This window comes from Pseudoalteromonas sp. SMS1 (assembly GCF_021530565.1).
GTDB lineage: Bacteria > Pseudomonadota > Gammaproteobacteria > Enterobacterales > Alteromonadaceae > Pseudoalteromonas.
In genome coordinates this window covers 1-57671 of sequence record NZ_JAKGBI010000014.1, presented here as the reverse complement: position 1 = coordinate 57671, position 57671 = coordinate 1, and the positions used below count along the sequence as shown (strand labels likewise).

The following is a 57671-nucleotide window of genomic DNA, read 5'->3' as shown; positions in this document are numbered from 1 at the left end:
GACTCGCAGTCAAGGGTTAGGCACATTTGTTGCGAACTTTAAGTCCCAATCTTCGTTACTGGAAATCCGTAACATCGCCGATGAGGTGAAGGAGCGTGGAGGCAACTACACTTGTGTGGTGTTGTCACTGGAGTCTATTTCAGCAATTGCTCCCATCGCAATCGCACTAGGTGTAGAAATGGAGAGCTTGGTGTATCGGAGTATCATCGTACATAATGAGAATGATGCCCCGCTCCAAGTAGAAGAGCGCTTTGTCAATCCAGCCTTAGCGCCTCAATACCTGCAACAAGATTTCAGTCAAACAACACCTCACGAATACCTCACCCAAGTCGCGCCATTAACCGAAGCGCGGCACACGGTGGAAGCCATCATGCCCAATGAAGAGATTTGCCAATGGCTTGATATGTTCAATGAAGAGCCTTGTTTACAGGTGATCCGCCGAACTTGGTCATCACAGGGGATTGTGAGCTTTGCTCGGCTTATCTCTTCGGGGAGTAAATACCGTCTTGGTGGCCATCTGACCTTTAAAAGGTAGTTCGACTCACGCCGCGTTTTAGCGCCGCACCAAGCTATCCAATCCTAAATATCATGCTGATAGTGAAAACCAAGCTGACATATAGCCGACCCATCAATGATACGCTCCGATTTAGTGTTGCTTGCGAATGTCGGAGGTGCGCTGCCCTCACGCGTGCAATGCTGCTGATAATAGTCTTGCTTGGTCGGATGTGACGGGTGACAGAGATTATATATTGGTGCCGCGTCTTGCCAGTTATCCAAAATACACATCACACCATTGACGGCATCCTGCTGATGCAGCATATTCACACGTGCCAAAGAAGAGCTTGATAAATGCTTGCCTGATATAAAACGCCCGGGCTCCCGCTCTGGTCCAACTAACCCCGCCAAACGCACAATTTTTCCGCCTGCGTTTTGCACTAATGTCTCGGCGCTTTGCAATACCTGTTGACGCTTGGAATCCTTTGGTGCCAGCATTGATTGCTCGGTAAACACCCCTTCATCTGTGCCATATACTGCCGTCGAAGAGCACAACAGAATCCCTTTACATGCCATGCTTTCGGCTGTGATTAACGCCTGCTCTAATGTTTCAAGGTAGTTACTGTCTGGTTGACGCATGCGCGGCGGTATAGCACAGATCCAGTATGCGTCATGCAAGGTAAGCGTGTGATGTAGTTGCGAGCCAGTGAGACAAAATGCGCTAATTTGCGCGTCATGATCTGCTACTCTGCGGGTTGCTTCAACCTGCCATCCGGCTGTTCTTGCGTCTCGAGCAAGTGCATTGCCTAGCCACCCGGCCCCTAAAACGATCACTCTTTTACTCATCATATTTTCTTATTTTTACCCAAAGTAGGTCACAATATTAGTACAGAAGTAATTAAAATTCTATCAACAGTTTCTCAGCTTTAGGTTATAAATGTGCCGCTGTAATTTGATGATTCTGTACTATTTTTTTATTCAACAAGTGAAGATATGATGATTAAACATGATCTCGCCTTGGTTATCCCTTAACCTTTTAAGGTAGCCAATGAAGGTGAGATATGGTTTTATTATGCTAGCGCTGTCCCAATAAAAAGAATATGTCATGTTTGAAAATTTATCTCTTCGTAAAAAAATTCTCATCTTAATCGGCGGTACAATTTCTGTACTTCTAATTCTGGCTTCTACGTTTTTTGTTAATCATATAGCAACAATCTCTCGACAGAGCATTGAACGCGAAGCACAGGGTTTCTTGTACTCTGAAAAATTGTCTATGGAATCCTTTTTTGCCCAATACGGCAAAGTGGTAGAAACCTTTGTGACCAACCCACACAATATAAATTGGTTTGATAAGTATAATGAGCGTGAGAGAGACATCAGCAATGACAAAGGCTATGACGAAGTTAATGAAGATTTCATTCGCATAAGTAAAAGTGACGCCAACATTCTTTCCGCTTTCATGGCGTCAGCAAGAACAGGTGAATACTTTAAAGAAAATGAGCGCACTTCAAATTTTGCAGATGGGCGCCCATACTACGCCTACAAACGTCCTTGGTGGCAAGACGCACTGAGCCATGGAAAATTATACGTCGGCGCGCTTTCTGTCGACATTAATACGGGTGATGTGTCAGCGGTAGTACAACAACCTATTTATAATAAACAAGGTGAATTAGTGGCCGTGGGCGGTGTCGATTTGCAGATCAACAAAATCAGCGCCATGGTAGAGGAAATACAATTTGACGGTGAAGGCTATGGCTTTTTACTCGATCATGACCTTAAAGTGGTGCACTTATCCAAGCGTACAGGGCATTCACTCTCAACCACAGATTCTGGGCCAAAAGGCAAAGAGGGGCTGGCCGGCTTAGAGCAACAGTTTAAAGACACTTCTGGTTTCACTGAATTAACGGGCGCCATTCGCAACCAAAACTCTGGCACAGCCATGGTCACTTTAAAGGGTCAGGACTATTATGTTGTATTTAACAGCGTCAAACTAGATAAGCCCGTACTTGACTGGCATGTAGGTATCCTTATTCCCGTCAGCTTAATAGAAGAGCCTGTGGACAATGCCGTTGCCAGTACAATGACAGCCGTCATTGTGATCCTCGCCATCATTGTGGCAATGATCCTCGTCGCTGCACAGATGATAACTCGCCCTATTATTACATTGACGGATACCATGCGAGACATTGCGACAGGCGAAGGCGACCTGACTAGACGTATTAATATCGAAAGTAAAGATGAAGTGGGCCAGTTGGCCATGCACATGAATACCTTTATCGATAAGCTGCGCGCGATGATGATTGATACTGCAGCGCAGGCAGAACAATTGAGCGGTGCGTCAGCACAACTACGTGATGTGTCTAATAATACCAACAATGAAATTCAGCAAGAGAAAGAACAAGTAGACAGTGTATCTGCGGCCGTAACCGAAATGGCAGCGACAGTCACGGAGATCTCTCGTAATGCGCATGAGACAAACCGCGCATCTGATTTAGTACAAAGTATGACAAATGATGGTGCACACCGTTCAAGCCAAGCACAAGAAGTAATGACGGAGCTTGCATCTCATATCGGCGAAGCGGCAAAGGTGGTCGAAGGTCTAGAGCAAGAAACCAGTAATATAGGTGCCGTCATTGACGTTATCAACGGCATTGCAGAGCAAACCAACTTACTTGCACTAAACGCAGCAATAGAAGCTGCGAGAGCCGGAGAGCAAGGTCGAGGCTTTGCGGTTGTAGCGGATGAAGTAAGAAGCTTAGCGAGTCGTACACAAGAGTCGACAGATGATATTCGCAATATGATCTCTAAGCTTCAGCAAATTGCACAGCAGGCATCCACCATGATGCAGCAAGGCCAAGAACGCGCACAAAGCTCTGTGGAACAGACACAAGAAGTACTCGATGCCTTGCGTAACATCACGGAATCCGTCAACACAGTACAAGATCAAAGTCACCAGATTGCGACGTCGACAGAGGAACAAACGGTGGTTGCAGAGGACATCAATAATAGCTTAAATGCCATTAACGATTTAGTGAACAGCACCGCCAATCATGCACATTTGCTGGCTGACGAGGCACGCGACTTGAATGGCTTGGCCAAAGCGTTGAATGCAACTGTAAATCAATTTAAGCTATAAAATAATCGCGTGCAGTATCATATATGCTGCACGCACTCTCTTAATCCATCAAAAAACTTCAACACCGTTATGTGACAAGCGCGTATTTAATCACCAAACAAACTCACCGCCGGCCTCAAAACAGTATAAAAACTCTTTATTATCAATAACTAAAAGAAAACCAAAGACTATTGATTGAAGTCAAATAATTTCACTTAGATTCCATCAATTGGGTATTTTTTTTCACTCGATAAATAATATGATCTAATTGTGAAATTTACACTAAACTATTCACAGGGAACCCTTCTTTGAGAATCTCCCTTGTATTCCTCACTTTCATCAACAGCTTAACTCTAAGGTAAGGCTTTTAAATGGTAAAAAATTGGCGGTTAAACCAACAGCTCAATAGTGCTTTTGGTGTAATGATTTTCATGATGTTAATCCTATCTATTGTTGCATATTGGGGGTTAAGTTCTGGGTATAACAATTTTGTCGAGTATCGAACGAAGGCACGTGACAACACCTTAGCGGGGCGTATCCAAGCCAACTTACTTGAAGTGAGGCTCCAGGCTGGTAAATACTTAAAACACCAAAGCCCAAATGCCATCTCACAATTCAATCAACGTTTAACCCTGCTTGAGCAATTAATGTCAGACGCTAAAAATCAGTTTCAAGACCCTGCTCAGTTACAAGTGATTAGTCGTAGTCAACAACAGGTGGAACGTTACAAGAAAAGCTTTGAAAACATCGTCAGTTTGTTTGAACGCCGCCACCGTATCGTGGACGAGGTGCTGAATCAACGTGGACCACAATTGGACAGCTTACTAAGCAGTATGATCCGGAATTCACAATCTTTGGATGATATAAGAAACCTCAGCGTATTAAGAGGGTTATTACAACAGGGGCGATTGTCGACCAATAAATTCTTAGTCACTAACTCCCAACAAGATTACCAAGCAGCGAAACAAAGCTTTGTGACGTTACAAGCCCAATTTCAATCGACACTTGCCAATACCAACAGAGCGGATTTGGCGCAGAGCAGTCAGGAATTTAAACTAGCGCTTGATGCCTACCAAGATGGGCAAGAGTCTGTATATCGCGTGATCTTAGAGCGCAACCAACAAATTGCGCAGGTACTGGATACAGTGGGACCCGAAGTTGCCAGTCAACTCGAAAACATCAAACTAGATATCAAAGCATCACAAGATAAATTAGGGCCCATTGTGCAGTCTGCAAGCGCAAACTCTAAGTTTACGGTAGTGGTTTTTGCCAGCATGATTATCTTACTGGGACTATTTTTCAGCTGGTATATAAGTAAGATCATTAAATTACCCATCGGAGGAGAGCCAAAAGAGATTGAAGCCATGGCGCGAAAAATTGCCGCAGGCGACTTGACGGTAAAATTTGATAATCACGGAACCCATACTGGCATTTATCAGGCGATGGCCAGCATGGTGCAAAATTTAAGGACGTTTATCGAACAGATTCATCAATCTACAGACACGCTCGCTGAAACCTCCCAGACTATGAGTGCCATTACAGCCCAAGCAAAACAAGGGGCTGAGCAGCAAATGGCACAGCTTGAATATACCGATAGAGCCATGGATGAGATGACCGAAACGGTTTCTGAAATCACCCGCAGTACCCAGTCTGCCGCAGACACAGCGACGTCGACAGAGCAAACATCAAAACAAGGTCTGCAAGCCGTCTCAGAAACACGCAGTGCCATCTCTCTGCTCAAAGACGACATCAATAATGTCAGTGATACCATTTCCAAATTGGCCGATGAAACTCAGTCAGTAGGCTCTATTTTAGATGTTATTAGAGGTATTGCCGATCAGACCAATTTACTTGCGCTCAATGCCGCAATAGAAGCAGCACGAGCAGGTGAACAAGGAAGAGGGTTTGCCGTTGTGGCGGATGAAGTGCGTAGCTTAGCCAGTCGAACTCAGCAAAGTACAGAGGAAATCCAAGCAATGATTTCACGCTTACAGCAAGAGGCGCAGCGCTCAGTTGAATTGATGAGTAATAATGTCAACAATGCCGAGATCACCGCACAGCGTGTACATGAAACAGGTCAAGCACTAGAACACGTATCTGATTCTGTGATCTCTATTCGAGATATGAGTATTCAAATTGCCAGTGCCACAGAGGAACAAAATGCCGTGACGCTTCAAATCTCTGAGGGTGTCAGAGAAGTCACCTCCACCGCCAAAGACACCGCACAAGGAGCGGAGCACGCATCTAATGATGCCGCGCAACTTGCCAAATTGGCCGAAGAACTCGCGACCACAGCCAAACGTTACCAGCTGTAAAGGCCAACAGACAAGTGTGGGGAAGACGCCCTACACTTGTCTACTAAACGCCCTATTGCGTCAGATCAAATTACCTCTAAGACGACCCAATTATAATTACCATGTGTAATCAAATTTGAGTGCGATCGTGATTAAGTTACCTTTTTGGGAAGATTCCCTCATCAAGAAATACAATATTTCTGGACCAAGATATACCTCATACCCCACCGCTTTGTCTTTGACACCAGGGTATGACCAACAAGCTTTATCTAGTGCAATTGAGCAATCGAATAGTCAGGCACTTTCGCTCTATATCCACATTCCCTTTTGCCATCAGCTCTGTTACTACTGTGGTTGTAATAAGATCATCACCCGCCACCAATCAAAGGCTGATGTATACCTAGACCATTTATGTAGCGAGATTGAGGCACATGCATCCCTTTTTAAAGATTATCAAGTAGAACAGTTGCATCTTGGTGGGGGGACGCCAACGTTTCTCACTGAAACACAAATGGCAAGATTAATCGCAACCTTGGAGCAGCACTTTACGTTTGCCCATGATGCTCAGCGTGGCATTGAAATCGACCCAAGATCACTGGCCGACAATATGCTCGTTGCCCTACGAGAGATGCAATTCAATCGCGTTTCATTTGGTGTCCAAGACTTTAATGATCAGGTACAAGCGGCTGTAAATCGTCCACAGCAACTTGATGAAGTACTTGATATTTTGCGCCAAGCACGTGCGTTGGGCTTTAAATCTATCAATATGGATATGATCTATGGCTTGCCACATCAAACCCCACAAAGCTATCGTGAAACCATTGAACAGCTCATTGCACTTAGCCCCGACAGGGTTTCTCTTTTTAACTACGCTCATTTACCTGAGCGTTTTGCTGCTCAGCGCAAGCTTAAAGAGCAAGATATGCCCACAGCAGAACAAAAACTGCAAATCTTTAAAAACGCATTGGCACAAATGACGCAATCGGGCTACCAATATATTGGGATGGATCATTTTGCTAAGCAAGAAGACGAGCTGGCCATAGCACAACGTGAAAACCATTTGCACCGTAATTTTCAGGGCTATACCACGCATGGAAACTGCGACTTATTAGGCCTTGGCGTGTCCTCCATCTCACAGATAGGTAACGCCATCTTGCAAAATGAAAAAGACTTGAAATCGTACTACGCTTCAATTCGTGATCAGCAAAGTGCAATATGCAAAGGCATCATGCTGAGTCAAGATGACGTGGTCCGAGCACACGTCATCAAGCAGCTCATCTGCCATTTTGAACTAGACAAATCAGCTGTCAGTCATCAATTTGATATTCACTTTGATACTTACTTTGCAATGGCCCTAGAGGCTCTTAAGCCACTTGCTGAAGATGGACTGGTCACGGTTACTCAAGACACCATCACTGTTACAGCGCGTGGCACGTTATTTATCCGCATTATTTGCATGAGCTTTGATGCCTATTTACAACACCAAATAAAAAATACCCGCTTTTCTCGTGTTATCTAATCCTGTGGCTGCAATGGAGCTTGCTCTCTTTGCAGCCACACGCCCTGAGCCGAGTTCATTGTATATCGATGCTTGGTAAGCTCGTCAGTCAGCCGCCTGGCTCCTTAATTTTTTTAATGCTTTTCATTTAAAAAAACCTGATGAACGATCTTGAACACATCCCATTTAACTTAATAAAAGGGTTTAGCAGTCCAGTTTAAAGCGCTCAACCCCTTAATAATTTTTAATATTTTTAATGCCAATAAAATACCCAGTGTAAAATTTACACTGTTCTAAACACACATTATAAACAAGAATAAAACAACTAAAAAACACAAAAAATAAACAGTATTGACACATTAACGAAACTTAAAATAAAGTCTTTTTGTTCAAAATTAGAACACATGGAATTTACTTCCAATTTTTACAAATAACAAAAAGGATTTATGATGAAAAAGTTAGCAGCTATCGCACTTGCATTATGCGCATTTGGCAGTCAGAGCGTATCCGCGCATAATCAATTCAATGTTCAAAGCCAAGATAATGAAGTGAGTGGTTACTTCAATTTATCTTCTCTTCAAAGTGAACTTAAAAGCCAGCCTTCTAGTCCCAATAACGTGGTAAAGTTTAGCCTTTCAGATGATTTAAATAACCACATCAGAAGCACCATCCAGTTTAATGGACATACTTTTAATCTCGAACTAGATAACGCCAACCACACCGTGCACATTTCCGGCGTTGACGTTGATGGCAAAAAACTGATCAATAGCCAAAAATTAAAAAGTAATCTGACCAGTGTTTTTCGTGATTCACAAATTCACATCGACGACGTCTTAAAAGTACAGAGTAAACTCGGCCAAGAATCAAAAGTTGTCCTATTTAAATTCTTTGAGTTTCTGTCAACTTACCCTGTAGGCACACCAATTGAACAAACAATCAAGCAAGACTTTTCAGCACAAGGCTGGACAGATCTTTGTCCATACATGGGTAAAAATAAAACTGCCATTTGGGATGTAACCTATGTTGGTGTAAAAACAAAAAGCTATAAAGTGGGCGGTCATGGATTCTGCGCTGCCCGCTGCGGTGCCGGCTGCCCAATGTTTGGCGATGGTCAATATACACAGGACTGTCTAAATCATGACGCGTGCGCAGACGTTGAGGGAGAACAGTTGGGTGTCTGTGGTGACGAATGGACATCCGCGTCGGATGATTTCTGGTTCTCTCCAGATTGCGAAACTCCGCCATCAAGCTGATGAAGAAGTGCGGTGATAAGTGAGTGCGGACCGCTCACTTATCCTTTGTAACAACCGCCTAACATTGATGACTTAATATGGTATAAAGGGTGTCACACACTCGCGTTAACCACAGCAAGGAAGAATAATATGTTTAGCCAAAGACGGCTACTGGCCTTAGCGGTCACGATGGCTTGTATTGCCATTGCGCCACTGGCAGCGATACTCATGGCAGAAGTGATGACTGCGCAATTAAACTGTATTGTTAATGAGCGCAGTGACGTCCCCTGCGTGTTATTTGGCATGGATATTACAATGCTGCTGGTTAGCTTGTATGTCAGCGGTTGGGCAAGTTTTATTACCTTGCCGCTTGCAGGTGGCTGTGCAGCACTGTTGTATTTAAAATACCTAGATAGAAAACGCATCAATGAGACACCTTAAACTCATTGTGTTTTGTTTTTAAACCTTAAAGGTTACTCCCTAATTGTTTAAACACGCCCCCTCCCCAGCAATAGAGGCAGGGGGAACACTGAATATTCTTCACTTTTAGGGATAGATAATGGGAATTAAAACAGCAAAACGACGCTGGACAGCACTCCTTGGTATTAAAAACGCACGCTTCAGTGCCACTGCACGCAAGCCTTATGAACGCACTACGTTTGCAACGGATGTTGAAGCTGGCGGCGTGCTCAAAGTCACGACTAAGCAGCAGCTACAGCAAATTATCACCATAGCAAATGATGAGTCAGTACCAATATACCCAATCAGCACAGGCAAAAACTTTGGCTATGGATCTAAAGTACCGACGCACCATGGCGCAATAGTAGTTGATTTATCTGGAATGAACAAAATTACTCGCTTTGATGAAGTACATGGCACTCTGAGCGTAGAACCTGGCGTAACATTTGAGCAAGTACATCGCTTTCTCACCGCTCAAAATTCAGAGTTTTCAATTGCTGGAACGGGGTCAACCCCCACCTCAAGCCTAATCGGGAACGCTCTTGAGCGTGGTATTGGTAAAGGGTTAGCCAGTAATCGAATCGATAATATCTGCCATTTAGAAGTCATTCTTGCGAACGGAAAATGTATCCACACTGGCCTTGGCCGCTTTGATAATGCAAAAGGAAAAGACATGACAAAGCTCGGACCCGGTCCATTGCTAGACGGTTTATTTACTCAATCGAACCTTGGCGTTGTCACCGAAATGACCTTTTGGTTAACGCCCATTCCAAAGGCTTTCACAACCTTTGTGTATTGTTTAAAAGATGACTCAACACTGCCACAGGTCATAGATGCGCTCAGAGTATTAAAGCAAAGGGACATATTGCGCTCCTCTACCACCCTCTTTAACGATCACCGCATCTTAGGCTATATGGGGAAATACCCTTGGGATTTATGCGATGGCAGTCGCAGTCTGACAGACGATGAGATTAAAATAGCACTACAAAGAAGCCTACCGGTCGTAGGTAAGTGGTATGGAGACGGCGCGCTGTTTTGCCATAGCCGCGCACAAGCCAAAGCTGACATCAAATTGATCAAAGATGCACTTGGGGGGTTGGTATCAAATTTGATTTTCTTTAGAGAACCCTATGTGTCTATTGCCTCCAAGATACTTCGGTTTATCAATAAATTTTCTCGTAAACCTTTTGTCGATCCGACGGAAATATATTTTCGAAAATCCATGTATCTCGGCCACCCTCTCCCCATCACCCAAACATTGGGGAGCACCTATATTCGGAAACGAATCAATGTCCCTGCAGCTTCCCAGATAGATCCTGACAAAGATAAATGTGGCACCTATTGGATGGGACCCATCGTGCCGTTTGAAGGCAAAGACATTGAATCTGCAACACAGATCATCAAAGAGGTGATTACGGGCTATGGTTATGAACCTGCGATGACATTACAATGCATTTCTGCTCGGCAGATAGATATTATTATCTCAATTTCATTTGATAGGGAACTCGACGGAGAAGACGCAAACGCTAAAGCCTGCCACGATACGTTGCTGCAAAAACTCTACCAAGCAGGTTATTACCCCTATCGTTTGGGCAATCAATCTCAAACCCGACTTCCCGCGCCGGATGACGACTATTTACAGTTTGTCACGACAATTAAAAAAGCCCTCGACACAAACAATATATTGGCACCTGGACGGTATGATTTCACTGCACAAGCCGCGCCGCCTATCGATGTACACAAATCAAATAAAGCCGTGCCTTAAGTGCTAACTCGCTCTGAAAGGTTGAGCGAAAAACAGCGCCAATGATGTAACGACGCCAAGCCGTTCGCGCAGAATCATCTTTGTCAAAAGCGGCGAGGTTTCCGTAATTGGTGCTAATCTATCTTGGTAGTGTGCGACCGATATCCAGTCTAAGGCGCCAAAGGTCTGGCATTTAACAGCGCTGGAAATCTCTAAGATCAATTATAAGCATCCAAATAGAAATTATTTTGCGACGCATATAAGCAAAAAACCCCAGCCAAGGCTGGGGTTTTTTATAAGTCAACTTAATTAAAAATTAAGCTTTCTTAGGACGTTCAATCACGTCAACTAGCGTCCAAGATTTTTTCTTAGAGATTGGCGCACATTCGCGAATAGTCACGACGTCACCTGCTAGTGCTGTGTTGTTTTCATCATGTGCGTGCAACTTAGTTGTACGCTTGATGAATTTACCGTAGATCGGGTGTTTAACCTGACGCTCGATAGCAACAACGATTGACTTATCCATTTTGTCGCTAACTACACGACCTTGAAGAGTACGGATCTTATCGCTCATTATGCACCTGCCTTCTGGTTGATAACCGTTTTAACACGCGCAATACTGCGACGTACTTTTTTCAGCTCGTGAGTTTGAGCTAGCTGACCAGTGCTCGCTTGCATGCGCAGGTTGAACTGCTCACGAAGAAGCTCTAGAAGTTCAGCTTTAAGCTCTTCTACGCTTTTGTCTTTCAATTCGCTAGCTTTCATTACATTACCGTCCGAGTTACAAATGTTGTTTTGAAAGGTAATTTACGAGCAGCTAGGTCGAATGCTTCACGAGCAAGCTCTTCTGAAACACCTTCCATCTCGTAAAGTACTTTACCAGGCTGAATTTCAGCAACCCAGTATTCAACAGAACCTTTACCTTTACCCATACGAACTTCAAGCGGTTTTTCTGTAATCGGCTTATCTGGGAACACACGGATCCAGATTTTACCTTGACGCTTGATGTGACGCGTCATAGCACGACGAGCTGCTTCGATTTGACGAGCAGTCATACGGCCACGGCCAGTCGCTTTCAAGCCGAAAGAACCGAAGCTAACTTTGTTACCGCTAGTAGCAAGACCACGGTTGCGGCCTTTGTGTACCTTGCGGAATTTTGTACGTTTTGGCTGTAACATTAGTCGCTACCTCTTACTTAGCACTTTTCTTAGCTTTCTTCGGTGCACGTTTAGCTGGCTTCTCTTGCTCTTGTTTCAGTGGAAGACCACCGATAACTTCGCCTTTGAAGATCCAAACTTTAACACCGATGATGCCGTAAGTAGTCAAAGCTTCTGAAGTAGCGTAATCGATATCAGCACGTAGAGTGTGTAGAGGTACACGACCTTCACGGTACCACTCAGAACGTGCGATTTCAGCGCCGCCTAGACGACCACTAACTTCAACCTTGATACCTTTAGCACCTAGACGCATTGCATTTTGAACTGCGCGCTTCATAGCACGACGGAACATAACACGACGCTCTAGCTGTGAAGAGATACCGTCAGCAACTAATTGTGCATCTAGCTCAGGCTTACGTACTTCTGCAATATTGATTTGTGCAGGTACACCAGCAAGCTTAGTTACAGCTTGGCGAAGCTTTTCAACGTCTTCACCTTTTTTACCGATAACAACACCAGGACGAGCTGTGTGAATTGTTACACGGATAGATTTAGCTGGACGCTCGATAACGATTTTAGACACAGAAGCGTTTTTCAATTCCTTAGTAAGGTATTGACGCACTTTGTGATCGCCAAAAAGCTGCTCAGAGAAATCTTTTGTATTCGCGTACCAAGTAGATACCCAAGGCTTTGAGATACCTAGGCGAATACCAGTAGGATGAACTTTTTGTCCCATTACTTATATCTCCTAGCTATCTGAAACCACAACAGTGATGTGGCTTGAACGCTTAAGGATGCGGTCAGCGCGTCCTTTAGCACGTGGCATAATACGCTTCATTGTAGGACCTTCGTCTACAAATACTTTAGCCACTTTAAGCTCATCAATGTCAGCACCTTCGTTGTGCTCCGCGTTAGCGATAGCAGACTCAAGTACTTTTTTAACCAATACAGCCGCTTTCTTTGGGCTATACGCTAGGATTTCTAGCGCGCGATCAACCGGAAGTCCGCGGATCTGATCAGCAACTAGACGTGCTTTTTGCGCCGAACCAGAGGCGAATTTGTGTTTAGCTAATGCTTCCATCATACCCTCCGATTAACGCTTTTTAGCTTTCTTATCCGCAGCGTGACCGCGGTAAGTACGTGTAGGTGCAAATTCACCTAGTTTGTGACCGATCATTTCGTCTGTAACGAATACAGGTACGTGCTGACGACCATTATGGACAGCGATGGTCAATCCGATCATGTTAGGGATGATCATTGAACGACGGCTCCAAGTCTTGATAGGCTTCTTGTCACCGCTTTCCAACGCCTTCTCTACCTTCTTCAGCAAGTGTAGGTCAATGAATGGACCCTTCTTGAGAGAACGTGGCATGGCAATTCCTCAACTATTACTTAGTACGACGACGTACGATAAATTTATCAGTACGCTTGTTCTTACGTGTCTTAGCACCTTTAGTAGGCTTACCCCATGGAGACACAGGGTGACGACCACCAGATGTACGACCTTCACCACCACCGTGTGGGTGGTCAATCGGGTTCATGGCAACACCACGAACTGTAGGACGGATACCACGCCAACGATTAGCACCAGCTTTACCTAGTGAACGAAGCATGTGTTCAGCGTTACCTACTTCACCGATAGTTGCGCGGCAATCCGCTTCAACTTTACGCATTTCACCTGAACGTAGACGTAGAGTCACGTACTGGCCTTCACGCGCTAGGATCTGTACATATGCACCAGCAGAACGTGCAATCTGAGCACCTTTACCAGGCTTAAGCTCAACATTGTGTACTGTAGTACCTACTGGGATGTTACGCATTGGTAATGTGTTACCAGCTTTGATTGGTGCATCAACACCAGACTGGATTGCATCACCTGCTTTAACACCTTTAGGTGCGATGATGTAACGACGCTCACCGTCTGCATATAATACAAGAGCGATGTTTGCGCTACGGTTTGGATCATACTCTAGACGCTCAACAACAGCTGGAATGCCGTCTTTAGTACGTTTAAAGTCGATTACACGATAGTGATGCTTATGACCACCACCGATGTGACGAACCGTGATACGACCGTTGTTGTTACGACCACCTGATTTAGAGTTTTTCTCTAATAGCGGAGCGTATGGCTTACCCTTGTGTAGATCAGGGTTAACCACTTTAACGACGTGACGACGACCCGCAGAAGTTGGTTTACACTTTTGAAGTGCCATAATTCTAACTCCCCTTATTACTCGGCGCCGCCGACAAAGTCTAGCTCGCTGCCTTCTTTAAGAGTAACGTAGGCTTTCTTCCAGTCTGAACGACGGCCGAAACGCATGCCAGTACGCTTTGTTTTACCCTTAACATTTAGAGTGCGAACACCAGTTACTTCTACTTCAAAAAGCTTTTCAACAGCTGCTTTAACTTCAGCTTTGTTTGCATCTTTTGCTACTTTGAACACAATTGTGTTGTTCGCTTCAGCAGAGATAGTGCTTTTCTCAGAGATGTGTGGAGCAAGAATTACTTTTAAAAGACGTTCTTCACTGATCATGCTAATGACTCCTCAAGTTGCTTCACAGCACCTGCAGTAATTAGAACCTTATCGAAAGCGATTAGGCTTACTGGGTCGATGCCAGCTACGTCACGAGTATCAACCTTGTACAGGTTACGAGATGAAAGGAATAGATTCTCATCTACTTCTTCAGTCACGATTAATACGTCTTTTAGCTCAAGCTCTTTAAGCTTAGCGACTAGTTCTTTAGTCTTAGGTGCTTCTAAACCGAAGTTTTCAACAACAACAAGACGTTCTTGACGAACTAGTTCAGATAAGATGCTCTTGATCGCACCGCGATACATCTTACGGTTAACTTTTTGGCTGTGATCTTGCGGCTTAGCTGCAAAGCTCACACCACCGCTGCGCCAGATTGGGCTGCGGATTGTACCAGCACGTGCACGGCCAGTACCTTTTTGGCGGAATGGTTTCTTACCACCACCACGTACTTCAGAACGCGTCTTCTGAGCTTTAGTACCTTGACGAGCACCTGCTGCGTAAGCAACAACTACTTGGTGTACTAATGCTTCGTTAAACTCACGTCCAAAAGTAGCTTCGGAAACTTCAAGCGCACCAGCGCCTTTAATTGCTAATTCCATCACTAAATCTCCAGGACTTATGCTTTAACAGCAGGTTTAACGATAACGTCGCCGCCGATAGCGCCAGGTACTGCACCTTTAACTAAAAGCAGGTTACGCTCAGCGTCAACACGAACTAGTTCAAGGTTCTGTGTCGTAGAACGAACATTACCCATTTGACCGGCCATTTTCTTACCTTTGAAAACTTTACCAGGAGACTGGTTTTGACCGATTGAACCAGGAGCACGGTGAGATAGAGAGTTACCGTGTGTAGCGTCTTGCATGCTGAAGTTCCAGCGCTTAACACCACCTTGGAAACCTTTACCTTTTGAAGTGCCAGTAACGTCTACTTTTTTCACTTCAGTGAAAAGTTCAACAGTTAGTTCTGAACCTACTTCAAACTCACCTTCTCCGCCGTTAAGACGGAATTCCCACAGGCCACGACCCGCTTCAACGCCAGCTTTAGCGAAGTGACCCGCTGCTGGTTTGTTTACACGGCTTGCTTTTTTCTCGCCTGCAGTAACTTGAAGCGCGTTATAACCGTCTGTAGCGTCAGATTTGATCTGCGTTACACGGTTAGGCGTCGCTTCGATAACTGTCACAGGGATAGATACACCATCTTCAGTGAAGATACGTGTCATACCCACTTTACGACCGACTAGACCTAATGCCATTTTCCTAAAACCTCTCTAATCTTTCGATTAACCCAGGCTGATTTGAACATCAACACCAGCTGCAAGGTCTAGGCGCATTAGAGCGTCTACAGTCTTGTCAGTTGGTTCTACGATGTCGATCAGACGTTTGTGGGTGCGGATTTCATACTGATCACGCGCGTCTTTGTTTACGTGCGGAGAGATCAATACAGTGAAACGCTCAAAACGCGTAGGTAGTGGAATTGGACCACGTACCTGAGCACCAGTGCGCTTCGCAGTTTCCACGATTTCCGCCGTTGATTGGTCAATCAAACGGTGGTCAAAAGCTTTTAGGCGAATACGAATGCGTTGATTAGACATTCTTAAACCTCAATTAAAAGAGCATTTAAAAAGAGCATAAAAAAACCGCCGAAACTATCTTATAATACCTAAGAAGTCGGTTGTTCTTTTATTTCTACCATTGAATTCCAAATCGGAATTCCTGTTTTATAGCCTGAAATCCAGGCTTTTCATTTAACTTTCAACGGCCAGAAGCCGAGAAAGTTTGCACATTATAAGGATACTGGTGATAAATGCAACAACAAAATGCAATAATTTTATCTCGGTTATTTACCCGCATGCTTTTTATGGTAAGCACCCGAAGGGCTATAAATCATTGCCATATTTTAACGTCATCTTTATCGAGCCTGTTTTATCCCCGTACTATACTAATAAACAACGTAAACGAGGCTGTGTTGACACAAACGACCAAAACGTCGGGTCACATAGCATTCAGCGGGCTGTGCTAGAACTTACTGGACCATGGTCAGTCCAGTTAATCCCTGATATTCTATTGCAAAAATTTATACTTGGTACTGCGTATGCGCTTATTTTCACAATGTCTCAATGTGCTCGCTCAGTGGACAAATTGGCTACTGGTAAAGAGCAAACTGCTACCAGAAGACCCCATTGCACAGTTTGAGCTTGATCCTAACCTGCCAACTTTTTATGTTACTCGATTAAATTCTCATGCCGACCTCGCAGCACTAGACCGAATGTGTAAAACACTTGGGTTACCGAGCCCAATGCAAATGCAAAAAATTGGCAGTACCGAAGTACCCCGATTCATTGCAATGCAAAATCCCACGCCGCTGTTTTCAAAAACCGCTAAACCCAGTGATGCATTGCAGTTAAGTAAAGACATCTTTCATGCGCTCAAAGCTAACCCTAGCACTAAAGCACAAATTCTCCCCGTGTCGGTATTTTGGGGAAGAGATCCAGGCAAAGAGAAACCAGGTCTCGCGACTTTACTGAGTCACTCTCTTACCCCAAGTTGGTTACGAAAAAGCTTTGTGATTTTATTTTCTGGCCGTGACAATTTAGTGCGCTTTTCCGCTCCTATTGACGTAGAGCAGTTGATGAATGATAAGGCTGACGTCGAAGAGTTACCACAAAAGCTGTTGCGCGTTGCACGAGTACATTTTCGCCGTCAACAACTTGCAGCAACAGGACCTAAGCTGCCTTCAAGAGAAGCCCTTTTCAACTCAATTCTCGCAGCACCCAGCATTAAAAAAGCCATTGCAGAGGAGGCCAAGACAAAAGGCCTCAGCCATCACGAAGCCAGATTGAACGCGCAAGATTTGCTAGATGAAATTGCCGCGAATTATTCTGATGCCATGGTCAGAGTCGCTGACAGAATACTAACTTGGCTGTGGAACAAATTGTATAACGGGATTGAGGTAAAATACGCGGATGAAGTGCGCGCGCTCGCTGACAAAGGTCATGAGATAATCTATGTACCGTGTCATCGCAGTCACATGGACTACTTGCTATTAACCTATGTCATTTATCATCAAGGTTTAGTACCACCACATATTGCTGCTGGAGTGAACTTAAACTTCTTCCCTGCAGGCGGGATTTTCAGACGTTCGGGGGCGTTCTTCATACGTCGCTCTTTCGCAGGCAACAAACTGTACTCTGCGGTGTTCAAAGAGTACCTCAGCCAGCTATTTATCAAAGGCTATTCTGTTAAGTTTTACACCGAAGGGGGTCGTAGTCGTACTGGCCGATTATTACCGCCCAAAACAGGTATGTTGGCCATGACGATGCAAGCAATGCTGCGCGGTATCGATAGACCAATCTCAATCGTGCCGGTTTATATCGGCTATGAACACGTCATGGAAATCAATACTTATCTCAAAGAGCTGGCAGGCAGCAATAAGAAAAATGAGTCGGTGTTGGGCATATTCAAAGCAATAAAAAACCTTAGAAACTATGGTCGAGGGTATTTAAACTTTGGTCAGCCTATTCACCTTAATCAGTACTTAAATGAACATCAACCAGACTGGCGACAAGCAATCTCGGCGGACGAAGCACCGAAGCCACAGTGGCTAAATGGTCAAGTCGCCAACGTCGCGGACCAAATTATGACCAACATCAATGCTAGCGCAGCATTAAATGTCATCAATTTATTGGCAACGATATTACTGAGTAACGAACAATTTGCACTCAGTCGACAAAAGCTCATAGAACAATTGCGCTTTTATCTGTCATTGCAAAAGCATGCAAAGTACAGTGACTATGTCACCCAACCAAATGAAGAAGCGGACGCGTTACTGGAGCATGCCTTGAAGCTTGAAAAGCTTGAGGTACTGCAAGATGGTTTAGGTGATATCATCACGATTAAAGAAAAAGAACGTACGCTATTCAACTATTATCGAAATAACATTTTGCATTTATTTGCCGTTCCCAGTGTGATTGCGCAAATGTTGTTTAATCGCTACGAGGTGACGCTACAAGAATGTGAAGAGAAAATTGCCACGCTTTACCCTTTGTTTGCCAAAGAATGGTTCCTAATGCCTCTGCGCGAAGGCTATATTCAAGATATATTGGCTAACTTTGCTGAGCATAAGCTAATTACCTTCGATGGCACGCAAGCCACAAGTAATAAAGACAACAGTGCCCTTACCAAGCTCGAAATGCTTGGCAAAGTATGTCACCTCACATTGGAGCGTTATGCTATTACCAGTAGTCTGATCCTCAAGCATCAAGATATCAAACGTGCAGACTTAGAAAATGAAAGCGAAATTTTAGCCAATCGGTTGGGCACACTCCATGGTATAAAAAGCCCGGAATTTTTCGACAAAAAAGTGCTGAGCAACTTTATCAATAGCCTGCGAGAGCACGCATATATTGCCATCTCAGAGCAACAATCCATTCGTGCTGCAACACCCATGGATCACTTGCAACAGCACCTCAATGATTTATTGCCAGCACGAATTTGGCAGTCGATCCACGATACGTTGTAAAAACAGTAGCGTCAGTGCCTAGCGCTGACGCATAACGCCCTCTTGAATAGTTGAGGCCACTAACTCACCTTGCCGGTTGAAAAACTGCCCACGTACCAAACCTCGACCGTTGCTTGCACTCGGGCTATCAACACTGTACAGCATCCAATCGTCCAATCTAAACGGGCGATGGAACCACATAGCATGATCGATGGTTGCCACTTGCATATTTGGCTGCATGAAAGAGAGCCCGTGTGGTTGTAATGCCGTAGGCAAAAATTCGAAATCCGATGCATATGCTAGCAAATAATTATGAATACGCCTTTCATCCGGCATGGTGCCGTTGGCTTTAAACCAGACATGCCGTTTTGCAGGTGCCTTTTGAGGCTGAAAAGGGTTTTGGAAATTGACTGGTCGCATGTCCAATGGCATTTCTTGCGTAAACTTGGGTCTCAGAGACTCAGGAATGAGCTCTGCATTATCTTGATAAAATTGTAGTGCCGACTTTAACGTTTCTGGCTTAGGCACAATTGGCATATCACTTTGATGTGACATACCTGGCTCATCGCCCTGAAAAGAGGCGGTCATATAAAAGATGGGTTTACCGTACTGTATCGCGCTCACTCGACGCGTGCTAAAACTCCGCCCATCACGAATGTTTTCAACATCATAAACGATTGGCTTCGTTGCGTCTCCGGGGCGCAAAAAATAGGAATGTAATGAGTTCACATAACGTCCCTCAGGCAACGTGTATTTTGCCGCAGACAATGCCTGCCCCATGACCTGCCCACCAAATACTTGTGGAAAACCAAGATCTTGGCTTTGACCGCGATATATTCCCTGCTCAATCTCTTCCAAACTTAATAAATCAAGTAAGTCTTGCAACACCCGACTCATTGCCCACCTCACCATTGTAGTTATCGCAATTACTGATAATAATACACTAATCTACTTTTAAATGAGTATTTATAATGGCTTATTGGTTATTCAAAACAGAACCAGATGCGTATTCACTCACCGATTTAAAGAATGCGCCACAGCAAAGCACCTTTTGGGAAGGGATAAGAAACTATCAAGCTCGTAATTTTATGCGTGACAGCATGCAAGAAGGCGACCTCGTTTTTATCTATCACTCAAGTTGTAAAGTCCCAGCTGTTGTTGGCGTTGCAAAAATCACTCAAGCAGCACAGGTCGATCCTTATCAATTTGATGCTTCAAGTCACTATTACGACCCAAAATCCAGCCCTGACAAGCCACGTTGGGTTGGCGTTACCGTGCAATACGTTGAACAGTTGCCTAACCCCGTCACGCTAAAAGCAATCAAAGCAGATGACAACATTGTCGACTTGGCACTGAAAAAAGCGGGTCGTCTATCCATCATGCCCGTCACTGACAGGGAGTGGCAACATATTGTGGCTATGTCACAATAATCCCTATTCTTGCTTTTTACTTCGGCGAGCCTTCACTCGCCCCTCTTTCGGGATCATCGATAGGTACAGCAGTAACGCTATCCAAGAAAAGAACAAAGTGCCTATCAACCAACCATTCTTTTCATGACCCTTAGAGCGCTTACTGCCTGCCACGACGCCAATTGGCACGATGTACAGGCATACGGCAAAAACCAGCAGCATCAGTTCGCTCATAACAGCTCCCAAGCGACCTCATTTTCTAACACACGCTGTGGTGCGATGTAATGAATGATATCTCCGGCCTTAATGTCATAGTCTAGCGGCGGATTGAGATCCATATTCTGACCACTGCGGTCATGAGCCACCCCTAGCAAAGTGGCATTATGATGCTCTTTAAAAAACATAAACAATTGCCCAAACTGACATGCTTTCACCGTTTGAGGCAACGCCAAACTAAATTGGGTATCACCATGAAGCGTTGAAAGCAGCTCTTCCTGTATTCTACTTGACCCAGGATCTTGCATAGAGCGCACCAAGATTTCAGCTGACATTGCTGATGAGCATTCTACATTGGCGCAGTGCGCGCGCAGTAGTCGTGCCTTGGTTTCGTCCAAAAAGTGTGCGCTAATATGTGCCCCATGCTTGACCATCGGGCTCAGTTTTAATGCAGTTGTAAAAGTATGGTCATCATCTTTTCCATCCACAATCACTTTATCTGCGCAGTCAACCGCCGTCCTTTTTAATTGCTCATCATCGGTAAAGCTAACCAAACGAACAAAATCCACTTGAGGGTAGCGTAACAAGGGGTGCTCCATATCTTCTTGCACCGCGAGAATAATGCGCCTGTCCACACGTTTATTATCAGCGAGAATAAACTCAATCATTTTCTCTGTGTGTGTTGGATGCCACCCAAATATTATGATGTGATCCTTAAGATGTGAAAAATTCTTATCGCCCTTCATAGCCCTTTTTACCCATAATGTAATTTCTTGCCCGACTTTACCGAGCAGCACGCCAAACAGCGCCAAACCAAACGGTATCTGAAACAACGCAACGACCCAGCGTCCGAGTGCCGTTGTTGCACTAAAATCACCATATCCAACCGTTGAGGTCGTCACGACATAGTAATAAATGTAGGTATCGAGCGGCAATAGTGCTCGCTCTTGCGCGGTCCACAGCAATGCCCAAGTCAGCCACATATGACAAATCGTTGCCAGCAGCAAGATTTCCCAACTCGCTCTATTGATATGTGTTTGAATTTGGACCAGTAAACGCTTTAATACGATTGGCATTTATTATCCTAACTTTGTACATCATTCCTTAACTAACATCTTCTTATAGTGGCTGAGCAAGTCAATGCTTTAACGAGAAAAAGTTACTTTTTATAGCTTATTTATACAAACCTCACTTTTCCCTTTAATGAAGTAAAGAACTCGTAATTTTTGTAGTTATATGTGTATACTTTGGAAAGCAGCAAGAGTATGAGGTGAAAATATGGCGGGCGTATTAGCTTCGGTCGACCAACGCACACAGTTGGTGGGGGAAAATCGATTAGAATTGTTGCTGTTTCATTTACACAGTCGACATCTATTTGCGCTCAACGTATTCAAAGTCAAAGAAGTCGTTAAACTGCCGCATCTTAATAAAATGCCAAATGCACACCCCAAAATTGCAGGCGTGACCAACATACGTGGTGAATCTATTCCTGTAATAGATCTGAGGCAAGCGATTTGCATGCCCGACACGGAGTACGATAGTGATAGTAATTTAGTCATCACAGAGTACAACCGGACAGTTCAAGCATTTTTGGTCGGCAAAGTCGATCATATCGTCAACACCACTTGGTCGGATATTATGCCAACCCCCAAGTCTGTAGGGCGCAACCACTATTTGACTGCCTTAACGAAGATCCAACGTGATGGCACTGAACATATTGTCGAAATCATCGATGTTGAGAAAGTATTGGCCGAGATTGTCGACTATGATGTAGAAATCCCCGAGGGCATTCTCGATAAAGCGATACTCACCCAATTTAAAGGCCGAAAGATACTCCATGCTGACGATTCCCCGACAGCACGTCGTCAGGTTTCAGATACGCTCGCTCAGTTAGGTATTGAAATTATCCCAGCCACGGATGGGCAAGAGGCACTGAACTTGCTAAAACATTGGGCAGATGAAGGCATCGACGTAAATAAAGAATTAATGGCGGTGATCACCGATGCGGAAATGCCAGTGATGGATGGCTATCGATTAACCTATGAAATTCGTAATGATGAGCGACTCAAAGACCTGTACGTCATTCTCAATACTTCATTAAGCGGGAGCTTCAATCAAGCCATGGTTGAAAAAGTTGGGTGCAATGCGTTTTTATCTAAGTTTCAACCCGATTTATTAGTACAAGAAATGCAAAATCGATTAAAACAGATCTTAGAGGCATAAGCTGTATAAAAAGACAGTAAAAAGAAATTAAATATCACTAAATTTCAGCTGTTTATATTTTCATGTCTTGAAATACCTTGTGAAAACTGGGCTTTAAATGCGACGCTAGGTATACTTTGCCCTCACTTCTCGAAATAGGCGCAAAGATGGACGTATCTGAATTACTTGACGGCTTGAATGACAAGCAAAGAGAAGCGGTTGCCGCACCGCTTAGTAACATGCTCATTCTCGCGGGTGCAGGTTCCGGTAAAACAAGGGTGTTGGTGCACCGTATTGCTTGGTTAATGCAGGTCGAGCATGCGTCCCCGTATAGTATTTTTGCAGTAACCTTTACTAACAAAGCCGCAAAAGAAATGCGCACACGCGTAGAGGAAACTCTTCAGAGCCCGGTGGGTGGCATGTGGATAGGTACCTTCCACGGCTTATCTCATCGTATTTTGCGCGCACATCATAGAGAAGCAAAGCTACCAGAGTCTTTTCAGATCCTAGACTCTGATGATCAACAACGTATGATCAGGCGCCTCCTCAAGGCCATGAACATTGACGAAAAGAAATGGCCAGCAAAACAACTTAGCTGGTATATCAGCGCACGCAAAGACGAAGGGTTACGCCCAAAAGATATCCAAGCTTACGATGCCACCGAACAGCTGATGCTGAATGTCTATACGGCATATCAAGAAGCGTGCGATCGAGCTGGCCTTGTCGATTTCGCAGAAATATTGCTCCGTTGCTATGAATTATTACAACAGCAGCCAACGTTATTACGTCACTACCAACAACGTTTTAGACACATGCTGGTTGACGAATTCCAAGATACCAACAGCATCCAATATCAGTGGCTACGATTGCTAGCAGGTGGCGAAAATAACATCATGATTGTTGGCGACGATGACCAAAGTATTTATGGCTGGCGTGGCGCAAAAATTGAAAATATAAAACGCTTCTTGCAAGACTTTGATGCTGACACGATTCGTCTAGAGCAAAACTACCGCTCCACCGCAACCATTTTGAAAGCTTCGAACGCGTTGATCCAAAATAACGCTGAGCGTATGGGCAAAAGCCTCTGGACTGAAGGTAATCAAGGGGAACCTATTTCGATTTATGCCGCCTTCAATGAATTGGACGAAGCACGCTTTACTGTCGGTAAAATCAAATCCTGGTTGCAAGATGGTAATGCACTGACTGATTGCGCCATTTTGTACCGTAACAATGCTCAATCTCGTGTTCTAGAAGAGGCCTTACTTCAAGAAGGACTCAAGTATCGTATTTATGGCGGTATGCGCTTCTTCGAGCGTCAAGAAATCAAAGATGCGCTCTCTTACCTTCGTTTGATCAGTAATCGTAACGATGACGCCGCATTTGAGCGGGTGATCAATACCCCCGCACGTGGCATTGGCGACAAGACGCTGAGCCACATACGCGATTGTGCTCGCAATGAGTCATTACCGCTATGGTATGCAGCCAAAGCCGTGATTGAGCAACAACACTTGGCAGGGCGTGCGGCAACGGCTGTCACCCGCTTTATTGAATTGATCGAGCAGCTTGATGAAAAACTTGTCGAGTTGGCGCTGGCAGAGCAGGCCAAAACAACCATCGAGCACTCTGGACTATTGGCCATGTACCAAGCAGAAAAGGGTGAAAAAGGCCGTGCTCGAGTGGAAAACTTAGAAGAATTAATCAACGCATGTGGTCAATTTGAACTGCCTGTAGAGGAAGAGTTTACCTCGCCATTGCAGGGCTTTTTGGCATACACGTCACTGGAATCGGGTGAAGGTCAAGCCGATGAACATGAGGATGCAGTGCAAATGATGACCCTGCACTCTGCAAAAGGCCTCGAATTCCCGCTGGTATTTATGGTAGGCGTTGAAGAAGGCATGTTCCCATCACAACAAAGCCATGAAGAATCCGGTCGATTAGAAGAAGAACGTCGCCTTTGCTATGTCGGTATGACCCGAGCAATGCAAAAGCTCTATATCAGCCATGCCGAAAGCCGCAGATTGTACGGACAAGAAAAGTATCACAGTCCTTCACGCTTCTTACGTGAACTACCTGAAGAATGTACAGAAGAAATCCGTATTAAAACGCAAGTTTCAAGGCCGACAAGCACCAATCGCTTTAGTGCCTCAGTGAGTCATGCTGCCTTTGAAGACAGCGGATTCAATTTGGGACAGCGTGTATTACATGCGAAGTTTGGCGCAGGCACAGTACTCAATTATGAGGGCAGTGGTGCGCAGTCACGTATCCAGGTGAACTTCGATGATGTTGGTACTAAGTGGTTAGTCACAGCGTATGCTAGACTCCAAGCCATTTAATGTCTCTTCATTACTGCGCGAATTAGCACACGCGAGACATCGTCAGCTTTTGATATTGTGTGGCAGTCGACATTGGACTAAAACACAATATCAAGCAATGACGGACAATCATGCTGACCTCGTATTGAGCGATAATGTGCACTTTGAGCATGCAATCTGGCCTCAACATCTGCATCAGATCCTTGGCCAAGAATTTCAATTTGTATGCTATGACGGCTACAGCGGCATTGTCCCCAATATGCTCGCGGCGGCTGCTGGTACAGTCAAAGCCGGTGGCTTATTCGTTTTATTGATGCCGGAGCGCACAACACTCGATACCTGGTGCGACCCTGCACTGAGTAAATGGCTATCTGAGGGGGAGTGCACCGATTCAAGTCTATTCTTATCGCGCTTTGCCAAGTTAATGACGCAGCACAATTACTGGATCATCAGTGAGCAGGGTGAGCACAACTTACCTGCACAGTACAGTGTCCCTGGGCATCCACTTAACTTAGCGCCACAATTCGACGTAGTATCACGTATTTCGCAACATCTCGCCGCCAAAATCCCCTCACCCGTGTTGCTAAGTGCAGACCGTGGTAGAGGTAAATCTGCAGCGCTTGGACTTATTTCTGCACAACATGCACACCAAAAAATCGTGATTTGTGCACAGCAACGACGCGCTGTACAAAATAGTTTTAAGCACTTAGCGCTCGCACTTGACATGGCAGAACCCAGTGTACAGCAGAATCATCTACACAACCTTTCTTATCTGCCACCAGATGTCATCTTAGCAACACATCCTGATGTAGATATCTTGCTCATTGATGAAGCGGCTGCGATCCCTGTGCCCATTTTGACAAAATTATTAGCATACTGCGACAAAGTCGTCTTCGCCAGTACGTTGGTGGGTTACGAAGGCAATGGCCGCGGCTATACCTTGCGCTTTCAAAACCACTTAAAAACACACTACCCTAACTACTTGTCAGTGCATTTGGATGAACCTATCCGCTATGCCAGTAACGACCCATTAGAAGCGCAAATGCGCCAGTTGTTTGTATTGGATAGTGAGTATGCAACACCCACACCGTCAACGCCTGAGTCAATCTACTTCGAATGCATCGAACGAGTCGATTTACTCAATGACGAAGAGTTACTAAGACAAATCTTTGCCTTATTAGTCATTGCCCACTATCAAACCTCCGTGAATGACCTGAGACAATTGCTTGATAGTCCAAGTAACCGATTATTTGTTGCAAAACAAAATTTAAGCATTGTCGGCGTATGCTTGGTAAACATTGAAGGTGGTCTAGATGAGAGCTTAGCCACACAAATAGCCCAAGGTACACGCCGACCAGCAGGTCATATGATGGCGCAGCAACTGGTCCAATTACAAGGTGACACTCAGTTTGCCATTCACCGAAGTGCGCGTATCGTCCGCATAGCTATCTCACCAGCAATGCAGCAACAAGGGATCGGTCAAGCACTGGTTGGCTTCACCATGACGCAATTGCGCACTCAAGTAAGCTACTTTGGTAGTAGCTTTGGCGCCCAAGCCCACTTGCTCCAATTTTGGCAAAAGCTTGGCTTTGACGCCGTCAAATTGGGATATAGACAGGACAAATCGAGTGGTGAATACGCGATATTGGTGATCCATAAAGCCTCCGCGCTCGACACAACAGCTTTACGTGCACAGTTCAAATCTCAATTATTTTTTGATTTACCTGCCTTATACCGAGATTTACCTTGGCAACTCGTTCGTGCGCTTTGCTGCACTTTACCTCGCTGTCAGCTCGAACAGTCGACATTGACTCAACTCGCTTATCTCGTGAGTAAACCTGCGACACAACAGCACATTGCGCCACTGCTTCACGACGTAATCAAAGCACAACCCGACTTACTTTCGACATTAGCAAACATTTCCCAAATGCGTTTGATTCTACTATTATTACAGCGCCATCAGCCGAAAGAATTAGCCACAGAGCTAAAAGTAGAATCAAAGAAACAATTACAGCAAGTTTATCAACAGCTGTTATCGGAAGTTTATGCTGAAATCACTCATACACAGCGCCCTAATTAGTGGCTTGTTTTTATTACACTCAGTTACTTATGCACACCAGCCCGACCGCGTAAAACTCGGTATGAGTGTCGCCTTGAGCGGGCCTGCAAGCCACATTGGCATGCAACTCAAGACCGGTCATCAACTCTACTTTGACTATGCTAATGAACATGTACTCGATGAAAAACGAAAATTAGACCTGTTAGTACTCGACGATGGCTATGAACCTCACCGCACCGTTGATAATACCCATTACTTATTACAACATCATAAGATCCATGCCCTTATTGGAAATATGGGAACCCCCACAAGCCACGCGATAAAAGACATTCTCAAGCGCCACCAATTGCCATTTCTGATGCCATACACTGGTGCTAATTTTTTATATCACGAGCCTCAATTTCCAACCTTCACTCTACGAGCCAGTTACTTAGAGGAAGCCAAAGAACAAGTGAGATACCTCGTTGATGAATTGGGACACAAAAAGATCGCCCTATTGATTCAAGCAGATGAGTTTGGTTTAACGTTAGAACAAAGCCACAGGCAAGCACTGCTTGATAAAAACATTGAGCCCGTTGTCATTGCGCGCTTTCGTCGCAACACCAATGATGTCGCAAGAGCATTGACACAGATTTTGTTAACGGACACAACAGCGATTGCCATGATCGGCACCTATGAGCCCCTCGCCGCATTCATTAATCAAGCACACCGAGCTGGATTTAGAGGCACATATACCAGTGTGTCTTTTGTTTCATCTACCGCCTTATTCGCGCACATCATTGCACCTGCGCAAGTGATGGTCACCGAAGTCCTCCCAGAGCCAAAATCTTGTCAGGGTGAAGTATGCATGCTCTACCGTAAACTTTCTCATGACAAAAAAAGTCCCATCAGTTATCAAACATTTGAAGGGTTTGTGAATGCTTACATATTTGTTGCGGCATTTAAACATTGCACGATGGCGGCATTTTCAACCTGTATTGTACCTGCTATCGAAAAAGAGCGCCGAGCGAACTCTGCCATTCAGCAGCTGTTCAACCAGCAAAAAAGTCATGGGGATCATCCAGTCTATAGGTCTTATTTGAAATATTGATCTATGCTTAGTACAAGCAAATAATGTTTGAGGCTAGCATGGATCTGATCAACTTTAGAGTAGGAAAAAAAACAATATCACTCAAGATTTTAGATATTTTGCTCACAGAGCGGTATGAAGGGAATTTAACTTCTTTGCCTAATGAAAACCCCAGTTTTCTCGGCGTCAAAGATTACATGGGCACACCGACCCCTATCTTTGATCTAGGGCTCATTCTAAATAATCAATCTTCCTATGAAACAAATCAATCCTTGGTAGAATTGCTTCAATTACGCGAGCAAGACCACAAAGCGTGGCTTGCTGAGCTCGAACTCAGTGTGCACAATGATGTGCCTTTCACAAAATCTAGGGATCCCAAACAAACTGAATTTGGTAAATGGTTTTACAACTTTAAAACCGACAATGAAGATTTAAAAGCCATTTTAAGCCGCTTTGAGGGGCCGCACGATAGGCTACATAGTATCGCTGATGAAGTGCTTAACTTGTGTAACAAGGGAAAAAAAGATCAGGCGTTAGCGACCTTAGAGAAAGAAAAACTAACCACCTTTACAAAACTTATTAGGCTATTTGAGTCTGCTCGAGACCAAATTATTTTAGATCACAAGCCTATCATTGTGTTTACCACGGAAGACGGACAGCAACCCCACATTGGACTACTGGTGGATCGCGTAGAGGACAACATTCACTGCGATGAATCGGATATCAAACCACTACATGAAATGACCAATGTCGGATTCGATATTGACCCTCAAACGAAAAAAATGATGAAAGGTCTCATCAAACAAGGTGACAACCACAGCCTAGTGTTAGATCCCAGTGCTATCTTTAGGCCGGAGCATCTGCATGATTACGAACCGATCGAAACAGAAGAGTATGGGTTATTCTAGACAAACAAAAACGCCGCGATAAACGCGGCGTTTTTGTTGTATCAGCAATTAGCCTTTCGCTTGACGGCTTGCGCGCTTACGCTCACTTTCAGTCAATAGCTTCTTACGAATACGGATGCTTTCAGGTGTTACTTCTACCAGCTCATCATCATCGATGAACTCAAGTGCTTGCTCAAGTGTCATGACGATTGGTGGGACAAGGTTTTGCGCTTCATCAGTACCTGATGCACGAACGTTCGTTAGCTGCTTACCTTTCAGCGCGTTAACGGTTAAGTCGTTATCACGTGCGTGAATACCGATGATCATACCTTCGTATACTTCAACACCGTGACCGATGAATAGCTTACCACGGTCTTGAAGGTTGAATAGTGCGTTAGTCAGTGCTTTACCTGCCGCGTTTGCGATAAGTACACCGTTCTTACGTTGACCAATGTTACCGCCTTTGTGTGGGCCGTAATGATCAAACGTGTGGTACATTAGACCAGAACCAGACGTCAATGTCATAAAGTCAGTTTGGAAACCGATAAGACCACGAGAAGGCATCATGAAGTCCATACGGATACGACCTTTACCATCTGGTGCCATGTCAGTCATTTCTGCTTTACGAAGGCCAAGTTGCTCCATGATAGAACCTTGGTGCTCTTCTTCAACGTCAACCGTTACGGTTTCATACGGCTCTTCTAACTGTCCGTCTACTTCGCGTAGGATTACTTCAGGACGAGATACTGCAAGCTCGTAACCTTCACGACGCATGTTTTCGATTAGGATACCTAGGTGAAGTTCACCACGACCTGATACGCGGAAGCTATCTGGGTTATCCGTTTCTTCAACACGAAGTGCTACGTTGTGTACAAGCTCAGCTTGAAGACGCTCAAGGATGTTACGTGATGTCACGAACTTGCCTTCTTGGCCTGAGAATGGAGATGTGTTTACAGAGAATGTCATTGTTACTGTCGGCTCATCAACAGACAGTGCAGGTAGTGCTTCAACTGCGTTTACATCACATACCGTATCTGAAATTTTCAGCTCACCAAGACCTGTGATCGCAATGATGTCGCCCGCTTGCGCTTCTTGCGCTTCGTGACGGTCAAGACCTAAATAAGTCAATACTTGGCCAACTTTACCGTTACGTGTTTTACCATCCGCGCCAACAATTGTTACCTGCTGGTTTACTTTAACAGTACCGCGCTTGATACGACCAACACCGATTACACCGATGTAAGAGTTGTAATCTAGCTGAGAGATCTGCATTTGGAAGTCGCCAGCTGGATCAGCGTCTGGCTGTTCTACTTGCTCAACAATCGCTTCGAACATAGGTTGCATGTTGTCTGACGGCTCATCTAAGTCTAGCGTTGCCCAACCGTTGATTGCTGATGCGTAGATAACTTGGAAATCAAGTTGTTCGTCCGTTGCACCTAAGTTGTCGAATAGATCGAATACCTGGTCCATTACCCAATCAGGGCGCGCACCTGGTTTATCAATCTTGTTGATTACAACAATAGGCTTAAGACCTAGTGCGAAAGCTTTTTGCGTTACGAAACGCGTTTGTGGCATCGGGCCTTCTTGTGCATCAACCAGTAGAAGTACAGAGTCAACCATTGATAGTACACGTTCTACTTCACCACCAAAGTCGGCGTGTCCCGGGGTGTCTACGATATTGATGTGGTAGTCGTTCCACTCAATGGCGGTGTTCTTCGCCAAGATTGTGATACCACGCTCTTTTTCAATATCATTTGAATCCATTACACGCTCTTCGTTGCCACCGCGTGTCTCTAATGTGCCAGATTGTTCTAGCAGCTTATCGACTAGGGTAGTTTTACCATGGTCAACGTGTGCGATAATCGCAATATTTCTTAACTTTTCAATGCTCATTACTGTTACTCAGAGAAGTTGGCCTTCAGTGATCCTAGTCGATCCACGCAATTTTGCGCGCCTAAGATACCGTTCCACTATTAAAGGTCGCGTATTATCCCCTAATAATGTGACAGATGAAAGTTTATCCAGAGGATTTTTTCTTTTTTACTGCAATTTACTGCTTAAACCTGCTGATTTTTTGCCTGTTGTTTGTTCCTGTTCAAAGTACTAAACTGCGTCATAAGCCCTTCGTAAAATGGGCAAAAAGAAAAACAAAGGAACGATATATGAAGTCACAGTCTTTGATTTTGATTGTGGAAGATAACCGTGAGGTAAGGCTCGCGGCGCGATTTGTACTGGAAGATTTCGGCTATCAAGTCGAAGAAGTCGAAAACCCCGTGCAAGCAAATGAATTTCTTTCCCGTACCCTCCCTGCTTTGATCATGCTCGACATGAACTTTGATCTCGACTCTACCTCAGGGGAAGAAGGGCTACGCTTTCTGCGCGGACTCAAACGAGACGCCATCGACATCCCGGTGATCGCCATGACTGCCTGGTCGAACACGGATTTAGTGGTGCAAGCAATGCAGCTGGGCGCTGTCGACTTTATTGAAAAACCTTGGCAGAACCAACGCCTTGAGCAAGTGATTCAGCAACAACTGAAAATATCAGGACTGCAAAAAAGTAACTCAGCCCTCAGCCAAGCGCTTACGCCAAATGAAGCAGACCCTATTTGGCAAAGCGCGGCAATGCAGCAATTAATGGCTCAGCTCAGCGCTGTGGCCCAAACGGACGCCAATATCCTGATAACGGGTGAAAACGGCGCGGGGAAAAGCCACATTGCCACTTGGGTCCACACCCAGTCTTTACGAAACACACAACCATTTATTTCACTCAATATGGCCGCCATTCCTGAACAGTTATTCGAAAGCGAACTGTTCGGCCATGTTAAAGGGGCATTTACGGATGCCAAATCTGAACGCGTCGGCCGCTTTGCATTAGCAGACAAAGGCACCTTATTTTTAGATGAAATAGGCACACTGCCACTTGCACAGCAAGCTAAGCTACTGCGCGTACTTGAAACTGGCGAATTTGAAAGAGTGGGTTCTAGCAAAACCGTCACCAGTGATGTACGGCTCATCAGCGCAACCAATGCTGAATTTGAGCAACTCATTACCCAAGGCGAATTCCGACAAGACTTATATTACCGCCTCAATACATTCACGTTTAGGATTCCCGCATTGCGCGAACGTATTGATGATATTGTGCCACTCGCCGAGCACTTTTTGACCAAGCATGGAAGTAAGTATAACAAGCAACATGTCACGATTGGCCCTTGCGCGAGGCAAGCATTGATGCAATACAGCTGGCCCGGTAATACGCGCGAGCTGAGCCATTTAATAGAAAGAGCGGTGTTACTTTGCCAAGCTGGTGTCATTCTTGCCACCGACCTGCATTTGCCAAATACACAAACCAACAATGCCCCTGACTCGCTCCCAGAGATGACATTAGAACAAGCCGAAAAACATTTAATTGTGCAAGCGCTGAGTAAATTTAATGGCAATAAAAACAAAGCGGCACAGCAGCTAGGGATAACCAAGCAAGCACTGTATCGACGGTTAGAAAAATATGCATTGGAAGAATAATAGCTTAGAGGGCTTTTGGAAAAGGCAGTGCCTACTGCTGATTGTGGTGCAAATAAGCCTGCTCACACTTTGCTGGCAGTATGGTTTTTCTCAACCACACCCCATCTTCAATACAGTGACAATCAGTAGTTTAATCACTTGGCTAGGGGCAACTATTTGGATATTCCACCGTGTCATCACGCAGGTAAAATCATCGTATTTACGCAGTACAAATCAGCTTGAGTCTTGCCGACAACAAGACTTTAGTCAGCAAGCAAAAGCGCGTTTTACCACAGGTATTGTTGGTAACTTTCATCACCAATTAACCCTCCTTAGTAATGACTTACTGACTACTAAAAACAATGAAGATAAAGAGTCAATTTTACTGCTTCGGCTTGTTAAGCAATTGAACACGCCGATATTGGTGTTTGATGAACGCTTGCAACTGAGCTTTGGTAACCACGCATGTACGTTGTTATTCAAACAACCTTGGCAAACCTTACGCTTTACCAGCGCTGCACGACTCGGCTTAGGCAACCAACCTGATTGGCATTTCAAAGATGATAAGCGCCAACAACGCTGGCAAGTACGTCACAGTAACTTTAACCACAACGGCCATACCTATCACTTGTTGGTAATGACGGATATCCAAATAGCGCTGAGAGAGCAAGAGCTCAAAGCATGGCAGCGTTTGATACGGGTGATTAGTCATGAGATCCGTAACTCTCTCACCCCTGTTAGTACCATGTTAGAGAGACTCAGACACAGGGCAAGTAGTGAGCGAGATAGCGCCGCTTTTGATGTCATTGTAGAACGCTGTGAGCACCTCGCAGAATTCGTAAAACGCTATGCACAATTGCAGCAAAGCGTTACGGTAAAAGCCTCCGTTCAGCCTTTTTCACTGCTTTGTTTGGAACTAAGCGCTTTATTTCCTCAGGCAAATTGGCAATTAGAAGGCCAACATCTCACGTTCCACTGCGATGTGACGTTACTCAAGCAAATACTTATCAACTTAACTAAAAATGCGTTAGAAGCCTGCTCGGATACACCGCAACTCACGTTATCACTGAAATTGAAAAATCACACTGCGACAATTTGCTTAACAGACAACGGTCATGGACTCAGTAACCCCGATAATCTGTTTGTGCCTTTTTATTCGACCAAAGAGCGTGGTGAAGGTATTGGCTTAATGTTATGCCAACACCTAACAGAGCAAATGAATGGCCAATTGCAATTAGTTAATCGCGCGGATGGTCAACGGGGTGCCAGTGCCGTTATCACATTAGCGCAACCCACTCACTAAGTGTCCGAATTTAATAAAGCAAAGTCCGGTTTCGGACCTTGCTTTATTAAGTCAGCCCCAATAAAAAGAAAAACAATTTAAAAACAATAAGTTAACTTTTGGCACATGGCTTGCTCAACCCTGTACATCATCAATAAATATAAAGATAAATATGGACGTCGCAAAATCAAAAACAGTCTCACCAAAACATTCACTTAAGAGAAAAATCATGGCTATGGTCGTCTGTGCCTCTGTGCTAGGCGGTGTATTTCATTTCACCTCATCATCGAGTTCCACCAGCTTGCAACAGAATAGCTTGATTGTCGCAACGGTTCAGCGAGGTGATCTAGCTATCCAAGTGGATGGATATGGCGTCCTACGCTCCAATCAACAAAAACTGTTAACTGCACAGAGCAGCGCGACGGTCAGTGAAATACTGCTGCGCCCAGGTGCAGTTGTGACGCCGGACTCTGTGATTTTAAGAATGCAAGATCCCGACCTAAAACAGTCAATTGAAACAGCACACATGGCACTTGAAGAACAAGAAGCTAATTTGCGTCGTCAAAGGCTTGCCAACCAGCGAGAACGTTTGTCTGAAAAAGCCACGCAAGCGCAATTAGAAAGCGATTATCAGTCACTGGTACTGCGTCGCCAAGCACAGCAAGTGCTTCGTGACCAAGGTGTTATCCCAGCCATTGATGTAAAAACTGCAGAGCTCGAAGAACAGCAGCTCGGCGCACGTACTGAACTACAGCGCCAACGTATTACGCAACTGGCGCAATTACACCAAGAAGACATCGAAATCTCTCAACAGCAGGTAAACCAAGCGCGCTCAAATTTGGCAAGGCTAGAGCAGCGCGCTCAACAACTCGAAGTCACTGCGGGGATCAGCGGTACCATACAACGCCTCGCGGTTGAGCTTGGTCAAAGCGTCTCGGCAGGCCAAGAATTAGCGCAAGTGGGGAGCAACTCAGACTTACAAGCGCTGATCCGCGTGCCGCAATCAAAAGCGGAGCAAATCAAAGTTGGACAATCCGCAACGATTGATACTCGCCGTGAACGCGTTCCTGCTGCCGTTACTCGGATCACGCCACAAGTGCAAGATGGCACTATCGAAGTGGAACTGTCTTTTACCGAGGGAGTACCTGAGTCGGCTAGACCAGAACTAAGCGTAGAAGCAGAGATCCTCACAAATCAATTAAGCAATGCTCTATATGTCGAGCGACCAGCAAATAAACAAGCCCATAGCGCAACTGAGCTTTACATCATCGACGGGGAGCAAGCTGTTGCAACCACAATACAATTTGGCGAAGACGCAGGTCGACACTTGCAAATTCTACAAGGTGCGCAAGAAAACCAACGTGTCATTCTCTCCGATATGACACAGCACAGTGAGCATAAGACCATCACGTTACTTTGAACCCACTAACAAGAATTAAAAGAAAGGATTTAAACATGAAAGAAAGCGTATTAACAATGTCAGGTGTAACCAAGGTATTCAGCACCGAAGAAATGGAAACCCATGCATTAAGAGGCATCGATCTCACCATTTATCGCGGAGACTTTGTCTCCATCTGTGGCCCATCTGGCTGTGGTAAATCAACCTTACTCTCCATCTTAGGGCTGTTGGACATGCCCAGCTCTGGTCAGTACCAAATTGAAGGAGAAGAAGTGAGCCAATTGACGTTGGCGCAGTCAGCATATATTCGTAATGAGAAAGTCGGTTTCATATTTCAGTCGTTTAACCTGATTGATGAACTGACGGTCTATGACAATGTCGCGCTACCGCTTAGATATCGCAAAGAGCCCATGGCAGAAGAACAGATCAAGCAAGCGGTGGAAGCTTGTCTGGCTAAAGTTGATATGAGCCACCGAGCTAGCCACAAACCCAACCAACTTTCTGGTGGTCAACAACAGCGTATTGCCATCGCCCGAGCACTGGTTGGACAACCAAGCATGCTGCTGGTTGATGAGCCAACAGGTAACCTAGATTCAATCAACGGCGATGCAGTGATGGCTATGTTGCAGCAGCTCAATGCCGAAGGCACCACCTTATGCATGGTGACGCACGATCCCCGCTATGCCGATATGGCGACTCGGCAACTCCATTTACTCGATGGCAAAATCATCGACAGTGAAGAGCATGGCGATCCCAAGCATGCGTTTGAAATACCTCTTGCACAGTAAGTAGGTGCCATTATGTTGAAACACAATTTATTAATCGCAATCAAAAGTTTAGCAAGAGTAAAAAGCTATGCATTGACCATCATCATGACCTTGGGTGTCACGCTAGGTGTGATGGTAGCGATGTACAATCTGAACTACCAAATCATCGCAGCGCCACTACCTTATCCGGATCAGGATAGGCTATTCTTAGTCCAAGGCCAACTGCTAGCTGACGGTGAAGTAAAACGTGAAAACTACCTGCCCTTTTTAGGCGCGGTTGAAGCCTATAAAGATAAGCACCCAGGGATCGAGACTTTTGCGCTACACAATATCAGTATTGATGTTGAGCAAAGCTTACCAAGCAGTCCAACCTTCAATACGGGCGCCATCACGCCTGAATATATGCAGATCATTGATGCGCCACTGGCATTAGGACGCCACTTTACAAAAGAGGAAGGACTCGACAGCAATCAACCTGTTGCCATTATCTCATACGATGTCTGGCAGACACACTTTGGTGGGAGCAGTGAAGTACTTTACCGCTCTGTGACTTTCAAAGGTATCAGCTTTATCATCGTTGGCGTCACGGCTGAACACTTCGCTGAGCCTGTATTAGCAACCCCCACGTGGCGTACTGATGTGTGGTTCCCTTACGACTATCGCGATACCCCAGATCCGCTTTGGACATTTTCTTCAAATCAGGTTCACTTGGTTGGTAAATTGGCCAAAGGTGCGAATATCAGCCGTACCCAGCTAGCACTCAATAACTGGGTGATGACACGATACCCTGCGGCGGTCGCAGATGATCCCACTGTGGCAAATACTGAAGTTAAATGGCGCTTTACCACTTACAAATCACGTATTATTGGCGATGCAGGCAATACCAGTGTCATGATGCTCGCAGGCAGTGTGGTACTGTTACTTATTGCCCTCAGTAACATCGGCAACCTCGTTTTATCTCGCGCTGTTGAGCAACAACGTGCTTTTGCAATTCAAGCCGCATTAGGTGCACAGCCTCACCACTTGTTCAAACAAGTCCTGCTTGAATTATCTTTGCTATTTGCCATCGCACTTATCGTTGCTACCGGTATTGTGAGTCTTATTTTGGGCTTATTAAAAGCTGGGTATGCAGGCCCACTTGCACGTTTAGATGAACTGAGCTTGAATCTGAACACAGTGCTATTTTCGATTGTCTTAACACTTATGCTTAATTTTGCACTCGCTTGGGTGGTCAGCAGGCAGCTCAATTACAATGTCATCATCGGTGCATTGCAAAGCAGTGGTAAGGGCTCTGGCGTACAAGTGTCTAAATACACGCGCCAAGTACTGGTTTCAATGCAGGTATTTTTTTGTATCTCTCTGCTCGTGTTATGTGTGAGCATTTTCAAACAAAGCTGGGCACAGCTCACTGCGCCCACGCATATCAACACTGACAATACCGCACAGATTGCTTTAAACGTTGGCACATTACTCACTGAAATGTCTCCAGAGCAGCGCGCCACACTGGTGCTTGAAGCAACAGAGCGGCTGAACCAACACAGTGACATCGTGCGTGCCGGTGTCGGTAGCTATCCACCTATCTCCTATTGGTTGGAGCAGTTCTCTACATATCACTCGCAGTTACAGCCCGGCATGGATAAGCCCGTCGTAACACATAAACGAGTTTGGGGGACACGCGCTTATTTTGAAACATTCGGCTTAAGCTTAACGCAAGGGCGTCACTTTACCGATGCGGAGGCCAGAGACAGAGCACCCGTTGTGATCATCAATGCATTTATGGCTGAAATGATCAAAGCTTCTGGACAAGCTCCGATTGGTGCAAAGCTGTATGAACGCAACGCCAGTGATCCCATCACGGTTGTGGGTATCGTAGAGAATTTGAATTTGCCAAACCAACCGCCAATTTCAAGAACCTATCGCCCTCGTGTGATCACTGGATACCCAATTGTTGTCGTCGAAACTAAACCCAACGTGCAGCTATCTAGACACAGTATCAATGAATTACTAGCACAAGTACATTCGCAAATTCGCGTTTATGACTTACAAACCACAGAGCAAATTCTATCCTCGCACCTTAAATCACAGCGCGTTGCCAGTATTTTTACTGCTGTACTTTCAGTGGTTGCGGTGATATTAGCAGGTATTGGTATTTACGGTGTATTTAGCTATACCATTGCCTTAAGGCGCTATGAACTAGGTATTAGAATGTCAATTGGCGCAACCCCTGTGACAATTTTCAAACTGGTACTGACAGAAAACATGCAACCATTTTTATTCGCAGCCGCTGCGGCCTCCTGCGCATTGCTGATCGGTTACTTTAGTGCAGCGTCCACGCCCTTCATGCACATGATGAACGTATGGAGTTGGTTGATCCCTGTCGCTTTAATAGCATGCCTAGTCGTGGGCATCACCCTAGTATCAACTTGGAGCATTATTCGCCAGCCAGCACAGTACGCATTAAAAGGGACTTAAGCATGTCTCAAACCAGCTACCGATCAGCATACAATATCATGATAATTTCCCGCCTGAGAGGTTGTTTCTGGTTTGTCATGGCGGCTGGTTTATTTATCTTACCTCTGGGTTATATAAATGGGCTATGCTTAACCTGTGAGCTCGTAATGCTGTCTAAATCTAGTAATACGAGTCCTGCATTTTTATACTCGCTTCACGTGCTAGAGTGGCTAGAATAACGCATTCAGTTAGATCTTTAGCGTATTGCACCACAATAGTGCAATACGTTCTTAAATGGTGCACTCATTTAGGTCAATCACGTGCTTTTTGACCATCAAAAACGAAATAAATCAATATTTACAACAACTTGAACTTTTGGCACAGATCACGCTTACTAGAGCGCAGTTAAGCAAATTATTGCAGCAAAAAATAACCCACGAGTCGGAGGACACATGTCACAATCGGTTTTAGATTTTATTAAAGAGAATGAAGTAAAGTTTGTAGATTTACGTTTCACGGATACTAAAGGTAAAGAACAACACGTTTCAATCCCTCATCATCAAGCCGATGAAGACTTCTTTGAAGACGGCAAAATGTTCGATGGTTCATCAATTGCTGGCTGGAAAGGTATCAACGAATCTGACATGGTGCTTATGCCAGATGCAAGCACTGTAAAGCTTGACCCATTTGCAGAAGAAACAACCATGATTGTACGCTGTGATGTACTTGAGCCTTCTACGATGCAAGGCTATGAGCGTGACCCACGTTCAGTCGCAAAGCGTGCTGAAGATTACATGCGCTCTACAGGCATCGCAGATACCGTACTATTCGGTCCAGAGCCAGAGTTCTTCCTTTTTGACGATGTTAAGTACAAAACTGATATGTCGGGCTCTATGTACTCTATCGATGCAGAAGAAGCATCTTGGAACTCAGACAAGAGCTACGACGAAGGCAACACAGGCCACCGACCTGGCGTAAAAGGTGGTTACTTCCCAGTAGCACCTGTTGATTCTTCACAAGATTGGAGAAGCGCAACGTGTCTAGTACTTGAAGAGTTTGGTCAAGTTGTTGAAGCGCATCACCATGAAGTTGCAACAGCCGGTCAAAACGAGATCGCAACACGCTTCAATACTATGGTTATTAAAGCGGACGAAATCCAAGAGATGAAATACGTTATCCACAACATGGCGCACCACTATGGTAAAACGGCAACCTTCATGCCTAAGCCAGTTGTAGGTGATAACGGTTCTGGTATGCACTGTCACCAGTCACTAGGTAAAGATGGTCAAAACATCTTTGCAGGCGATAAGTACGGTGGTCTATCTGAAGACGCCCTTTACTACATCGGCGGTATCATCAAGCACGCGAAAGCAATCAATGCATTTGCAAACGCGTCTACTAACTCGTACAAGCGCCTAGTACCTGGCTTCGAAGCACCTGTTATGCTTGCTTACTCTGCACGTAACCGTTCAGCTTCAATCCGTATTCCGGTCGTTCCTTCAGAGAAAGCACGTCGTATCGAAGTACGTTTCCCTGACCCAACAGCGAACCCTTACCTTGCTTTCTCTGCAATGCTAATGGCTGGCCTTGACGGTATCAAAAACAAAATCCACCCTGGTGATGCAATGGATAAAGATCTTTACGATCTGCCTGCTGAAGAAGCAGCTGAAATCCCAACTGTTGCAGCATCATTAGAAGAAGCATTGGCATCACTTGATGCGGACCGTGAATTCTTAACGCAAGGCGGTGTGTTCACTGATGACTTAATCGATGCATACATTGCACTTAAGTCTCAAGAAGTTGAGAAATTAAACATGACAACTCACCCAGTTGAGTTCGAAATGTACTACAGCGTTTAATCGCTGAGATATACCAGCAGTAAGCAGGGTAGTTCGCTACCCAGCGCAGTGTTTTCTGCTATTTAAGTATATTCTGCGCGCTTAAATCATATGTGTTCTCAAGCCCGCTTAATGCGGGCTTTTTTATGGCAAAATCATATTAAACACACTACAGTTATGGGATGAACATTAGTACTTGCACTATTGTGAAAATTACACAATGATGGTGTTTTTTGGCACTTTTTAAACTTGCTCAGTGAGGTCAACGTGGCTCGCCTTTGGATATTAATCGCGTTTTGTATCGTCTGCTCAAATGCGTATGCAGACAAAAAGGTTTACCGTTGGAAAGATCAAAACGGCAATTGGGTCTATTCTGATACCCCTCGAAAAGGCGCAAAAGAGGTCAAAATTAACACGAATTTTTTAACTATGCCGGCAACTGACACATCAGTTTTAACTACCTCACAATCGGCGTCAGGACAAACGTATAAAGCGGCCATTATTGCCCCTAATCATAAGCAAACATTACGTGATAACACCGGTAGTGTGTACGTGAGTGGTCAAATTACACCGAGGTTTGCAAAAGATTTTACTGTACAACTTTATTTGAATGGTAAGCCCACAGGCCCTAAACAACATACGGTTACATTCGCGTTGCGTAATGTCCCACGTGGAGAACACGCATTACAACTCATGGTATTCAATGGTAAGGATGAAATCGTCACGAAAAGTGATGAAACAATTTTTTTCTTACATAAAGCTTCGGTAAATAATTAACTTAACAATCAATCATTGCGTTGTCCTAGAAAATATAAAACGAAACAACGACTTTCAAACTAATTAAACATTCGACATAGGATTGTGTTACATTGATATGCACCAAGTTGGTGCAAGGCGACCCATTATGGAACAAGCATCCCCTTCTATACTCCAAGAACTTTGGCAAAACCTATCAACATCTGTCATTTTACTAGATGAAGAATTAAGAATTCACTATGCGAACAACAGTGCCAGTGAATTACTCGGACTTGGTCAGAAACGATTAATAGCTCAACCGTTTGAAAGTATTTTTCATCATCATTTAATCGACCTAAAGCGCCTCAAACGCTATGTGCTAGAAGATGGTATAGACTGTCAGCAACACAAGGTAGACGTGGTATTTATCGATAATCGGGCCAGTACAATCAGCCTCTTTGCTCGCAAGCTCTACTGTGATAATCAGCACTTTATTCAACTCGAATGTCGGCGCATTGATGAAGAATTACGATTTGATAACGCGTTTAATCAAGCTAACCAATATCAAGCAGCGCGTAACCTGATTCGAGGGTTAGCCCATGAAATTAAAAACCCACTCGGCGGGATCAGAGGAGCGGCGCAATTATTGCAGTATGAAGTTGATCAGCAAGAACGGGATGAGTGCGCACAACTCATCATTGATCAAGCCGATCGCCTTAGGGAGCTTGTGGATAGACTTTTAGGCCCCAATGCATTGCCAAAGAAAGCACTGTGTAATATCCACAAAGTTTTGGAATCAATTTTAAAACTCAGCGCACTGGATGCTGAGCAGTCCGTTTCATTGCGAAAAGACTACGATCCAAGTATCCCGGATATTTGCCTTGATGAAGCAAAGATTCAACAAGTGGTGTTAAACATCGTGCGTAATGCGCAACAAGCATTAAACGGACATGGTGAAATCTGTGTAACAACACGTATTTGCCATCGCGTACGGCGAGGTAAGTTAATGTTAAGAAAAGCATTACTTATCAAAATTGCTGACAACGGGCCAGGTATAGACGAGTCGCTAAAGGCGACGCTGTTTTACCCCATGGTCACAAATAAAGAAGGGGGCTCAGGTCTCGGGTTATCAATCGCTCAAACTTTAGTCGAGCAACACCGAGGCTTTATTGAGTGTGACAGCTGGCCTGGACATACAGAGTTTTGTATTTACTTACCCTTTGAAGACGAACTAGGGAGCAAATGATGAAGAGTGTTTGGTTAGTTGATGATGATGCGTCAATTCGCTTTGTATTAGAAAAAGCCTTGTCTAGAGCTGGTTTTGAAACTGAAAGTTTTGCTAACGGCCAAGATGTGTTGACTGCGCTCGAATACGACCAACCCTCCGTATTAATGTCAGACGTTCGTATGCCTGGTATAGATGGTATGGCGTTGTTAGAAGAAGTCAGCGACCTCTACCCCGCCTTACCCGTAATCATTATGACTGCACACTCTGATCTAGACTCCGCTGTTAATGCCTTCCAAAAAGGCGCCTTTGAATATCTAGCTAAGCCCTTCGACTTGGATGAAGCAACTTCACTCGCTGACCGAGCCTATCGGGCAGCACAACAAAATGTCAAAGCCAAACAAGTAGACGCTATCTCCAATCGACCAGACATTATTGGTGAAGCCCCCGCAATGCAAGAAGTGTTTAGAGCCATCGGTAAGTTATCAGCGTCTAGTATGAGTGTTTTAATTAACGGAGAGTCTGGCACCGGTAAAGAGCTGGTCGCGGGGGCACTACACAACCATAGTCCACGAAAAGACAAAACCTTTATCGCTTTAAACATGGCCGCTATCCCCAAAGATTTGGTTGAATCTGAGCTGTTTGGCCATGAAAAAGGCGCCTTTACCGGCGCGGATAGCGTCAGAAGAGGACGCTTTGAGCAAGCCAATGGTGGCACGCTATTCCTGGATGAAATTGGTGACATGCCATTGGATGTGCAAACCCGACTACTCAGAGTATTAGCTGATGGCGAGTTTTATCGTGTTGGTGGCCATCAAAGTATCAAAGTAGACGTTCGCATTTTAGCGGCAACTCACCAAGATTTAGAACAGTTGGTCAGCCAAGGGAAGTTTCGTGAGGATCTATTTCATCGACTTAATGTCGTTCGGTTACGCATTCCGCCATTGAGAGAGCGCAGTGTAGACATTGCTAAACTTGCCCAATACTTCTTAGCCAAAAGTGCCAAAGAGCTCAAAGTCCCCAGTAAAGTGCTCACTGAAAAAGCGTTGGCGCAACTGTGCGCCTTTCATTGGCCCGGTAATGTCAGACAATTGGAAAATACTTGCCGATGGCTGACCGTAATGGCACCGGGTGATATGGTGGGTCCACAAGACTTACCGCCCGAACTCATGCAATCAACAGAAACGAGAGAGGTGAGCGACAATCAAGATTGGCTAGATGCCTTTCAACTTTGGCTCGACCAACAACTTTTACAAGGCGAAGAGCATATTTGGCCACAAATACAAGCTCAACTAGAAACACGCTTAATTAAGTCCGCACTGGCTGCCTGCCATGGACATAAGCAAGATGCTGCGCTAAAAATAGGATGGGGGCGTAATACATTGACCCGCAAACTGAAAGAACGCAATATGCTAGAAAATGAATAAGTGTTTGGCAGACTATGAAGCTGTTAGAAAATATCACCACCATTAAACAACTCGAAATCATTAATCGGCTGGACTTTTTTAAAGAGTTTACACTGGCCGAACGGCAAGTTTTATTAGAATCGTTTAGCCACCTCTATTTAATAGGGCAAAATAAATATGCGTTTAAACGCTTTGAGCAAGACAATCGACTGTACATAATATTAAGTGGTGAGTTACGAATTTTTGCCGAAAAGAGCCATATCGATATTGGCCATGTGGGACCAGGTGAATTTGTTGGTGAAGGCGCTTTTATTTGTCATCGAGAGCGCAGTACCAGTGCACAAGCCGTTTCAGACACGATTGTTTTAGCCATTACCGCGGAGGCACTCACTAAATTGCCAGCAGTAATTCGAGAAAAAATCAAAGATAAAATTATCGAGGGCATGAGTGAGCGCATTCACAAACTCAATCACTACATTGAAGAGCAATTTTAACTAATCCGAAAACTGCAGAGCGATAAAGATCTCTGCAGCCATTACTTTCTAGCAATTATACATAGACATACATGTGATACCTTGGTAAGAAATACAACCCGGTACATGGGGTGAACTTGCGTACATGCCACCAGCAATATGTGGTGTTTGCGCTTGGTTTAACGTTTTATTGTTTGTCGTTAACTGCTTTACTGAGCGTTTCTTAAGTGCGACTTTCATCGTTATTTCCTTTTTATGTTGATCGTTTTCACACAGGTTGACTATTGCAACCTGTTTAATAAATAACCATTGATACGCATTAAAATCAACGCTTTGAGTCTGTACATTATTTCATTACAAACGGTAAAGCTTCTGTGAGATAGTGACATGTTTTACTGTGCAAAAATCACTCAGTGATTTTTGAAATAAAAAAGGGTGCGTAAGCACCCTTTTTTATTTCAAAAATTCACCAAACAAATCGAAAAGCTTATCTAACTCTTCAATGGTGTTATAGTGCATACAGCCAATGCGAACGACACCACCTTTATCCATCACCCCAAGCTGTTCACACAGACCTTGAGCATAAAAATTGCCATCCCAAACACACACATGCTGCTGACCTAAAAACTCAGACACTTTACGCGGTTCAATACCATCAAAAGTCAAAGCAAACGTTGGCGTGCGCTCTGCAACTCTCGTCACATCATCAATCCCGAATAAATTGATTTGTGGGAAGTCTACTAACCTTGTTAAAAAATGTTTACTCAATGCCATTTCATGCGCTTTTGAATTCGCAAAGGCCTGCTCAAGTCGCCTTCTCAGTGGCTCGGACTCAGACAACTCACTCAAAGATGCGATGTAATCTATCGCTGCAATCACACCAGCCAAGCCTTCAAAGCTCTGCGTACCCGTTTCCCAACGTCCTGGGATCACGTCTTTAGCTGGCTCAACTTTGTATGGCATGAACCCTTCTAAGTGTTCGCGCTTCCCATAAACAATCCCCACATGCGGCCCGAAGAACTTATATGCTGAGCAAGCGAGGAAGTCACAGTCCAAAGCTTGTACATCAATCAATTCATGAGGCGCAAAATGCACTGCATCTACATAGACAAGCGCACCAACCTCATGTGCCATTTCAACGATTTTCTTAATATCGTTGATAGAGCCTGTGGTATTTGATGCGTAAGTGACAGCAACCAGTTTTGTATTGCTGTTCAAAAGTTCCGCAAAATGCGCCAGATCCAAAGTACAATCCGACTCATTGATACGCACAGCGTGAACACTTGCCCCTTTATCTTCGGCGGCCTGACGCCATGAAGAGACGTTTGAATAGTGATCTGCATTTGTCACAATGACTTCATCTGTAGGCTGCCAATCTCTAGAGATAGCACGACTAAAGCTAAATGTTAGGCTAGTCATATTGGCACCAAATACAATCTGTTCGTGACTTGGCGCATTGAGTAGTTGTGCAACGGCCTCTCTAGCACGGCTCATCAATTCGACCGTTTTATCACTCGAAAAAAATGCACCACCTAGATTTGAATTAAAGTAACCAAGGTACGCTGACATCGCACTCAGTACTGACTGAGGCACTTGAGAACCACCCGGTCCATCTAAAAACATCGGTGCCTGTCCTGAGATCTCCTGCATCAATGCAGGAAACTGACGGCGAATTTGAGATAGATTCATAGCAGCCCCATTAAGCCGTAAATACAAAACAGTCTAAGTAGCCCACTTTGTCCGCGTCGAGTTTATTCATCGGCGTTGCGTTGTGCCATACTTCGCGATCGTTCACCAGGGCAAACAACCCATCTTTGATTTCCATTTTAAAACACGGTTCAGCTTCTTTGTGCTCATACACAAGCAACTCGCCACCGGCAATATTTTCGTGTGAAACACCACATACACAGACATGGTCAAACCCATCTTGGTGCACACCTTCTGGTGCTGGTGGCGTATCACTTTCAATAGCAAGCATTCTGAACTGATGCACTTCAATATCTCTCTCGTCGGAAATACCAGTCATCGCCTTGAACTCTGTAAGCAAGTGTTTGAACCCATCGCTTTGCAGCAACTCCGTTTCTAAATTCTCGTATACACGCTCAATATTACCTTGGAAATTGTTTATTGAGTCATCTTGTACAAATGCCTTTGTTGGCTGGATAGAGACCGCATTATCTTGAAATTTTAATACCGAATAACGGCGTTTACGAAACGCGCCATCTGCATACGGGTTATCTGGCAAACGTGTGAAGAATGGCTTTACTGAATCAATATGAGATTGTTGAATAAAACGAAGTTGAAGCAAATTCTGGTTGTTTACTGCTGTCATTTTTGCTCTCGCCTTTTGATGAGAAATTGGCAGAGATCTTAATCTATTTCACAGGAAATTTTGATTTTGAATAACTTGCTTTTAGCAAAAACAAAGAATAAATATACCCAATAAAAACATAAGTTAGATTAAAAATACCTTTTGTTTTAAATTTGGTAACTTTGCATTATGGCGCCAAATATAATCAACATTTTGCCTTACTGACACCGCAGCAACCAAAATAGGGGTCTTATAAATGCAATTTTCAGTTTAAATGAGCTTTCAGGACAAAGCGGCAACAGCGTGCAAGAACGCTTACAACTTATCTTCAATAGCAGCCAACTGCTGTGCAAAACTCAAATGACGCAAATCACCTAACCCTGCTTTTTTTGTCAGCGCTAAGAGTTGGTTTTCCAGCGTTAATAGTTTAGCCTCAACTTGCTTATCTGTTAGCGCCTGCTTTCGCGCAAGGTGCTCTGCGTACAAATGTTCAAGTCTTAAAATTTGCAAACGGGCAGAACGCGCTTTTTCTTCAATTAGGTGGTACGCTCGCACATTTGAATAGATAAACTGTTTTGCATATTCCGTCGTATTGGAGGCGTCCGCATAGACATTAGGTAACACGTATGCTTTTGGAGAAGTGGCTATGGTATCTAGCTGCGCAAATACCTTACCTAAATAATGTCGTTCAACCGCTGCTTTTTCTAGCGTGGTTAACTGAGCTTGATACTCAGACAGTCGTGTTTCAACTTGCATCTGCTTGCCTTCAACGAGCATTGCCTTAAATACGTTATGCTGGTCTTTTAGTCTTCGATAGCGCTTCGAGAACTGCTGTGGCGTATCGAATTTATCTAGCACTGCAAAGTGTGATCGCACAGGCTCTAACACCGAGAGAATTAATTGTTTTGCTGCTTGTGCGCCCGAAACCAGTGCCTGTATTTCTTGACCAGTTTCAATAATTTCACCACTGACCGTCTGAGACGAAAAGAAGGAGGCACTGTCCAAAGCCTGATGTGGCTTCGCTTTTAGTTTAGAAAACTGATCTTGTAAATCTTGCCATTCTTTTCGTGCTCTCTGTGTACGCTGTAAATCATATTCTGCTAATGACTCTGCTCTAGCTAAGTACATTGCTTGCTGCGCCTCCATAAACGCCGCTTCAGCGCGATTGAAGGCACTTTGTACTTGCTCATTTGACGGTGTTGAGTCACCTAAAGTATTTTGAACCGCGTCAAGCGTTTTACATCCCGTAATACTGATAAGTATTGCGCCAATAACAACGCTAAACTTCCTCTGCATCAATAGCTCCATTGTAATCCAGCTGTCAGTGATACATTAGTATACTCTATTTCAGGGACACGCAAACGTCGGCCATTCAATTCCTCTGTGACGGTATCTCGCTCTTTGTAGTAAGCATCTACCCCCACCATCAATGCAATATGTTCTACTAGTTGATATCGCACGCCAGCTCTAGCCATTATCCCCCACCCATTGAAGCTTTCTGTCAGTGTCGTTGTCTCGAATTGAGTATTTTGAATTCGACTATAAATCGGCGTGCTTAGCTCCCCCTCGACATACCAACTTATCGTTTCATTGGGCTGAAGGATTTTGCTGTCATAACGTGCACCAACAGTTGCAAGCAAGCCCATTTGATCTTCTGTGACCGAAATAACGGGGACCAAAGAGGCGGGGTTATTTTGTAAAGCATCATCGCCGTCTTTCGCTTGGCCAGGTAAATCAAAACGAGGAACAGGATCACCTTCATCTCTTGGGAGCGCTTTCAGTGCATTATCAAAATCCGTTGCACCAGGGTTGACGAAGCGAAAGTTGGAACGTGTAAAGCTCGATGTAAAGATCTTCATACCGAAAGTCAGCTGAATGGCACTGTGATAATTATAAGCAGCGGTGAATGCCAGTTCATTTGCTTTTACTTTAAAGTCATTTTGTTGAATGGCGCCAAAGTTTCTCAGTGACCAAGTTTCAGTATCGATTTCAGTTGAAATAGTCGCTGCACTGCCAATGTAAAAACCCCACTCATCATCAACACCAGTATATGAAAGTTGCCTGACTGCGGGGTTGGTGACTGATATGGACTGCGATAATTGCCCGAAACCTGCGACATCTTGAAGTGACTCGTTATAGTCAATCGTTTCAAAGCCTAGGCGAATTTCACTAAAAGAGGGCAGCGGTGCCGCCAGTGCATTACAACTGCCTAAGATACCTACTAAAGCGAACGTATATTTCATTGCCTTTTCCCCGATAACATGGTGATGGTATATCGCAAGGCACAACTAACCTCCCCTTGCTACAAGCCTATTTGATTGCGTTTGCAGCTTTAATAAGATTCAAGCACCATTGCTTACAATGCAAAATGACAACAGCCCTAAACTAGGTATCAATACATAGCGAACGAACAGCATTACCTTGTTCTAATAAAGCAGCCAAGATAACTCCTCAGATTATGTATAAACAGTAGTACAGACCTCTTTATAGTCAAGGACATAGACTGAATTCCATGGCGATTTAATATGTTAAATAGCGTCGAGTTGATGGGGGTCTCTGAGTTGCAAAGCTGCTGAAAAGCCAACACAAAATTGGCTTTTCACATTACTAAACTAGACAGCCTGTTGAATGATGACGCCATCGGCTTTTTTAGTATAGTGCGGCATCTGATGGAAGTTTAAATACCGATACGTATCAGCAGCAGTCGCATTGATTTTTGTCGCATACTCTTGATATTCATCAGGTGTAGGTAAACGACCAATAATCGCGGCAACCGCAGCAAGCTCTGCAGATGCCAAGAATACATTCGCCCCAGTCCCCAATCGATTCGGGAAATTGCGAGTAGAGGTAGACACCACCGTCGCTAGGTCCGCCACTCTAGCTTGGTTACCCATACACAGCGAACACCCAGGTGTTTCGATACGAGCGCCGACGCGGCCATAAATGCCATAGTACCCTTCGTCAGTTAACTGGTCTCGGTCCATTTTCGTAGGGGGCGCAATCCACATTCGGGTCGGCAGCTGCCCTTTAAACCTATCCAATAATTTTCCCGCAGCCCTAAAGTGCCCAATATTGGTCATACATGAGCCAATAAAGACCTCATTTATTTCCTCCCCTTGCACCGCAGAAAGTAATCTCGCATCATCTGGGTCGTTCGGCGCACATAAAATTGGCTCCTTGATTTCACTGAGATCAATATCAATTGTATGTGCATATTCTGCGTCTTTGTCTGCCTCCATTAGCGTTGGATTTTCCAACCAATCCTGCATTTTTTCGATACGGCGCTCAATGGTGCGAACATCACCATACCCTTCAGATATCATCCACTTGAGCATTACAATGTTTGAGCTTAAATATTCCTCTACTGATGCGTGTGATAGTTTTACAGTACAACCCGCAGCGGATCGCTCAGCCGATGCATCAGATAGTTCAAATGCTTGCTCAACAGTAAGGTGCTCAACCCCTTCGATTTCCAGTATTCTGCCCGAAAACGCATTCACTTTACCCTTCTTCTCTACCGTCAGTAATCCTTGCTTAATGGCGTAATACGGAATGGCATGCACTAAGTCACGCAGTGTGATCCCTGGTTGCATCTCTCCGTTAAAGCGTACGAGAACCGATTCGGGCATATCCAGTGGCATAACGCCAGTAGCAGCCGCAAACGCCACTGCGCCAGAACCCGCAGGAAAAGAGATGCCCAATGGAAAACGGGTATGTGAATCACCGCCGGTGCCAACCGTGTCCGGAAGGAGCATTCGATTAAGCCAAGAATGGATAACGCCATCTCCTGGGCGTAAAGATACCCCGCCTCGATTCATCATAAAATCGGGTAAAGTATGATGTGTATTCACATCAATAGGCTTAGGGTAAGCTGAAGTATGACAAAACGATTGCATCGTCAAATCCGCAGAAAAGCCCAGACAAGCTAAGTCTTTTAATTCGTCGCGCGTCATTGGACCAGTCGTATCTTGTGAGCCCACTGTGGTCATCTTAGGCTCACAATATTGCCCGGGGCGCACACCTTCAACACCACACGCTTGACCAACCATTTTTTGCGCCAAGGTATACCCTTTGCCCGTGTCATTCGCTTGGGCAGGCTTACGGAATATAGCCTCCTGCTCCAATTTCAGTGAAGCACGTGCCTTATCTGTCAAACTGCGACCTATAATAAGCGGGATCCGCCCGCCGGCCTGAACTTCATCTAAGATTACGTCCGACTTTAACGTGAATGTAGACAGCACCTCATCCGTGCCAAAACGTTTTACAACGCCCTCATAAGGATATATATCAATTTGGTCGCCCATGGCCAATTTTTCGACAGGCAGCTCAATGGGTAACGCCCCCGAATCTTCCATAGTATTGAAGAAAATGGGCGCGATCTTCCCACCCAGACATATCCCACCTACACGCTTATTCGGTACATGTGGAATATCGTCTCCCATAAACCACAGCACGGAGTTTGTCGCAGATTTGCGTGACGACCCAGTACCCACAACATCTCCAACGTAGGCAAGCGGTAAACCGTTCGTTTTTAGGGCCTCAAGTTGTGAAATTGGGCCAATTTCACCATGCTTTTGAGGTAGGATCCCTTCTCTTTCGTTTTTCAACATAGCCAAAGCATGCAGCGGTATGTCTGGTCGCGACCATGCATCAGGCGCTGGAGATAAATCATCTGTGTTTGTTTCACCAGTAACTTTGAACACCGTAACTGAAATTTTCTCAGGTACTGCAGGCTTTTCGGTAAACCATTCTGCTGCTGCCCATGACGCAATAACTTGTTTGGCAAACTTATTCCCTTGCTTCGCCTTTTCTTCGACATCATAAAATGCGTCAAACATTAATAGGGTCTGTGATAAACCTTTTGCAACGACTGGAGCGAGTTGCTCATCGTCAAGGAGCTCAATCATAGGTGCAATATTATAGCCACCTAACATTGTGCCTAAAAGCTCAGCAGCGTAGGTTTTGGAAATCAATGGCGATGTGTCTTTCCCCTTTGCAACAGCGGCCAGAAAGCTCGCTTTAACATATGCGGCATCATCCACACCGGGTGGCACTCTATTAACCAATAGGTCTACGATAAAGTCTGCTTCTCCTGTAGGTGGGGCCTTAATTAGCTTAATCAGTTCTTCGGTTTGTGCCGCATCTAAAGGCTTGGGAGCTATCCCCTGCGCCGCACGCGCTTCTACGTGATTACGATATTCTTGTAGCACGGTGTTATCCTCTTGGTGACGTGTTTTAATAAGCATTTTAGTATTTAGATTTATAACTGCTTACCTTTTAATCTGACGATTAAATTATAAGAGCTTTATTTTTAGATGAAAATCTTGCAAGTTGGATTGAGCTATATAGTGGCTATAACTGGTGTGAATATAAAATGAGAGGAGCCTATACTTATGTGAATATCTATTGCGCATTTTGCATTGATAGCCGAGATCATTGCTGAACTCGACTATCAAGCTATTATTAGCGTTTTACCTTAACGCGCTCAACTGAAATGACTTTGGCTTCCACACGGCGGTTAGCAGTATGTGCTTCTTGTGTATTACGGCTATCTAACAAACGCTCTTCACCATACCCTACCGTAGAGATACGTGTTGCATCGATGCCTTTTTCTATGAGCTGTTTAGCGACTGCATCAGCACGCTTTTTAGAAAGCCACATGTTGTAATCAGCCTTACCTAAACTAGAGGTATGGCCTTCGAGTACCACAGAAGTTTCTGGGTGTGCATTTAAAAACTCAACCACTGCGTTAATGTCATTTAAATATTGTTGAGATACTTGCGAATTATTGTTTGGGAATCTCACTAATAAGCTAACTGTGACCTCTTTCTCTTCAAAAAGGCTACAACCCTTAGCATCAACCGCATCACTCATCGGTGTATTCGCACAGCGATCGTGCTTATCTAATATGCCATCTTTATCACTGTCTTTTGGTGCAGCTACGACAGTGGGCTGTGGTGCAGGTTGTGGGGCTGGCTCAACTTTTTTGGGGCTGCTTGTTGTGCCGCCAAACATATAGTTAATACCTAATTTAGCACCTACATCCGTATAACCTCGTTCTAGCCCTTGATAAATAGCAGTTTCAAAGTTCGCTGCAAAATTATCCGTAAAGTGATGACGATAACCGACACCAGCATTGGCAAATAAATTGCTATCGAAAAGGTCGATAGATTTCAGGCCAGCCAACGCATAAAATGGACCCCCATCAAAATGATAGAGACCATCAATGCCGAGACGATCGCCATCGACAGAGCCATTTCCAGCACCTTCAAGATCAAAGTCTAGATCGGCATACTCAATACGCGCACTCCAATATTTATTAAAACGATAGCCTAGCTCTGCACCCCAACCTGTAGAGTTATCGATACCAACACCACCATTGCCAACACCTCGGATGTTTTCCCAACTTGCATCGTAGTAATCACCGAATACGCCTAAGTAAACACCTTCTTCGATCTCGTTTGCATGCAAAGAAGACACGGTAGCCATCGCTACAACTACGCTTAGCATCTTAAGTTTCATGTTTATTCCCTCTAAAATTCAGACTTTTCTAATTTGATGCCCACATAATAGTAGCCTAAGACTTAATAATTACTTAACACTACATAAGTATTTTTAATTACATTTTTAGCCCTGATGGCCAAATAACACTTGGTACAAGCCGTCCTCTTCAACTAAAGTCCTATGATCTCCAGACTGTGTGACTTTGCCATCATCTAACACATATATGATATCAGCTTGGCGTATTGCACTGAGCCGATGCGCAATTATCAGCGTCGTACGGCCTTGTAAAAATTGATTGAGGTTGTTGTGTATGCGTGCTTCTGTTTCGACATCCAGCGCAGACGTTGCCTCGTCTAAAATCACGACTTTTGGATTCGCTGCGACCATTCGAGCAATTGCCAATCGCTGTTTTTGTCCCCCTGACAACCTAACCCCATTGCGACCAACAATAGCCTCTAATTGGCCTTCCATTGCCTTAACATTTTTAGCCAGTTCAGCAATTTCCAACGCATGCCAAAGTTGTTCATCAGTGCAATCTCGACCAAGGCTTAAGTTTTCTCGAACCGTCGCATTGAACAAAATAGGTTGCTGCAAAACGGTTACGACATGTTCACGCACAGTGTCATAGCCTATTTCTTCAACAGACATATCATTGATAAAAATGTCACCCTGTGACTTTTGATAAAGGCCAAGCAACAATTGGACTAAAGTCGATTTCCCACCACCTGATACTGCGACTAACGCAACCTTTTTACCCTGTGGAATAGACATACTGACGTCACGTAATATCTGCTGCCCATCATGATAAGCAAAGCTCACGTTATTAAATCTAATACCCACTTGCGGCGCTTCAAAAGGCGTTACCTGAGTATTCACCCTTTCTGGCTCAGTCTCATACTCAAGCACTTGATTTAGGCGCTGAAGCGCACCTGATGCACTGTAATATGCATATTGAATACTTAAAATCTCCTGAACAGGCCCCATCATGAACCAAAGGTACCCAAACACCGCAAATATTTGGCCCACCGTAAGCCCTGAAAAGACGACCATCAACATTGCTATTGCTCTGAATATTTCAAAACCAAGTAAAAATACCGTGAAACTCAATCTATTTACGGCATCTGTTTTCCATTGGGACTGCACAGAATAATGCCTGAGATCTTTAGCAGCACTCATAACATTATCGAAATAACCATGCTCTCTGCGCATTGCCTTCAATTGTGCAATCGCATCTAGTGTCTCGACAAGTGCGGTTTGAAATGCTTCAAAGGCACTGTTTTTCTTTTTAGTGAGATGCTTTACCTGTTTGCCAAATTGACGAGAGAAATATATCACGGCAGGATTTAAGGTTAGGATGATAAGACCCAAAGTCAGATCTATCCATAGCAACACTATCGCCGTTCCTATAATAGTTAACAGACCAATTAAAAAGCGTGACATAGTTTGGCTAATGAACCCATCCAAAGTCTCTATGTCAGTCACACACCGAGAGCTAATCGCGGCGCCACCTTGAGTTTCAAACTCTCGCAGCTGAACACGAGATAAATGGTTAAGTAGGCGCTCTCGAATTTGCAAAGACACATCCTTGCCAATTATCGTAAACTGGCGAGACTGAGCAACGCCCAGTAACAAAGCAGCGATTCGCATCAGCATGACGGCGGCTAGGATAGCGAGAATATAGCCTGCAGGGCCATGCCATTGAGGTGGCAGTAATTGATTCATTGTATCGACTGCAATGCCCGGTTTTTCAAGCAATACTTCGTCAACTAACAAAGGCATCATCAATGGAATTGGTACACTGACCAATGCCGCCAGCAATGCGATAAAGTGTGCTAAAACAAGCGGCTTTTTATGTGCCAATACCTGCCTTTGTATTTCCTTCCAAGTTAATGGTCCCGTCATAACTCCTCTCAAAAATTACGTACCACAGAATGTTTGGTAATGTGCTGTATTTGATTGAGACGTCAGCCACTTTAGTGGGTAATGCTGATATTCATATGGCGTTTTCAAGGCCGTAAGCCACCCATTTAATTGCGGGCTTTCGCCTTTCTCATAAAACTCTTGAATAATCTCTTCAACCAATTCATTACGAGGGATAAGTGCGGGATTGACCGCAACCATACACTCTAACATCGCTTCAGATGTATACTGCTTTGTCCGTTGTGACCATTTCCTAACCCAGGCAGCTAACACATCAGATTGCGGGTATTGTGTTTGAAACGTCTCCATTTTACTCGCGGTAAGCGCAGCAAATGTATTTGTATAATCCAATTGATGCGTTGTCATCAATTCTAGTAATTCATTGATTAAACCTTGATCTTCCTCATGCCAGTCAAGTAACCCCAGCTTTTTCCGCCAAAGCTCTCTATAACCCACATTGAAAGTTTCTGAGAATGCGACCAAGCTGTGCGAAAAGCGTTCTACTGCGTGCTCTTCATTTTCACACAACAACAGCAAAGACTCTGCGAGTCGCGCACAATTCCAACTAGCAATATTGGGTTGTTGACCAAATGCATAGCGCCCTTGTGAATCAATAGAGCTATAAACACGTGAAAACGAAAAACGCTCCATCATTGCACATGGGCCATAGTCGATAGTTTCCCCATTCACTAAAGTATTGTCTGTATTCATTACACCATGAATAAACCCTACTTGTAGCCATTTTAGTATTAATACACACTGTGCTTGGCAAACCCGATCAAAAAAGGCAAAAACACGCTCTTCCCCTTGCGCTACGATCTCCTCGAAAGCATCTGCGATTGCCAATTCCATGAGTTGACGCATGGCGTCACTGTCCTGCCTAAGCGCTAATAACTGGAAGGAGCCAACCCGTATATGGCTGTGTGCGATCCTCGCCACCAGAGCACCTGGCAAATGACCCTGTCGGTAAACGGATTGGCCGGTCGTGAGTACGGCTAAGCACTGTGTGGTTGGGACCCCTAAACTTTTCATGGCCTGACTCATAATAAACTCGCGCACAGCTGGACCTAAGGCGCACAAGCCATCTCCACCACGAGAAAAGGAAGTCGCTCCGGATCCTTTTAATTGAATGTCATACGCTTTGTCGTCTCTGCCTGTAAAAGAAGCCAATAGATGTGCTCTGCCATCCCCCAGCAAGGGATTAAAATGACCAAACTGATGCCCTGAATAAGCAAGTGCAACACTTTTGCCACTGCTTAACACATGCTGACCCGAGAGGTAGCCAAGCGTCTCCTCACTGTCCCATGCCAGCCCAACGTCGTTATTTAATTCGCTGTTCATCAACAGCAGTTTTGCCTGCTCGAATGTATCTGGTTTAGCTGGTACAGCAAACTCTGCACCCAACTGAGTATAACGAGAATAAAACATCATTTAAGTACTCTGAATTACGTTATCACCAACGCTGTATGCGATTATTTGGCTTATTGCTGTCATCGACATGCCACTGGTATCTTGTAGTTCATTAAAATGTATTTGTGCCGACTTAAGGGACTTCAAAGTCTGCAATCCACCATCAATTATTTTATTAGCACGGAGGTAGGTTTCTATATCTTTGGTCAATAAAAAAGTGTCTTTACCTAGTGCTCTCAATGCGAAAGGTCCTGTATTTCCACCTAATCTATTGCCCTTTTTCTTAAGCATAAGCCAAAGATCGATGATATTGCTACTTGGCCACCGTGCTATTAACTCACTGAGTGAACCATGCTCCTGTTGAACTTCGTGAATCATTTGACAATTAATTGCAATGCTTTGTACTTTCTTAAAGTTACGAATGATACGTTCATCTTGAGATCTTTGTTCATACATATCAGGGGACATATACAGTAATTTTTCTACAGAGAAATCCCAAAAAACCTCTCTAAACCCACTCCACTTGGCATTGACGACAGACCAGTAAAAACCAGATTGAAAGATCTTTCGAGTAAACTCTTCCAGCCACATATCATCACTATACTCAATCAGCATCGTTTCGGGTTGTGGTGTATTGAGTAGTGCCCGTAAATTGGCTTCTCCACCTTTACGCTGACACGCTCTGTCATATATCTCGTTAAACCGACTCAATTGGCCCCCTTCAATTTTTGCGAATATATTACTCAATAATAGTCTCACATATATAGTCGATGAAACACATGTTGTGAGTAAGGGTATTAGGTAAATTGAGCAACTCCAAATATCAGAGCGGGAGAATTGAGTTTAAGAGGCTATAAACCATGATCGAAGCGTGAAGGTGGGCTTAATGCGACGTGTTAACGACAATGCGCGCAGCGAATCCATGTGCATGCGTAAGTATAGTGCGAAAGGTTTATGACAAGCGCAAAGCGCCCACATTCTTTTCGCGCAAGGTGAAATGAGTAGGTTTAACCGCAGCTAAGGAGATGTATTTAAAAAGCATAAAGAATCACAACTGTGAAAGCGCTTCACTGCCCTCGCCCTAAAGCTCGTGTTAGCACCTTAAACGCAAAAAACCCGTCGCATTACTAAGGGGTTTCTTTTATTGGGCCCTGGCGATGGTCCGGCCGACGACCAGAGGCCTCGCGTTCAGTCGGTAGAAAGTGAAACTATTCACTTTCCTAGTGCGAAAGGTTAGCGACAGCGAACACAGTGAGCACGCTTCTTTTGCGC

The 57671-nt window shown here is 44.5% G+C and carries 50 protein-coding genes (1 of these 50 running past the window's edge); 24 read left to right on the top strand and 26 right to left on the bottom strand.

The genetic code is table 11. From position 1 onward, the window contains the following. Positions 1–535, top strand: the 3' portion of a protein-coding gene (gene hutC, locus L1286_RS15310) for a histidine utilization repressor (protein WP_235407925.1). The gene continues 176 nt to the left of window position 1, outside the view; the window shows 535 of its 711 coding nt (coding positions 177–711); the start codon falls outside the window, past its left edge; the stop codon is at positions 533–535. A gap of 44 nt (positions 536–579) precedes the next feature. Here hutC and L1286_RS15305 read toward each other — a convergent pair whose 3' ends face one another. Beyond that, the gene (locus L1286_RS15305; RefSeq protein WP_235407924.1) at positions 580–1344 is read right to left on the bottom strand and encodes an NADP-binding protein; all 765 of its coding nucleotides are present in this window, start codon (positions 1342–1344) and stop codon (positions 580–582) included. Between the two features lie 256 nt (positions 1345–1600). Here L1286_RS15305 and L1286_RS15300 point away from each other — a divergent pair, with 256 nt between their 5' ends. The 6 genes from L1286_RS15300 to L1286_RS15275 all read left to right on the top strand — a co-directional run bounded on the left by L1286_RS15300 (position 1601) and on the right by L1286_RS15275 (position 10858). Next, complete coding sequence (locus tag L1286_RS15300) at positions 1601–3631, top strand: methyl-accepting chemotaxis protein (protein ID WP_235407923.1); 2031 nt, start codon at positions 1601–1603, stop codon at positions 3629–3631. 350 nt (positions 3632–3981) lie between these two features. Next, the gene (locus L1286_RS15295; RefSeq protein ID WP_235407922.1) at positions 3982–5925 is read left to right on the top strand and encodes a methyl-accepting chemotaxis protein; all 1944 of its coding nucleotides are present in this window, start codon (positions 3982–3984) and stop codon (positions 5923–5925) included. A gap of 127 nt (positions 5926–6052) precedes the next feature. Next, entirely contained in the window at positions 6053–7423 is a 1371-nt protein-coding gene (gene hemN / locus L1286_RS15290) for an oxygen-independent coproporphyrinogen III oxidase (RefSeq protein WP_235407921.1), read from the top strand. 425 nt (positions 7424–7848) lie between these two features. Next, the gene (locus L1286_RS15285; RefSeq protein ID WP_235407920.1) at positions 7849–8655 is read left to right on the top strand and encodes a hypothetical protein; all 807 of its coding nucleotides are present in this window, start codon (positions 7849–7851) and stop codon (positions 8653–8655) included. 129 nt (positions 8656–8784) lie between these two features. Then, a complete protein-coding gene (locus L1286_RS15280) occupies positions 8785–9075 on the top strand; it encodes a hypothetical protein (protein WP_235407919.1) in 291 nt (96 codons plus the stop codon). A gap of 118 nt (positions 9076–9193) precedes the next feature. Further along, a complete protein-coding gene (locus L1286_RS15275) occupies positions 9194–10858 on the top strand; it encodes an FAD-binding oxidoreductase (RefSeq protein WP_235407918.1) in 1665 nt (554 codons plus the stop codon). 295 nt (positions 10859–11153) lie between these two features. Here the strand turns inward: L1286_RS15275 and rpsQ are convergent, their stop codons facing one another. Genes rpsQ through rpsJ form a run of 11 tightly spaced genes read right to left on the bottom strand, consistent with a single transcriptional unit; the run spans position 11154 to position 16118 of the window. Continuing rightward, positions 11154–11411, bottom strand: a complete 258-nt coding sequence (gene rpsQ / locus L1286_RS15270; protein WP_023398452.1) for a 30S ribosomal protein S17 — start codon at positions 11409–11411, stop codon at positions 11154–11156. Further along, positions 11411–11602 (bottom strand): 50S ribosomal protein L29, encoded by a 192-nt coding sequence (gene rpmC, locus L1286_RS15265; protein WP_063373472.1) that lies wholly within the window; start codon positions 11600–11602, stop codon positions 11411–11413. Before rpmC ends, rpsQ begins: the two co-directional genes overlap by 1 nt. Then, a complete protein-coding gene (rplP, locus tag L1286_RS15260; RefSeq protein WP_023398454.1) occupies positions 11602–12015 on the bottom strand; it encodes a 50S ribosomal protein L16 in 414 nt (137 codons plus the stop codon). The genes rpmC and rplP overlap by 1 nt, the downstream gene beginning before the upstream one ends. A gap of 13 nt (positions 12016–12028) precedes the next feature. Further along, complete coding sequence (gene rpsC, locus L1286_RS15255) at positions 12029–12730, bottom strand: 30S ribosomal protein S3 (RefSeq protein ID WP_023398455.1); 702 nt, start codon at positions 12728–12730, stop codon at positions 12029–12031. 12 nt (positions 12731–12742) lie between these two features. Then, positions 12743–13075, bottom strand: coding sequence for a 50S ribosomal protein L22 (rplV, locus tag L1286_RS15250; protein ID WP_010386167.1), 333 nt, complete (start codon positions 13073–13075; stop codon positions 12743–12745). A gap of 12 nt (positions 13076–13087) precedes the next feature. Then, positions 13088–13366, bottom strand: a complete 279-nt coding sequence (gene rpsS, locus L1286_RS15245) for a 30S ribosomal protein S19 (protein WP_010367084.1) — start codon at positions 13364–13366, stop codon at positions 13088–13090. A gap of 16 nt (positions 13367–13382) precedes the next feature. Then, positions 13383–14207, bottom strand: a complete 825-nt coding sequence (rplB, locus tag L1286_RS15240; protein ID WP_023398456.1) for a 50S ribosomal protein L2 — start codon at positions 14205–14207, stop codon at positions 13383–13385. Positions 14208–14224: 17 nt separating this feature from the next. Continuing rightward, entirely contained in the window at positions 14225–14527 is a 303-nt protein-coding gene (rplW, locus tag L1286_RS15235) for a 50S ribosomal protein L23 (RefSeq protein ID WP_023398457.1), read from the bottom strand. Beyond that, positions 14524–15126, bottom strand: a complete 603-nt coding sequence (gene rplD / locus L1286_RS15230; protein WP_023398458.1) for a 50S ribosomal protein L4 — start codon at positions 15124–15126, stop codon at positions 14524–14526. The genes rplW and rplD overlap by 4 nt, the downstream gene beginning before the upstream one ends. Before the next feature lie 17 nt (positions 15127–15143). After that, positions 15144–15779 carry a 50S ribosomal protein L3 gene (gene rplC / locus L1286_RS15225; protein ID WP_010376387.1) on the bottom strand — a complete coding sequence of 212 codons (636 nt, stop codon included), beginning with the start codon at positions 15777–15779 and terminating at the stop codon, positions 15144–15146. Positions 15780–15806: 27 nt separating this feature from the next. Continuing rightward, a complete protein-coding gene (gene rpsJ, locus L1286_RS15220) occupies positions 15807–16118 on the bottom strand; it encodes a 30S ribosomal protein S10 (RefSeq protein ID WP_005495349.1) in 312 nt (103 codons plus the stop codon). A gap of 500 nt (positions 16119–16618) precedes the next feature. Here rpsJ and plsB point away from each other — a divergent pair, with 500 nt between their 5' ends. Beyond that, the gene (gene plsB / locus L1286_RS15215) at positions 16619–19045 is read left to right on the top strand and encodes a glycerol-3-phosphate 1-O-acyltransferase PlsB (RefSeq protein ID WP_235407917.1); all 2427 of its coding nucleotides are present in this window, start codon (positions 16619–16621) and stop codon (positions 19043–19045) included. An 18-nt stretch (positions 19046–19063) separates the two neighbouring features. On the opposite strand, the gene tesB is transcribed toward plsB, so the two are convergent. Then, the gene (tesB, locus tag L1286_RS15210; RefSeq protein ID WP_235407916.1) at positions 19064–19921 is read right to left on the bottom strand and encodes an acyl-CoA thioesterase II; all 858 of its coding nucleotides are present in this window, start codon (positions 19919–19921) and stop codon (positions 19064–19066) included. A 74-nt stretch (positions 19922–19995) separates the two neighbouring features. On the opposite strand from tesB, the gene L1286_RS15205 reads away from it, so the two are divergent. Beyond that, positions 19996–20454 carry an EVE domain-containing protein gene (locus L1286_RS15205; RefSeq protein WP_235407915.1) on the top strand — a complete coding sequence of 153 codons (459 nt, stop codon included), beginning with the start codon at positions 19996–19998 and terminating at the stop codon, positions 20452–20454. Between the two features lie 3 nt (positions 20455–20457). Here the strand turns inward: L1286_RS15205 and L1286_RS15200 are convergent, their stop codons facing one another. Beyond that, positions 20458–20667, bottom strand: coding sequence for a hypothetical protein (locus L1286_RS15200; RefSeq protein ID WP_235407914.1), 210 nt, complete (start codon positions 20665–20667; stop codon positions 20458–20460). Then, entirely contained in the window at positions 20664–21725 is a 1062-nt protein-coding gene (locus L1286_RS15195) for a potassium channel family protein (protein ID WP_235407913.1), read from the bottom strand. The genes L1286_RS15200 and L1286_RS15195 overlap by 4 nt, the downstream gene beginning before the upstream one ends. A gap of 202 nt (positions 21726–21927) precedes the next feature. Here L1286_RS15195 and L1286_RS15190 point away from each other — a divergent pair, with 202 nt between their 5' ends. The 5 genes from L1286_RS15190 (at position 21928) to L1286_RS15170 (ending at position 29199) form a co-directional block, all read left to right on the top strand. Continuing rightward, on the top strand, positions 21928–22872 hold the full coding sequence (locus L1286_RS15190; RefSeq protein ID WP_235407912.1) for a chemotaxis protein CheV: 945 nt from the start codon (positions 21928–21930) through the stop codon (positions 22870–22872). A gap of 146 nt (positions 22873–23018) precedes the next feature. Beyond that, positions 23019–25184, top strand: coding sequence for a DNA helicase II (uvrD, locus tag L1286_RS15185; protein WP_235407911.1), 2166 nt, complete (start codon positions 23019–23021; stop codon positions 25182–25184). Beyond that, positions 25162–27243: a GNAT family N-acetyltransferase gene (locus L1286_RS15180; RefSeq protein ID WP_235407910.1), complete on the top strand. Its 2082-nt coding sequence runs from the start codon at positions 25162–25164 to the stop codon at positions 27241–27243. Before uvrD ends, L1286_RS15180 begins: the two co-directional genes overlap by 23 nt. Beyond that, the gene (locus L1286_RS15175; protein WP_235407909.1) at positions 27209–28312 is read left to right on the top strand and encodes an ABC transporter substrate-binding protein; all 1104 of its coding nucleotides are present in this window, start codon (positions 27209–27211) and stop codon (positions 28310–28312) included. Before L1286_RS15180 ends, L1286_RS15175 begins: the two co-directional genes overlap by 35 nt. A gap of 38 nt (positions 28313–28350) precedes the next feature. Beyond that, positions 28351–29199 carry a chemotaxis protein CheW gene (locus tag L1286_RS15170; RefSeq protein ID WP_235407908.1) on the top strand — a complete coding sequence of 283 codons (849 nt, stop codon included), beginning with the start codon at positions 28351–28353 and terminating at the stop codon, positions 29197–29199. 48 nt (positions 29200–29247) lie between these two features. On the opposite strand, the gene typA is transcribed toward L1286_RS15170, so the two are convergent. Continuing rightward, complete coding sequence (typA, locus tag L1286_RS15165) at positions 29248–31071, bottom strand: translational GTPase TypA (protein WP_235407907.1); 1824 nt, start codon at positions 31069–31071, stop codon at positions 29248–29250. A gap of 269 nt (positions 31072–31340) precedes the next feature. On the opposite strand from typA, the gene L1286_RS15160 reads away from it, so the two are divergent. The 10 genes from L1286_RS15160 (at position 31341) to L1286_RS15115 (ending at position 44275) form a co-directional block, all read left to right on the top strand. Beyond that, complete coding sequence (locus L1286_RS15160; RefSeq protein WP_235407906.1) at positions 31341–32699, top strand: sigma-54-dependent transcriptional regulator; 1359 nt, start codon at positions 31341–31343, stop codon at positions 32697–32699. Then, a complete protein-coding gene (locus L1286_RS15155) occupies positions 32683–33981 on the top strand; it encodes a sensor histidine kinase (protein WP_235407905.1) in 1299 nt (432 codons plus the stop codon). The genes L1286_RS15160 and L1286_RS15155 overlap by 17 nt, the downstream gene beginning before the upstream one ends. 208 nt (positions 33982–34189) lie before the next feature. Further along, the gene (locus L1286_RS15150; protein WP_235407904.1) at positions 34190–35380 is read left to right on the top strand and encodes an HlyD family secretion protein; all 1191 of its coding nucleotides are present in this window, start codon (positions 34190–34192) and stop codon (positions 35378–35380) included. A gap of 35 nt (positions 35381–35415) precedes the next feature. Further along, entirely contained in the window at positions 35416–36147 is a 732-nt protein-coding gene (locus L1286_RS15145) for an ABC transporter ATP-binding protein (RefSeq protein ID WP_235407903.1), read from the top strand. Between the two features lie 12 nt (positions 36148–36159). Then, positions 36160–38598 carry an ABC transporter permease gene (locus L1286_RS15140; RefSeq protein ID WP_235407902.1) on the top strand — a complete coding sequence of 813 codons (2439 nt, stop codon included), beginning with the start codon at positions 36160–36162 and terminating at the stop codon, positions 38596–38598. 431 nt (positions 38599–39029) lie between these two features. Further along, positions 39030–40436: a glutamate--ammonia ligase gene (gene glnA / locus L1286_RS15135; RefSeq protein ID WP_063356920.1), complete on the top strand. Its 1407-nt coding sequence runs from the start codon at positions 39030–39032 to the stop codon at positions 40434–40436. Between the two features lie 246 nt (positions 40437–40682). Next, complete coding sequence (locus tag L1286_RS15130; protein ID WP_235407901.1) at positions 40683–41192, top strand: DUF4124 domain-containing protein; 510 nt, start codon at positions 40683–40685, stop codon at positions 41190–41192. A gap of 127 nt (positions 41193–41319) precedes the next feature. Further along, positions 41320–42396, top strand: coding sequence for a nitrogen regulation protein NR(II) (gene glnL, locus L1286_RS15125; RefSeq protein ID WP_235407900.1), 1077 nt, complete (start codon positions 41320–41322; stop codon positions 42394–42396). Then, positions 42396–43802, top strand: coding sequence for a nitrogen regulation protein NR(I) (gene ntrC, locus L1286_RS15120; protein ID WP_235408010.1), 1407 nt, complete (start codon positions 42396–42398; stop codon positions 43800–43802). Before glnL ends, ntrC begins: the two co-directional genes overlap by 1 nt. Positions 43803–43816: 14 nt before the next feature. Next, positions 43817–44275 carry a cyclic nucleotide-binding domain-containing protein gene (locus L1286_RS15115; protein WP_235407899.1) on the top strand — a complete coding sequence of 153 codons (459 nt, stop codon included), beginning with the start codon at positions 43817–43819 and terminating at the stop codon, positions 44273–44275. A 48-nt stretch (positions 44276–44323) separates the two neighbouring features. Here the strand turns inward: L1286_RS15115 and L1286_RS15110 are convergent, their stop codons facing one another. From L1286_RS15110 to L1286_RS15065, 10 genes are all read right to left on the bottom strand, one after another. After that, on the bottom strand, positions 44324–44494 hold the full coding sequence (locus L1286_RS15110; RefSeq protein ID WP_235407898.1) for a hypothetical protein: 171 nt from the start codon (positions 44492–44494) through the stop codon (positions 44324–44326). A gap of 213 nt (positions 44495–44707) precedes the next feature. Next, positions 44708–45943, bottom strand: a complete 1236-nt coding sequence (locus L1286_RS15105) for a cysteine desulfurase-like protein (protein WP_235407897.1) — start codon at positions 45941–45943, stop codon at positions 44708–44710. Positions 45944–45953: 10 nt separating this feature from the next. Beyond that, positions 45954–46586: a 2OG-Fe dioxygenase family protein gene (locus tag L1286_RS15100; protein ID WP_235407896.1), complete on the bottom strand. Its 633-nt coding sequence runs from the start codon at positions 46584–46586 to the stop codon at positions 45954–45956. Positions 46587–46880: 294 nt separating this feature from the next. Then, positions 46881–47861 (bottom strand): hypothetical protein, encoded by a 981-nt coding sequence (locus tag L1286_RS15095; protein ID WP_235407895.1) that lies wholly within the window; start codon positions 47859–47861, stop codon positions 46881–46883. After that, on the bottom strand, positions 47861–48808 hold the full coding sequence (locus tag L1286_RS15090) for an autotransporter outer membrane beta-barrel domain-containing protein (RefSeq protein WP_235407894.1): 948 nt from the start codon (positions 48806–48808) through the stop codon (positions 47861–47863). Before L1286_RS15090 ends, L1286_RS15095 begins: the two co-directional genes overlap by 1 nt. Positions 48809–49177: 369 nt before the next feature. After that, a complete protein-coding gene (acnB, locus tag L1286_RS15085; RefSeq protein WP_235407893.1) occupies positions 49178–51775 on the bottom strand; it encodes a bifunctional aconitate hydratase 2/2-methylisocitrate dehydratase in 2598 nt (865 codons plus the stop codon). A gap of 253 nt (positions 51776–52028) precedes the next feature. Continuing rightward, positions 52029–53087 carry an OmpA family protein gene (locus L1286_RS15080; RefSeq protein ID WP_235407892.1) on the bottom strand — a complete coding sequence of 353 codons (1059 nt, stop codon included), beginning with the start codon at positions 53085–53087 and terminating at the stop codon, positions 52029–52031. A gap of 105 nt (positions 53088–53192) precedes the next feature. Continuing rightward, positions 53193–54971: an ABC transporter ATP-binding protein gene (locus tag L1286_RS15075; protein WP_235407891.1), complete on the bottom strand. Its 1779-nt coding sequence runs from the start codon at positions 54969–54971 to the stop codon at positions 53193–53195. A 15-nt stretch (positions 54972–54986) separates the two neighbouring features. Continuing rightward, positions 54987–56420 carry a protein adenylyltransferase SelO gene (locus tag L1286_RS15070; protein ID WP_235407890.1) on the bottom strand — a complete coding sequence of 478 codons (1434 nt, stop codon included), beginning with the start codon at positions 56418–56420 and terminating at the stop codon, positions 54987–54989. Beyond that, a complete protein-coding gene (locus L1286_RS15065; RefSeq protein WP_442961737.1) occupies positions 56421–57146 on the bottom strand; it encodes a DNA-3-methyladenine glycosylase I in 726 nt (241 codons plus the stop codon). Positions 57147–57671: the final 525 nt, after the last annotated feature.

Coding starts and splice junctions, on each gene's coding strand:
- L1286_RS15305 (WP_235407924.1), bottom strand. CDS start 1,344: ATGATGAGTAAAAGAGTGATCGTTTTAGGGGCCGGGTGGCTAGGCAAT.
- L1286_RS15300 (WP_235407923.1), top strand. CDS start 1,601: ATGTTTGAAAATTTATCTCTTCGTAAAAAAATTCTCATCTTAATCGGC.
- L1286_RS15295 (WP_235407922.1), top strand. CDS start 3,982: ATGGTAAAAAATTGGCGGTTAAACCAACAGCTCAATAGTGCTTTTGGT.
- L1286_RS15285 (WP_235407920.1), top strand. CDS start 7,849: ATGATGAAAAAGTTAGCAGCTATCGCACTTGCATTATGCGCATTTGGC.
- L1286_RS15280 (WP_235407919.1), top strand. CDS start 8,785: ATGTTTAGCCAAAGACGGCTACTGGCCTTAGCGGTCACGATGGCTTGT.
- L1286_RS15275 (WP_235407918.1), top strand. CDS start 9,194: ATGGGAATTAAAACAGCAAAACGACGCTGGACAGCACTCCTTGGTATT.
- rpsQ (WP_023398452.1), bottom strand. CDS start 11,411: ATGAGCGATAAGATCCGTACTCTTCAAGGTCGTGTAGTTAGCGACAAA.
- rpmC (WP_063373472.1), bottom strand. CDS start 11,602: ATGAAAGCTAGCGAATTGAAAGACAAAAGCGTAGAAGAGCTTAAAGCT.
- rplP (WP_023398454.1), bottom strand. CDS start 12,015: ATGTTACAGCCAAAACGTACAAAATTCCGCAAGGTACACAAAGGCCGC.
- rpsC (WP_023398455.1), bottom strand. CDS start 12,730: ATGGGACAAAAAGTTCATCCTACTGGTATTCGCCTAGGTATCTCAAAG.
- rplV (WP_010386167.1), bottom strand. CDS start 13,075: ATGGAAGCATTAGCTAAACACAAATTCGCCTCTGGTTCGGCGCAAAAA.
- rpsS (WP_010367084.1), bottom strand. CDS start 13,366: ATGCCACGTTCTCTCAAGAAGGGTCCATTCATTGACCTACACTTGCTG.
- rplB (WP_023398456.1), bottom strand. CDS start 14,207: ATGGCACTTCAAAAGTGTAAACCAACTTCTGCGGGTCGTCGTCACGTC.
- rplW (WP_023398457.1), bottom strand. CDS start 14,527: ATGATCAGTGAAGAACGTCTTTTAAAAGTAATTCTTGCTCCACACATC.
- rplD (WP_023398458.1), bottom strand. CDS start 15,126: ATGGAATTAGCAATTAAAGGCGCTGGTGCGCTTGAAGTTTCCGAAGCT.
- rplC (WP_010376387.1), bottom strand. CDS start 15,779: ATGGCATTAGGTCTAGTCGGTCGTAAAGTGGGTATGACACGTATCTTC.
- rpsJ (WP_005495349.1), bottom strand. CDS start 16,118: ATGTCTAATCAACGCATTCGTATTCGCCTAAAAGCTTTTGACCACCGT.
- plsB (WP_235407917.1), top strand. CDS start 16,619: ATGCGCTTATTTTCACAATGTCTCAATGTGCTCGCTCAGTGGACAAAT.
- tesB (WP_235407916.1), bottom strand. CDS start 19,921: ATGAGTCGGGTGTTGCAAGACTTACTTGATTTATTAAGTTTGGAAGAG.
- L1286_RS15205 (WP_235407915.1), top strand. CDS start 19,996: ATGGCTTATTGGTTATTCAAAACAGAACCAGATGCGTATTCACTCACC.
- L1286_RS15200 (WP_235407914.1), bottom strand. CDS start 20,667: ATGAGCGAACTGATGCTGCTGGTTTTTGCCGTATGCCTGTACATCGTG.
- L1286_RS15195 (WP_235407913.1), bottom strand. CDS start 21,725: ATGCCAATCGTATTAAAGCGTTTACTGGTCCAAATTCAAACACATATC.
- L1286_RS15190 (WP_235407912.1), top strand. CDS start 21,928: ATGGCGGGCGTATTAGCTTCGGTCGACCAACGCACACAGTTGGTGGGG.
- uvrD (WP_235407911.1), top strand. CDS start 23,019: ATGGACGTATCTGAATTACTTGACGGCTTGAATGACAAGCAAAGAGAA.
- L1286_RS15180 (WP_235407910.1), top strand. CDS start 25,162: ATGCTAGACTCCAAGCCATTTAATGTCTCTTCATTACTGCGCGAATTA.
- L1286_RS15175 (WP_235407909.1), top strand. CDS start 27,209: ATGCTGAAATCACTCATACACAGCGCCCTAATTAGTGGCTTGTTTTTA.
- L1286_RS15170 (WP_235407908.1), top strand. CDS start 28,351: ATGGATCTGATCAACTTTAGAGTAGGAAAAAAAACAATATCACTCAAG.
- typA (WP_235407907.1), bottom strand. CDS start 31,071: ATGAGCATTGAAAAGTTAAGAAATATTGCGATTATCGCACACGTTGAC.
- L1286_RS15160 (WP_235407906.1), top strand. CDS start 31,341: ATGAAGTCACAGTCTTTGATTTTGATTGTGGAAGATAACCGTGAGGTA.
- L1286_RS15155 (WP_235407905.1), top strand. CDS start 32,683: ATGCATTGGAAGAATAATAGCTTAGAGGGCTTTTGGAAAAGGCAGTGC.
- L1286_RS15150 (WP_235407904.1), top strand. CDS start 34,190: ATGGCTATGGTCGTCTGTGCCTCTGTGCTAGGCGGTGTATTTCATTTC.
- L1286_RS15145 (WP_235407903.1), top strand. CDS start 35,416: ATGAAAGAAAGCGTATTAACAATGTCAGGTGTAACCAAGGTATTCAGC.
- L1286_RS15140 (WP_235407902.1), top strand. CDS start 36,160: ATGTTGAAACACAATTTATTAATCGCAATCAAAAGTTTAGCAAGAGTA.
- glnA (WP_063356920.1), top strand. CDS start 39,030: ATGTCACAATCGGTTTTAGATTTTATTAAAGAGAATGAAGTAAAGTTT.
- glnL (WP_235407900.1), top strand. CDS start 41,320: ATGGAACAAGCATCCCCTTCTATACTCCAAGAACTTTGGCAAAACCTA.
- ntrC (WP_235408010.1), top strand. CDS start 42,396: ATGAAGAGTGTTTGGTTAGTTGATGATGATGCGTCAATTCGCTTTGTA.
- L1286_RS15115 (WP_235407899.1), top strand. CDS start 43,817: ATGAAGCTGTTAGAAAATATCACCACCATTAAACAACTCGAAATCATT.
- L1286_RS15110 (WP_235407898.1), bottom strand. CDS start 44,494: ATGAAAGTCGCACTTAAGAAACGCTCAGTAAAGCAGTTAACGACAAAC.
- L1286_RS15105 (WP_235407897.1), bottom strand. CDS start 45,943: ATGAATCTATCTCAAATTCGCCGTCAGTTTCCTGCATTGATGCAGGAG.
- L1286_RS15100 (WP_235407896.1), bottom strand. CDS start 46,586: ATGACAGCAGTAAACAACCAGAATTTGCTTCAACTTCGTTTTATTCAA.
- L1286_RS15095 (WP_235407895.1), bottom strand. CDS start 47,861: ATGCAGAGGAAGTTTAGCGTTGTTATTGGCGCAATACTTATCAGTATT.
- L1286_RS15090 (WP_235407894.1), bottom strand. CDS start 48,808: ATGAAATATACGTTCGCTTTAGTAGGTATCTTAGGCAGTTGTAATGCA.
- L1286_RS15080 (WP_235407892.1), bottom strand. CDS start 53,087: ATGAAACTTAAGATGCTAAGCGTAGTTGTAGCGATGGCTACCGTGTCT.
- L1286_RS15075 (WP_235407891.1), bottom strand. CDS start 54,971: ATGACGGGACCATTAACTTGGAAGGAAATACAAAGGCAGGTATTGGCA.
- L1286_RS15070 (WP_235407890.1), bottom strand. CDS start 56,420: ATGATGTTTTATTCTCGTTATACTCAGTTGGGTGCAGAGTTTGCTGTA.